Annotated in this window: 56 protein-coding genes and 2 pseudogenes (1 of these 58 running past the window's edge); 22 read left to right on the plus strand and 36 right to left on the minus strand. The window is 52.9% G+C overall.

Annotated features, from left to right (window positions below; translation table 11 throughout):
* The 9 genes from tuf to fkpA form a co-directional block, all read right to left on the minus strand.
* Positions 1-1,097, minus strand: a 1,097-nt coding sequence (gene tuf, locus OGX94_RS03610) for an elongation factor Tu (RefSeq protein WP_118262821.1), incomplete at its 3' end; no start/stop codon positions are given.
* Positions 1,098-1,166: 69 nt separating this feature from the next.
* Entirely contained in the window at positions 1,167-3,281 is a 2,115-nt protein-coding gene (fusA, locus tag OGX94_RS03615) for an elongation factor G (protein WP_003023659.1), read from the minus strand.
* Between the two features lie 96 nt (positions 3,282-3,377).
* A complete protein-coding gene (gene rpsG / locus OGX94_RS03620; RefSeq protein WP_003023657.1) occupies positions 3,378-3,848 on the minus strand; it encodes a 30S ribosomal protein S7 in 471 nt (156 codons plus the stop codon).
* A gap of 95 nt (positions 3,849-3,943) precedes the next feature.
* Positions 3,944-4,318, minus strand: a complete 375-nt coding sequence (gene rpsL, locus OGX94_RS03625) for a 30S ribosomal protein S12 (protein WP_003023654.1) — start codon at positions 4,316-4,318, stop codon at positions 3,944-3,946.
* A 125-nt stretch (positions 4,319-4,443) separates the two neighbouring features.
* A complete protein-coding gene (gene tusB, locus OGX94_RS03630; RefSeq protein WP_003023651.1) occupies positions 4,444-4,731 on the minus strand; it encodes a sulfurtransferase complex subunit TusB in 288 nt (95 codons plus the stop codon).
* Between the two features lie 7 nt (positions 4,732-4,738).
* Positions 4,739-5,098: a sulfurtransferase complex subunit TusC gene (gene tusC / locus OGX94_RS03635; protein ID WP_257662226.1), complete on the minus strand. Its 360-nt coding sequence runs from the start codon at positions 5,096-5,098 to the stop codon at positions 4,739-4,741.
* The gene (tusD, locus tag OGX94_RS03640) at positions 5,098-5,484 is read right to left on the minus strand and encodes a sulfurtransferase complex subunit TusD (protein ID WP_257662225.1); all 387 of its coding nucleotides are present in this window, start codon (positions 5,482-5,484) and stop codon (positions 5,098-5,100) included. The genes tusC and tusD overlap by 1 nt, the downstream gene beginning before the upstream one ends.
* Complete coding sequence (locus OGX94_RS03645; RefSeq protein ID WP_003023643.1) at positions 5,484-6,206, minus strand: helix-turn-helix transcriptional regulator; 723 nt, start codon at positions 6,204-6,206, stop codon at positions 5,484-5,486. Before OGX94_RS03645 ends, tusD begins: the two co-directional genes overlap by 1 nt.
* 167 nt (positions 6,207-6,373) lie before the next feature.
* Positions 6,374-7,192 (minus strand): FKBP-type peptidyl-prolyl cis-trans isomerase, encoded by an 819-nt coding sequence (gene fkpA / locus OGX94_RS03650; protein WP_063941375.1) that lies wholly within the window; start codon positions 7,190-7,192, stop codon positions 6,374-6,376.
* A 232-nt stretch (positions 7,193-7,424) separates the two neighbouring features.
* Between fkpA and OGX94_RS03655 the strand changes: the two genes are divergently transcribed.
* Positions 7,425-7,643, plus strand: a complete 219-nt coding sequence (locus OGX94_RS03655) for a protein SlyX (RefSeq protein ID WP_003023639.1) — start codon at positions 7,425-7,427, stop codon at positions 7,641-7,643.
* 113 nt (positions 7,644-7,756) lie between these two features.
* Here OGX94_RS03655 and slyD read toward each other — a convergent pair whose 3' ends face one another.
* The 4 genes from slyD to kefG all read right to left on the minus strand — a co-directional run bounded on the left by slyD (position 7,757) and on the right by kefG (position 11,017).
* Entirely contained in the window at positions 7,757-8,356 is a 600-nt protein-coding gene (gene slyD, locus OGX94_RS03660; protein WP_257662224.1) for a peptidylprolyl isomerase, read from the minus strand.
* Positions 8,357-8,450: 94 nt separating this feature from the next.
* Positions 8,451-8,651, minus strand: a complete 201-nt coding sequence (locus OGX94_RS03665) for a YheV family putative zinc ribbon protein (RefSeq protein ID WP_003023632.1) — start codon at positions 8,649-8,651, stop codon at positions 8,451-8,453.
* Positions 8,652-8,660: 9 nt separating this feature from the next.
* On the minus strand, positions 8,661-10,466 hold the full coding sequence (gene kefB / locus OGX94_RS03670; protein WP_003827759.1) for a glutathione-regulated potassium-efflux system protein KefB: 1,806 nt from the start codon (positions 10,464-10,466) through the stop codon (positions 8,661-8,663).
* On the minus strand, positions 10,466-11,017 hold the full coding sequence (gene kefG, locus OGX94_RS03675; RefSeq protein WP_003023629.1) for a glutathione-regulated potassium-efflux system ancillary protein KefG: 552 nt from the start codon (positions 11,015-11,017) through the stop codon (positions 10,466-10,468). The genes kefB and kefG overlap by 1 nt, the downstream gene beginning before the upstream one ends.
* A 132-nt stretch (positions 11,018-11,149) precedes the next feature.
* Between kefG and OGX94_RS03680 the strand changes: the two genes are divergently transcribed.
* The 4 genes and pseudogenes from OGX94_RS03680 to OGX94_RS03695 all read left to right on the plus strand — a co-directional run bounded on the left by OGX94_RS03680 (position 11,150) and on the right by OGX94_RS03695 (position 15,433).
* Complete coding sequence (locus tag OGX94_RS03680; RefSeq protein WP_286568742.1) at positions 11,150-13,051, plus strand: ABC transporter ATP-binding protein; 1,902 nt, start codon at positions 11,150-11,152, stop codon at positions 13,049-13,051.
* Positions 13,052-13,226: 175 nt separating this feature from the next.
* Positions 13,227-14,295 (plus strand): annotated as a pseudogene (locus OGX94_RS03685) (hydrolase).
* Complete coding sequence (locus OGX94_RS03690; RefSeq protein ID WP_003023615.1) at positions 14,292-14,510, plus strand: YheU family protein; 219 nt, start codon at positions 14,292-14,294, stop codon at positions 14,508-14,510. The pseudogene OGX94_RS03685 and the gene OGX94_RS03690 overlap by 4 nt, the downstream one beginning before the upstream one ends.
* A gap of 53 nt (positions 14,511-14,563) precedes the next feature.
* The gene (locus OGX94_RS03695) at positions 14,564-15,433 is read left to right on the plus strand and encodes a phosphoribulokinase (protein WP_003827751.1); all 870 of its coding nucleotides are present in this window, start codon (positions 14,564-14,566) and stop codon (positions 15,431-15,433) included.
* A gap of 93 nt (positions 15,434-15,526) precedes the next feature.
* On the opposite strand, the gene OGX94_RS03700 is transcribed toward OGX94_RS03695, so the two are convergent.
* Complete coding sequence (locus OGX94_RS03700; protein WP_003827750.1) at positions 15,527-15,934, minus strand: OsmC family protein; 408 nt, start codon at positions 15,932-15,934, stop codon at positions 15,527-15,529.
* A 308-nt stretch (positions 15,935-16,242) separates the two neighbouring features.
* On the opposite strand from OGX94_RS03700, the gene crp reads away from it, so the two are divergent.
* Positions 16,243-16,875, plus strand: coding sequence for a cAMP-activated global transcriptional regulator CRP (gene crp, locus OGX94_RS03705; protein WP_000242758.1), 633 nt, complete (start codon positions 16,243-16,245; stop codon positions 16,873-16,875).
* A gap of 51 nt (positions 16,876-16,926) precedes the next feature.
* Positions 16,927-19,014: a YccS/YhfK family putative transporter gene (locus OGX94_RS03710; RefSeq protein ID WP_008786302.1), complete on the plus strand. Its 2,088-nt coding sequence runs from the start codon at positions 16,927-16,929 to the stop codon at positions 19,012-19,014.
* Between the two features lie 70 nt (positions 19,015-19,084).
* Here the strand turns inward: OGX94_RS03710 and argD are convergent, their stop codons facing one another.
* The 5 genes from argD to ppiA form a co-directional block, all read right to left on the minus strand.
* On the minus strand, positions 19,085-20,302 hold the full coding sequence (argD, locus tag OGX94_RS03715; RefSeq protein WP_126956353.1) for a bifunctional acetylornithine/succinyldiaminopimelate transaminase: 1,218 nt from the start codon (positions 20,300-20,302) through the stop codon (positions 19,085-19,087).
* 85 nt (positions 20,303-20,387) lie between these two features.
* Positions 20,388-20,951 (minus strand): aminodeoxychorismate synthase component 2, encoded by a 564-nt coding sequence (pabA, locus tag OGX94_RS03720; protein WP_003827711.1) that lies wholly within the window; start codon positions 20,949-20,951, stop codon positions 20,388-20,390.
* A gap of 31 nt (positions 20,952-20,982) precedes the next feature.
* Positions 20,983-21,585, minus strand: coding sequence for a putative adenosine monophosphate-protein transferase Fic (locus OGX94_RS03725; RefSeq protein WP_003827710.1), 603 nt, complete (start codon positions 21,583-21,585; stop codon positions 20,983-20,985).
* Positions 21,575-21,742, minus strand: a complete 168-nt coding sequence (gene ficA, locus OGX94_RS03730) for a FicA/YhfG family antitoxin (protein WP_003827708.1) — start codon at positions 21,740-21,742, stop codon at positions 21,575-21,577. Before ficA ends, OGX94_RS03725 begins: the two co-directional genes overlap by 11 nt.
* A 106-nt stretch (positions 21,743-21,848) precedes the next feature.
* Positions 21,849-22,421: a peptidylprolyl isomerase A gene (gene ppiA, locus OGX94_RS03735; RefSeq protein ID WP_003023595.1), complete on the minus strand. Its 573-nt coding sequence runs from the start codon at positions 22,419-22,421 to the stop codon at positions 21,849-21,851.
* 264 nt (positions 22,422-22,685) lie between these two features.
* Between ppiA and tsgA the strand changes: the two genes are divergently transcribed.
* The 6 genes from tsgA to OGX94_RS03765 all read left to right on the plus strand — a co-directional run bounded on the left by tsgA (position 22,686) and on the right by OGX94_RS03765 (position 29,839).
* Entirely contained in the window at positions 22,686-23,867 is a 1,182-nt protein-coding gene (gene tsgA / locus OGX94_RS03740) for an MFS transporter TsgA (RefSeq protein ID WP_257662223.1), read from the plus strand.
* A gap of 272 nt (positions 23,868-24,139) precedes the next feature.
* Positions 24,140-26,683 (plus strand): NADPH-nitrite reductase large subunit, encoded by a 2,544-nt coding sequence (nirB, locus tag OGX94_RS03745; RefSeq protein ID WP_003827704.1) that lies wholly within the window; start codon positions 24,140-24,142, stop codon positions 26,681-26,683.
* On the plus strand, positions 26,680-27,006 hold the full coding sequence (gene nirD / locus OGX94_RS03750; RefSeq protein ID WP_003023590.1) for a nitrite reductase small subunit NirD: 327 nt from the start codon (positions 26,680-26,682) through the stop codon (positions 27,004-27,006). The genes nirB and nirD overlap by 4 nt, the downstream gene beginning before the upstream one ends.
* Before the next feature lie 199 nt (positions 27,007-27,205).
* The gene (gene nirC, locus OGX94_RS03755; protein WP_008786308.1) at positions 27,206-28,015 is read left to right on the plus strand and encodes a nitrite transporter NirC; all 810 of its coding nucleotides are present in this window, start codon (positions 27,206-27,208) and stop codon (positions 28,013-28,015) included.
* Positions 28,016-28,026: 11 nt separating this feature from the next.
* Positions 28,027-29,400 carry a siroheme synthase CysG gene (cysG, locus tag OGX94_RS03760; RefSeq protein ID WP_164562441.1) on the plus strand — a complete coding sequence of 458 codons (1,374 nt, stop codon included), beginning with the start codon at positions 28,027-28,029 and terminating at the stop codon, positions 29,398-29,400.
* Between the two features lie 268 nt (positions 29,401-29,668).
* Positions 29,669-29,839, plus strand: a complete 171-nt coding sequence (locus OGX94_RS03765) for a YhfL family protein (protein WP_003827690.1) — start codon at positions 29,669-29,671, stop codon at positions 29,837-29,839.
* A 67-nt stretch (positions 29,840-29,906) separates the two neighbouring features.
* Here OGX94_RS03765 and OGX94_RS03770 read toward each other — a convergent pair.
* From OGX94_RS03770 to OGX94_RS03830, 13 genes and pseudogenes are all read right to left on the minus strand, one after another.
* Positions 29,907-30,053, minus strand: a pseudogene (locus OGX94_RS03770) (aminotransferase); the annotation flags it as partial.
* 34 nt (positions 30,054-30,087) lie between these two features.
* A complete protein-coding gene (gene trpS, locus OGX94_RS03775; RefSeq protein WP_003827687.1) occupies positions 30,088-31,092 on the minus strand; it encodes a tryptophan--tRNA ligase in 1,005 nt (334 codons plus the stop codon).
* Positions 31,085-31,843 carry a phosphoglycolate phosphatase gene (gph, locus tag OGX94_RS03780; RefSeq protein WP_003827686.1) on the minus strand — a complete coding sequence of 253 codons (759 nt, stop codon included), beginning with the start codon at positions 31,841-31,843 and terminating at the stop codon, positions 31,085-31,087. Before gph ends, trpS begins: the two co-directional genes overlap by 8 nt.
* Positions 31,836-32,513, minus strand: a complete 678-nt coding sequence (rpe, locus tag OGX94_RS03785; protein ID WP_003023561.1) for a ribulose-phosphate 3-epimerase — start codon at positions 32,511-32,513, stop codon at positions 31,836-31,838. The genes gph and rpe overlap by 8 nt, the downstream gene beginning before the upstream one ends.
* Positions 32,514-32,530: 17 nt before the next feature.
* Positions 32,531-33,367, minus strand: coding sequence for an adenine-specific DNA-methyltransferase (gene dam / locus OGX94_RS03790; protein WP_003827684.1), 837 nt, complete (start codon positions 33,365-33,367; stop codon positions 32,531-32,533).
* 117 nt (positions 33,368-33,484) lie between these two features.
* Entirely contained in the window at positions 33,485-34,768 is a 1,284-nt protein-coding gene (gene damX / locus OGX94_RS03795) for a cell division protein DamX (protein WP_286568746.1), read from the minus strand.
* Positions 34,769-34,864: 96 nt separating this feature from the next.
* On the minus strand, positions 34,865-35,953 hold the full coding sequence (gene aroB / locus OGX94_RS03800; RefSeq protein WP_003827681.1) for a 3-dehydroquinate synthase: 1,089 nt from the start codon (positions 35,951-35,953) through the stop codon (positions 34,865-34,867).
* A gap of 57 nt (positions 35,954-36,010) precedes the next feature.
* Complete coding sequence (aroK, locus tag OGX94_RS03805) at positions 36,011-36,532, minus strand: shikimate kinase AroK (RefSeq protein WP_003023552.1); 522 nt, start codon at positions 36,530-36,532, stop codon at positions 36,011-36,013.
* Between the two features lie 404 nt (positions 36,533-36,936).
* Entirely contained in the window at positions 36,937-38,184 is a 1,248-nt protein-coding gene (gene hofQ, locus OGX94_RS03810) for a DNA uptake porin HofQ (RefSeq protein ID WP_003827676.1), read from the minus strand.
* Positions 38,087-38,500 carry a HofP DNA utilization family protein gene (locus tag OGX94_RS03815; protein ID WP_032934159.1) on the minus strand — a complete coding sequence of 138 codons (414 nt, stop codon included), beginning with the start codon at positions 38,498-38,500 and terminating at the stop codon, positions 38,087-38,089. The genes hofQ and OGX94_RS03815 overlap by 98 nt, the downstream gene beginning before the upstream one ends.
* On the minus strand, positions 38,490-38,945 hold the full coding sequence (locus OGX94_RS03820; RefSeq protein ID WP_032934157.1) for a HofO family protein: 456 nt from the start codon (positions 38,943-38,945) through the stop codon (positions 38,490-38,492). The genes OGX94_RS03815 and OGX94_RS03820 overlap by 11 nt, the downstream gene beginning before the upstream one ends.
* Positions 38,929-39,468: a PilN domain-containing protein gene (locus tag OGX94_RS03825; RefSeq protein ID WP_257662219.1), complete on the minus strand. Its 540-nt coding sequence runs from the start codon at positions 39,466-39,468 to the stop codon at positions 38,929-38,931. The genes OGX94_RS03820 and OGX94_RS03825 overlap by 17 nt, the downstream gene beginning before the upstream one ends.
* Complete coding sequence (locus OGX94_RS03830) at positions 39,468-40,247, minus strand: type IV pilus biogenesis protein PilM (protein WP_003827671.1); 780 nt, start codon at positions 40,245-40,247, stop codon at positions 39,468-39,470. Before OGX94_RS03830 ends, OGX94_RS03825 begins: the two co-directional genes overlap by 1 nt.
* A 120-nt stretch (positions 40,248-40,367) precedes the next feature.
* Here OGX94_RS03830 and mrcA point away from each other — a divergent pair, with 120 nt between their 5' ends.
* On the plus strand, positions 40,368-42,920 hold the full coding sequence (gene mrcA / locus OGX94_RS03835) for a peptidoglycan glycosyltransferase/peptidoglycan DD-transpeptidase MrcA (protein WP_257662218.1): 2,553 nt from the start codon (positions 40,368-40,370) through the stop codon (positions 42,918-42,920).
* A gap of 105 nt (positions 42,921-43,025) precedes the next feature.
* Here mrcA and nudE read toward each other — a convergent pair whose 3' ends face one another.
* Positions 43,026-43,586 (minus strand): ADP compounds hydrolase NudE, encoded by a 561-nt coding sequence (gene nudE / locus OGX94_RS03840; protein ID WP_003827667.1) that lies wholly within the window; start codon positions 43,584-43,586, stop codon positions 43,026-43,028.
* A gap of 322 nt (positions 43,587-43,908) precedes the next feature.
* On the opposite strand from nudE, the gene igaA reads away from it, so the two are divergent.
* The 4 genes from igaA (at position 43,909) to hslO (ending at position 48,090) form a co-directional block, all read left to right on the plus strand.
* Positions 43,909-46,044, plus strand: a complete 2,136-nt coding sequence (igaA, locus tag OGX94_RS03845; RefSeq protein ID WP_286568750.1) for an intracellular growth attenuator protein IgaA — start codon at positions 43,909-43,911, stop codon at positions 46,042-46,044.
* 62 nt (positions 46,045-46,106) lie between these two features.
* A complete protein-coding gene (gene yrfG, locus OGX94_RS03850) occupies positions 46,107-46,775 on the plus strand; it encodes a GMP/IMP nucleotidase (RefSeq protein ID WP_003023533.1) in 669 nt (222 codons plus the stop codon).
* 10 nt (positions 46,776-46,785) lie between these two features.
* A complete protein-coding gene (gene hslR, locus OGX94_RS03855) occupies positions 46,786-47,187 on the plus strand; it encodes a ribosome-associated heat shock protein Hsp15 (protein ID WP_016157639.1) in 402 nt (133 codons plus the stop codon).
* 24 nt (positions 47,188-47,211) lie between these two features.
* The gene (hslO, locus tag OGX94_RS03860) at positions 47,212-48,090 is read left to right on the plus strand and encodes an Hsp33 family molecular chaperone HslO (protein WP_003023531.1); all 879 of its coding nucleotides are present in this window, start codon (positions 47,212-47,214) and stop codon (positions 48,088-48,090) included.
* 109 nt (positions 48,091-48,199) lie between these two features.
* On the opposite strand, the gene OGX94_RS03865 is transcribed toward hslO, so the two are convergent.
* Positions 48,200-49,918, minus strand: coding sequence for a DUF4153 domain-containing protein (locus OGX94_RS03865; protein WP_257662217.1), 1,719 nt, complete (start codon positions 49,916-49,918; stop codon positions 48,200-48,202).
* 378 nt (positions 49,919-50,296) lie between these two features.
* Between OGX94_RS03865 and pckA the strand changes: the two genes are divergently transcribed.
* On the plus strand, positions 50,297-51,919 hold the full coding sequence (gene pckA, locus OGX94_RS03870) for a phosphoenolpyruvate carboxykinase (ATP) (protein WP_003023529.1): 1,623 nt from the start codon (positions 50,297-50,299) through the stop codon (positions 51,917-51,919).
* 74 nt (positions 51,920-51,993) lie between these two features.
* Here the strand turns inward: pckA and envZ are convergent, their stop codons facing one another.
* Together envZ and ompR are read right to left on the minus strand one after the other, a co-directional pair.
* Positions 51,994-53,346 carry a two-component system sensor histidine kinase EnvZ gene (gene envZ, locus OGX94_RS03875; protein WP_003827658.1) on the minus strand — a complete coding sequence of 451 codons (1,353 nt, stop codon included), beginning with the start codon at positions 53,344-53,346 and terminating at the stop codon, positions 51,994-51,996.
* Entirely contained in the window at positions 53,343-54,062 is a 720-nt protein-coding gene (gene ompR, locus OGX94_RS03880; protein ID WP_001157751.1) for an osmolarity response regulator transcription factor OmpR, read from the minus strand. The genes envZ and ompR overlap by 4 nt, the downstream gene beginning before the upstream one ends.
* Positions 54,063-54,287: 225 nt before the next feature.
* Between ompR and greB the strand changes: the two genes are divergently transcribed.
* From greB to feoA, 3 genes are all read left to right on the plus strand, one after another.
* The gene (greB, locus tag OGX94_RS03885) at positions 54,288-54,761 is read left to right on the plus strand and encodes a transcription elongation factor GreB (RefSeq protein ID WP_003023524.1); all 474 of its coding nucleotides are present in this window, start codon (positions 54,288-54,290) and stop codon (positions 54,759-54,761) included.
* A gap of 98 nt (positions 54,762-54,859) precedes the next feature.
* The gene (locus OGX94_RS03890) at positions 54,860-57,193 is read left to right on the plus strand and encodes a Tex family protein (RefSeq protein ID WP_257662216.1); all 2,334 of its coding nucleotides are present in this window, start codon (positions 54,860-54,862) and stop codon (positions 57,191-57,193) included.
* A 432-nt stretch (positions 57,194-57,625) separates the two neighbouring features.
* Positions 57,626-57,671, plus strand: the 5' portion of a protein-coding gene (gene feoA / locus OGX94_RS03895; RefSeq protein WP_003023519.1) for a ferrous iron transporter A. Its footprint extends 182 nt past the window's final position; only the first 46 of its 228 coding nucleotides appear in the window; the start codon lies at positions 57,626-57,628; the stop codon falls past the right edge of the window.

Genomic DNA, 57,671 nt, shown 5'->3' on the forward strand with positions numbered 1-57,671 from the left:
GGGTGGATCAGGGTAACAACCATTTTGATGTTGTCGCCCGGCATTACCATCTCTACGCCTTCCGGCAGTTCGATGGTACCAGTCACGTCAGTAGTACGGAAGTAGAACTGCGGACGGTAGCCTTTGAAGAACGGAGTATGACGGCCGCCTTCGTCTTTGGACAGAATGTACACTTCAGATTCGAACTTGGTGTGCGGCTTGATAGAGCCCGGCTTAGCCAGTACCTGACCACGTTCGATTTCTTCACGTTTGATACCACGCAGCAGAACACCAACGTTCTCACCAGCACGGCCTTCGTCCAGCAGTTTGCGGAACATTTCAACGCCAGTACAGGTAGACTTAGCAGTCTCTTTGATACCAACGATTTCAACTTCTTCACCAACTTTGATGATACCGCGCTCTACACGACCGGTAACAACGGTACCACGACCGGAGATGGAGAATACGTCTTCGATAGGCAGCAGGAACGGCTTGTCAATCGCACGCTCTGGTTCTGGGATGTAAGAATCCAGGAAGCCAGCCAGTTCGATGATTTTCGCTTCCCACTCTGCTTCGCCTTCCAGCGCTTTCAGAGCAGAACCACGAACGATCGGAGTGTCGTCGCCTGGGAAATCGTACTGAGACAGAAGTTCACGAACTTCCATTTCTACCAGTTCCAGCAGCTCTTCGTCATCAACCATGTCGCATTTGTTCAGGAACACGATGATGTACGGAACGCCTACCTGACGACCCAGCAGGATGTGCTCACGAGTCTGCGGCATCGGGCCGTCAGTCGCAGCAACAACCAGGATCGCGCCGTCCATCTGCGCAGCACCGGTGATCATGTTTTTAACATAGTCGGCGTGGCCCGGGCAGTCTACGTGTGCGTAGTGGCGAGTCGGGGTGTCATATTCAACGTGAGAAGTGTTGATGGTGATACCACGAGCTTTTTCTTCCGGCGCGTTATCGATCTGGTCGAATGCACGAGCAGCACCGCCGTAGGTTTTAGCCAGTACGGTAGTGATTGCAGCGGTCAGGGTAGTTTTACCGTGGTCAACGTGGCCGATGGTGCCGACGTTAACGTGCGGTTTTGTACGTTCAAATTTTTCTTTAGACACGGCTATATTCCTTACTATAGTGCTCTCCCCTATGGAGAGAGCACGGGACTTAGGTTTTAATCCTGTGGATTATTTACCACGGGCTTCAATAACGGCCTGAGCAACGTTGTTCGGCGCATCGTCGTACTTCAGGAACTCCATGGAGTAAGAAGCACGGCCTTTGGTCAGAGAACGCAGCTGGGTTGCATATCCGAACATTTCAGACAGCGGAACTTCAGCATGGATAACAACGCCAGTGACGTTGGATTCCTGACCACGAAGCATACCACGACGGCGGCTCAAGTCACCGATTACGTCACCGGTGTTCTCTTCCGGAGTCTCTACTTCAACCTTCATGATAGGCTCAAGCAGAACTGGTTTCGCTTTCTTAAAGCCATCTTTGAAGGCGATAGAAGCGGCCAGTTTAAACGCCAGCTCAGAGGAGTCAACGTCATGGTAAGAACCGAAGTGCAGACGCACGCCCAGATCAACAACCGGGTAACCAGCCAGCGGGCCAGATTTCAGCTGTTCCTGGATGCCTTTATCAACGGCCGGGATGTATTCGCCAGGAATTACACCACCTTTGATGTCGTTGATGAACTCGTAGCCTTTCGGGTTTGAACCCGGCTCCAGCGGGTACATGTCGATAACAACATGACCGTACTGACCGCGACCACCAGACTGCTTAGCGTGTTTACCTTCGATATCGGTAACTTTCGCGCGAATCGCTTCACGGTAAGCAACCTGAGGTTTACCGACGTTCGCTTCAACGTTGAATTCACGCTTCATACGGTCAACGATGATGTCGAGGTGCAGCTCACCCATACCAGCGATAATGGTCTGGTTAGATTCTTCGTCAGTCCATACGCGGAATGACGGGTCTTCTTTCGCCAGACGGCCCAGAGCCAGACCCATTTTTTCCTGGTCAGCTTTGGTTTTCGGTTCTACCGCGATGGAAATTACCGGCTCAGGGAATTCCATACGTTCCAGAATGATCGGGTGATCCGGGTCACACAGAGTGTCACCAGTGGTCACGTCTTTCAGACCGATTGCAGCAGCGATATCGCCCGCGCGAACTTCTTTGATCTCTTCACGTTTGTTAGCGTGCATCTGTACGATACGGCCGAAACGTTCACGTGCAGTTTTCACGGAGTTCAGGATGGTGTCACCGGAGTTAACCACACCAGAGTACACACGGAAGAAGGTCAGGTTACCCACGAACGGGTCGGTAGCGATTTTGAATGCCAGAGCAGCAAACGGCTCGTCATCGCTAGCATGACGCTCAGCAGGAGTATCTTTACCGTCGTCCAGAATACCGTTGATCGCAGGTACGTCTACTGGGGATGGCAGGTAATCAATTACCGCATCCAGCATCGCCTGAACACCTTTGTTCTTGAACGCAGAACCACAGGTTACCAGGATGATTTCGTTGTTCAGAACGCGCTGACGCAGAGCTTTTTTGATCTCTTCTTCAGTCAGTTCTTCACCACCCAGGTATTTCTCCATCAGCTCTTCTGAAGCTTCTGCAGCGGACTCGATCAGGTTCTGGTGCCATTCTTCAGCCAGTTCCTGCATGTCAGCCGGGATATCTTCATAAGTGAAGGTTACACCTGCATCTTCTTCGTTCCAGTTGATGGCTTTCATTTTCACCAGGTCAACAACACCGGTGAACGCTTCTTCAGCGCCAATTGCCAGCTGCAGCGGAACAGGGTTCGCGCCCAGACGGGTTTTGATCTGACCAACAACTTTCAGGAAGTTCGCACCCATACGGTCCATTTTGTTAACGAACGCAATGCGCGGAACTTTATATTTGTTTGCCTGACGCCATACGGTTTCAGACTGAGGCTGAACACCACCAACTGCGCAGTAAACCATTACTGCACCATCAAGCACACGCATGGAACGTTCTACTTCGATAGTAAAGTCAACGTGCCCCGGGGTGTCGATGATGTTTACGCGATGCGGTTCATACTGCTTAGCCATACCAGACCAGAATGCAGTAGTCGCTGCGGAGGTGATAGTAATACCACGTTCCTGCTCCTGCTCCATCCAGTCCATGGTGGCTGCGCCGTCATGAACTTCACCGATTTTATGGTTTACACCGGTGTAGAACAGAATACGTTCGGTAGTAGTGGTTTTACCGGCGTCGATGTGCGCACTGATACCGATGTTACGGTAGCGCGCGATGGGTGTTGTACGAGCCATTTGATTCCTCGTTTATCTTTTAGGCGTTCAATTTAAGTAGCCCAAAGCGGGCTGCTTACTAGAAGCGCCCGCCTGGTGACTAAAACTCCGAAGGGATTACCAACGGTAGTGTGCGAACGCCTTGTTGGCTTCTGCCATACGGTGAACGTCTTCACGTTTCTTAACTGCAGTACCTTTGTTTTCTGCAGCATCAGAAAGTTCGTTCGCCAGGCGCAGAGCCATGGATTTATCACCGCGTTTACGAGCAGCTTCAACGATCCAACGCATTGCCAGAGCATTACGACGGACCGGACGGACTTCAACTGGTACCTGATAAGTAGAACCACCAACGCGGCGAGACTTAACTTCGACAGTCGGGCGCACGTTTTCGAGAGCTACTTCGAAAGCTTCCAGTTCGTTTTTACCAGAACGCTGAGCCAGGGTCTCCAGCGCGCTGTATACGATAGTTTCGGCAGTAGATTTTTTACCATCTACCATCAGGATATTTACAAATTTAGCCAGCAGTTCTGATCCGAACTTCGGATCCGGCAGAATTTTACGCTGACCAATGACGCGACGACGTGGCATGGAAATACTCCGTTGTTAATTCAGGATTGTCCAAAACTCTAAGAGTTTAGTTTGACATTAATATAAAACGTTTGGCCTTACTTAACGGAGAACCATTAAGCCTTAGGACGTTTCACGCCATACTTGGAGCGTGATTGCTTACGGTCTTTAACGCCGGAGCAGTCAAGCGCACCACGAACGGTGTGGTAACGAACACCCGGGAGGTCTTTTACACGACCGCCACGGATCAGGATCACGGAGTGCTCCTGCAGGTTGTGACCTTCACCACCGATGTAGGAAGTCACTTCAAAACCGTTAGTCAGACGAACACGGCAAACTTTACGCAGTGCGGAGTTCGGTTTTTTAGGAGTGGTAGTATATACACGAGTACATACGCCACGTTTCTGCGGGCATGCTTCCAGCGCAGGCACGTTGCTTTTTGCAACTTTGCGTGCACGTGGTTTGCGTACCAGCTGGTTAACTGTTGCCATTAAATAGCTCCTGGTTTTAGCTTTTGCTTCGTAAACACGTAATAAAACGACCTCATACAATATGAGGACGCAGAATTTTAGGTCGGTGTCGAAAAGGTGTCAAGAAATATACAACGATCCCACAATTACCAGGACATCTGGCTGGGATGCTTCACCGTAAGTCTGACGAAGTCAGTATAGCTAACCCTGACGACACTGTCTGAAATTTGACCACTCAACCCGCGGGCCTTAATGTCTTCTTCCAGTACATAGACCTTAATGGAGGCATTTTGCAGACTTTCAAGGAAACGGCTGCCTTCAATTGCCGCCGTCACACCATCCTGGAGCAATAAAAGTTCATCGTCTTTATCTATCAGGCGAAGAAGAGAGGAGAAATCGGTAAGCCACGCGGAGCGATGTAGTGTGTGCAGCATGAGAGTCTCAAAACCTTAAAATGACGTCAAAGTTGCCTAACTCACGGCGTAAATCTTCCGGTTCAAGCGCTGTCGCATCGACCACAAAATTCCCCCCCTGCAGAAGGCCCCGCTCGCGTAATGAAGCGGCGCACAGCCAACATTGATCGATATCGTACAACCCTAACAGTTTAAAGGTCGAGATATAGTCTCGCGCCAGCACGGCATCCGGTTGTTGTCCCTGGAGGATTTGAAAGACGCCATCGCCGATAAAAAACACGCCGAGGTCTTCCGTTAATGCAGATGTCGCCAGCAATGCATCTAATCCTTCACGGCCTGATGCGCTGCCGTGCGGTACGGTAGAAAAAACAAAAGCAACACGTTTCATCAGAACTGCACCACGCGATCGCAGGTCAGGGATGCCTCAGCCAGCGATCCAAGCCCGCTGAGGTTAAAACCTGGTTGTAAATTAGCCCCTGTCAGCCCCAGCCGCTTTGCCTCAGTTTCATCAACAACGCCGCGACGCAACGCCGCCGCCACGCAGATATTCAGCGTTACACCATGCTGTTGGTTCAGCTGTTGCCAGGCCCGCACCAGATCATATTCATCACTGGCGGGTGAAGTCAGGAAATTGGCGTTATATACACCTTCACGATAGAAAAAGACGCTGCATAACTCATGCCCTTCTTCGAGAAGCGCATGAGCAAATTGCAACGCGCTACTCGCCTGCTGCGTGCCATAAGCAGGCCCTGTCACCATGATGGCAAAACGCATTACTTGTCTTGCCCCTGGAAATCGCCGCTTTTGAACTGACGAATATAGAGGTAGACCGTATGTTTGGAGATGTTCAGCCGATCGGCGACCTGGTTGATGGCATCTTTAATATCGAAGATGCCTTTCTCATATAAATTCAGGACGATCTGGCGGTTCTTCGCGTTGTTGGAAACATTGCGATCGGCATTTACTTCTTCGATCGTGAATTCCAGCGTCTGGGTAACCAGATCTTCCACCGAAGAAGCGAAGTTGACGGCAGAGCCCACTTCCGGGGTTTCCGGTGGGATAAAGGTATTCATTATCTGCGAGAAAGGAACATCAAGGTTCATGTTGATGCACAGCAGACCAATCACGCGATGCTCACGGTTGCGAATGGCAATCGTCACCGACTTCATCAAGACACCGCTTTTCGCACGTGTGAAGTAACACTTCGACACGCTGCTATCCGCACCCGTCATATCATGCAGCATACGCAACGCAAGGTCGGTAATCGGTGAGCCAATTTTACGGCCCGTATGTTCACCGTTAGCAATGCGGATGGCCGAGCATTTCAAATCCTGCAAAGAGTGCAATACGATTTCACAATGGGAACCAATGAGCATCGCCAACCCGTCCACTACCGCTTCGTAGGATTTGAGGATATCGAAGTCGGTTTGATCGAAAGGACGTTGATCCAGCAAATCTAGCTCACTGGTTTCGTTGGTTAAAAGCGACCTGGACATGAAAAAAAGCACTCCTTTTCAGGAGCCTGTCGTTATGTTGTCAGGGCAGGCTCATCACTATTATAGGGGCATCTAAAGTAATACAGCGCACAAGGCGCTTTCCAGTATTAATTATATCCTGTCGATAATAAAAAACCGCCGCCCTGTGGGCGGCGGTTTTTGTTAGCTTATTTTTTGCTGCTGTCTGCAGCTTTCTCTGCCGGTGCAGCATCTGGCTGCGCGTCAGCTTTCGGTGCCGGTTTGATGTCTAACAGTTCAACATCAAAGACCAGCGTAGAGTTGGCCGGAATACCCGGGACGCCGGTTTTGCCGTAAGCCAGATCCGGTGGGATAACCAGCTGGATTTTGCCGCCTTTCTTGATGTTTTTCAGGCCTTCAGTCCAACCAGGGATTACACCGTCAAGACGGAAAGACAGCGGCTCACCACGGGTGTAGGAGTTATCAAACTCTTTACCATCGATCAGCGTACCTTTGTAGTTGACTACCACGGTATCGCTGTCTTTCGGTGCAGCGCCAGTACCTTCTTTCTCTACTTTGTAGACCAGGCCAGTAGAAGAGGTTTTAACGCCTTTCTCTTTAGCAAATTTCTCGCGGTAAACTTTACCTTTGGCTTCGTTGTCAGCCGCGTCTTTTTCCATTTTCGCCTGAGCGGAGCTCTTCACGCGCGCTTCAAACGCCTGCAGAGTTTGTTCGATTTCCTGGTCAGACAGTTTGCTCTTGTCTGCAAACGCATCCTGAACACCAGCGATCAGCTGATCTTTATCCAGTTTGATGCCCAGTTTTTCCTGCTCTTTCAGAGAGTTTTCCATATAACGACCCAGGGACGCGCCCAGCGCGTAAGCGGCTTTTTGGTCGTCATTCTTGAATGCTGCTTTGCTGTCAGCAGTAGCGGCTGGTTTCGCAGCATCAGCAGCGAAGGTGATCGGGGCATGCAGAGCAACAGCCATTGTGGTCGCCAGCAGCGTTACTTTAAACAGTGATTTCATCCATATCTCCAGGGCCGGGGCATCTCACCCCAGGGTTAGCTAACATAAAAATGTACTATAAAGCGTTGCAGAACAAATCAACATACAGGCACGCCCTATTATCACCACTTTTCAGACTCTTTTTGTTTAAATTAGTTTCGTTACCGAAGATTGAGTGCTGTGCAAACAGGCAAAGTTAAGTAGAATTCGCCGCAGTCCGCGATCTGCCGGAGAAAAAAGAAAGAGGTGAATCATGCAGGATACAACAATGGAAACTCGCTTGGCTGAACTGGAAAGTCGCCTGGCATTTCAGGAGATCACCATTGAAGAGCTCAACGTGACGGTGACCGCGCATGAACTGGAAATGGCCAAACTGCGCGACCATCTGCGTCTGCTGACAGAAAAGCTCAAAGCAACGCAGCCGTCCCACATTGCGTCGCAGTCTGAAGAGACCCCGCCGCCACATTATTGAGACGTAAAAAAAGCGGGGATATCCCCGCTTTTTTGTGCCGGATGACGACGTAAACGTCTTATCCGGCCTACGGTAGACCTGATAAGCGTAGCGCCATCAGGCAATCATACCGATCAGTGGCAACCGCAGCCGCCGCCGTTACCTTTACCGCTACCGCCGCAGCAGCCTTCGCCACCGTGCTCGTGACCATGGTCGTGGCCACCGCAGCAACCGTCATGACCGTGGTCATGATCGTGGTCGTGACCGTGCGCACCGTGAACGTGGCCGTGAGCCAGTTCTTCTTCGGTCGCTTCGCGGATAGCAACAACTTCTACGTTGAATTTCAGATTCTGGCCAGCCAGCATGTGGTTACCGTCAACCACAACGTGGTCGTCTTCCACTTCGGTAATTTCTACCGGTACTGGACCCTGGTCAGTTTCAGCCAGGAAACGCATGCCAACCTGCAGTTCGTCAACGCCCATGAAGACGTCTTTAGGAACGCGCTGCACCAGGTTTTCGTCGTACTGACCGTATGCGTCGTTTGCGCCAACAGCAACATCGAATTTGTCGCCAACTTCATGACCGTCCAGCGCTGTTTCCAGGCCAGAAATCAGGGAACCGTGACCATGCAGGTAGTCCAGCGGTGCACTCACCGGAGACTCATCAACCAACACACCGTCTTCTGTACGTACCTGATAGGCCAGGCTGACCACCAGGTCCTTTGCTACTTTCATGATATCTCCTGAGCATGGAAAGAATAGTGGCGCAGATTGTAGCGGAATTCTGCACCCGTGTACCCTCTAGCTTAAAAAAAGCTGCGCCATATCGCTAGTCCGGATGAAAAATCCCGATCACTTGCTCTTCTTTGCGAACGTGCTCGCGCGCCTCTTTATCCGCTTCCCGCATCTGATGACCGCACTTAACACACTCAACAATATCGATATTATTTTCGCGCCACATCGCCAGCGTATCCTGCGACTGGCAGGACGGACATTTTGCACCTGCGATAAAACGTTTACGAATTGCCATGGTTATCCTCTACTCAAATTCATCCCAGCCATCCAACTGACGTCGCTCTTGCTGCATCTCTCGTTGGAAAATTTCCTCCAGCTCGCGTCGGGCTTCCCTGGCTCGAGAGATTTGTACCGTATCTGTATGCATGGGGATCAGTTCCCGCAGCATGCGCATATCCAGCCGCCGAAAATGCAGCTGAGCGCGCTGAGCCTGGTGCGGATGCATTCCCAGTGTAACCAGCGTTTTACGCCCCAATTCCAGCGCACTGGAGAACGTTTCGCGGGAAAACTGCGTCACACCAGCCTGTAATAACTCATGTGCCTCTACACGTCCGCGCGCTCGCGCAAGAATATGCAAATGCGGAAAATACTGTTGGCACAGTTCCACCAGTTTCATGGTGTCTTCAGGCTCATTACACGTAATAACAATAGATTGCGCCGCCTCTGCCCCTGCGGAGCGCAACAGTTCCACCTGCGTGGCATCACCGTAATAAACCTTATAGCCATATTTACGCATCAGATTCACCGCGCTGATATCCCGCTCCAGAACGGTAATGCGCATTTTATTGGCCATCAACAGGCGACCAATAACCTGACCAAAACGCCCAAACCCCACCACAATCACCTGCGGTTTATCATCTTCCACCCAGGGTTTTTCATCTTCCTCATCCGTGCCGTTAAACTGGCGGGAGAGCCATTTATCAATCAGCTTCATCACCAGCGGTGTGGTCATCATCGACAGCGTGACGGTCACCAGCAGCAACGCCATTTGGTCGCCCTGAAACAGCCGTTGCGAGGATGCCGTTGAAAACAGCACGAAAGCGAATTCACCACCCTGACTTAAAACCCCGGCAAATTGCATCCGTTCAGAGCTTCTCATGCCGTTAAGACGCGCCAGCACATACAGCACCAGCATTTTTACGACCACCAGCACTATCACGCTCGCTGCCACCCACAGAATATGGGTGTAGAGCACGCCGAGGTTGAGCGACATGCCAACGGAGATAAAAAACAGCCCGAGCAACAGGCCTTTAAACGGATCGATTGCCGTTTCCAGCTCATGTCGGTATTCGCTTTCCGCCAGCAGCACGCCCGCGATAAACGTTCCCAGCGCCATTGACAGCCCCAGCGCATCCATAAATAGAGCAGAACCCAGCACCAACAGCAGCGTGGCAGCGGTGAACACTTCCCGCACGCCAGAATCCGCAATAAAGCGGAAAACCGGACGCAGCAAATAGCGACCGCCAATCAGCATGCCGGCAAAGGCCAGCACCTTCATTCCCACTTTGATCCAGTCAAAATGTTCGTCAGCAGAACCCGCCAGCAGCGGAACCAGTGCCAGCGCGGGGATCACCGCCAGATCCTGAAACAGCAGTACCGAAAAACCCAGTTGTCCGGATTCACTGCGGTTCATGCCTTTTTCGCGCATCAACTGTAGCGCCATAGCGGTCGATGACATCGCCAGACCAATGCCGCCAACCACTGCCGCCTGCCAGGAGAACGCAGTGAGCATCAATAATCCGGCCAGCACCACCGCGCTCAGCATCACCTGCGCGGCACCGACGCCAAAAATTGAACGCCGCAGTTGCCACAGTTTGGCGGGATTAAGTTCCAGCCCAATGATGAACATCAGAAAGACTACGCCCAGCTCGGAGAAATGCAGAATTTCATCCACATCGCTGATGAATCCTAATCCCCACGGGCCGATAGCAATACCCGCCAGCAAGTAACCCAGCACAGGACCGATACCCAGCTTTGAGGCAAGGGGAACTGCAGCCACCGCCGCGAAGAGGAACAACACTCCCGCTGTCAATAAATCAGAACCTTCCATTAGCGGCCTCCCACAGGGATCGGATTCGCCAGCCAGTCACCATACGCTTTCGCATGGCTGTCCAGCTCCTGCTTCGTTTGCCGTCTGGCCCAGTAAACGATAATTGGGCTCATCCAGTGCATGCGGCACATACCGGCCGTTAGCTCGAAAGGACGCAGCACATCGCTCATTGGATAACGGTTTAGCGCGTCATAGCGGTAGGCACTTTCCGGTTCTCCGGTAGTGATAACGCTACGCCAGTACTTTCCCGCCAGTTGATTCCCTCCGGGACCGCTGGCAAATCCGCGGCTCAGTACGCGGTCAAGCCATTCCTTTAACAGCGCCGGACAGCTATAGGTATAGAGTGGGTGCTGAAAAACAATCACATCATGCTCACGCAGCAGCGCCTGTTCATGCGGAATATCGATAAAAAAATCAGGATAGTGCGCGTAAAGGTCGTGCACGGTAACATTGCTGAGCTGCATGGCCGGTTTAAGCAGAACACGGTTCGCGACCGAGTCCTGAGATTCCGGATGGGCATACAGCAGCAAGACTTTCGCTGGCTGGAACATCATCCCCCTCCCGGTTTTGTCTTTTGTCTATTTTCGACGTTTTGGGCTACCATTGCGCCTCGGTGCGGCAAACGGCCCGCACATTACATTATCATAATGATAAATTAACATAGTCTGAACATACGGCGCCTTATGATTGTTTTCTCATCGTTACAAATTCGTCGCGGCGTGCGCGTCTTGCTGGACAATGCCACGGCCACCATTAATCCAGGGCAGAAGGTTGGCCTGGTGGGTAAAAATGGCTGCGGTAAATCTACCCTGCTGGCATTGCTGAAAAATGAACTCAGCGCCGACGCTGGAGGATTTACCTATCCGGGAAACTGGCAGCTCGTGTGGGTGAATCAGGAAACGCCTGCGTTGCCACAGCCCGCGCTGGAGTACGTCATTGACGGCGACCGCGAGTATCGTCAACTGGAAGCGCAGTTGAACGACGCTAACGAACGTAACGATGGACATGCCATTGCCACTGTCCATGGCAAGCTGGATGCCATCGACGCCTGGACTGTGCGCTCACGCGCCGCCAGCCTGCTGCATGGCCTCGGCTTCTCCAACGAACAGCTTGAGCGCCCGGTCAGCGACTTCTCCGGTGGCTGGCGTATGCGTCTCAACCTGGCCCAGGCGCTGATTTGCCGTTCAGACCTACTGCTGCTCGATGAACCCACCAACCACCTCGATCTCGACGCGGTGATCTGGCTGGAAAGATGGCTGAAAAGCTATCAGGGTACGCTGATTTTGATCTCCCACGATCGCGACTTCCTCGATCCGGTTGTAGATAAAATTATTCATATCGAACAGCAAACCATGTTCGAGTACACCGGCAACTACAGCGCGTTTGAAATCCAGCGTGCGACGCGCCTCGCACAGCAACAGGCAATGTACGAAAGCCAGCAGGAGCGCGTGGCGCATCTGCAAAGCTATATCGATCGTTTCCGCGCTAAAGCAACGAAAGCGAAGCAGGCACAGAGCCGTATCAAAATGCTGGAACGCATGGAGCTGATTGCCCCAGCGCACGTGGACAACCCGTTCCACTTCAGCTTCCGTGAGCCGGAAAGCCTGCCAAACCCGCTGCTGAAGATGGAAAAGGTCAGCGCTGGCTACGGCGATCGCGTCATTCTCGATTCGATCAAACTGAATCTGGTGCCGGGTTCCCGCATCGGCCTGCTCGGTCGCAACGGCGCGGGTAAATCGACGCTGATTAAGCTGCTGGCCGGAGAACTGGCCCCTATCAGCGGCGAGATTGGCCTGGCGAAAGGCATCAAGCTGGGCTACTTCGCGCAGCACCAGCTGGAGTTTTTACGCGCCGATGAATCACCCATTCAGCATCTGGCACGCATGGCACCGCAGGAGTTGGAACAGAAACTGCGTGACTACCTGGGTGGATTCGGCTTCCAGGGCGATAAAGTCAGCGAAGAGACACGCCGCTTCTCCGGTGGCGAAAAAGCGCGTCTGGTGCTGGCGTTGATCGTCTGGCAGCGCCCTAACCTACTGCTGCTCGATGAACCGACCAACCACCTGGACTTGGATATGCGTCAGGCGCTGACCGAGGCGCTGATCGACTTTGAAGGTGCGCTGGTTGTCGTCTCGCACGACCGTCACCTGATCCGCTCCACCACCGACGACCTCTATCTGGTACACGACAAGAAAGTCGAGCCGTTTGATGGCGATCTGGAGGATTATCAGCAGTGGCTGAGCGATGTCCAGAAACAGGAAAACCAGGGCGACGAACCGGCGAAAGAGAGCGTTAACAGCGCCCAGGCGCGTAAAGACCAGAAGCGCCGCGAAGCGGAACTGCGCTCCCTGACGCAGCCGCTGCGTAAAGAGATTACCCGTCTGGAAAAAGAGATGGAGAAACTGCACGCACAGCTGGCGCAGGCGGAAGAAAAACTCGGCGACAGCGAACTGTACGACCAAAGTCGCAAAGCCGAACTTACCGCCTGTTTGCAGCAGCAGGCCAGTGCGAAATCCGGGCTGGAAGAGTGTGAAATGGCCTGGCTGGAGGCTCAGGAGCAGCTTGAGCAAATGCTCGCCGAGTAGTCATGATTGCCGGAGAAGGCGAAGCTGCCATCCGGCGCCAGAGCCGAAAATGCCTGATGAGGACGCTCGCGCGTCTTATCAGGCCTACGTTTCGTTGACGTAGTTGTGACCCAATCTCGCGTAACCTGCTGACTAACTAGCGACAAAATCACATATTGGCTAACCCGCACGCGCTGTGCGCGGTATAGTTACTCTTTCCGATTATTAATTGCTCCGGTGTTATGGTTGAAATCACGTCCACAGAAATGACCCCACCTACCGACGATTCGCGAGAATTCCGCCCGATGCGCGGTATCAGTAACCGCCATCTGCAGACGATGCTGCCGCGTTTAATTCGCCGCAAGGTGAAGTTCGACGCCCACTGGCAGCGTCTGGAATTGCCCGACGGTGATTTCGTCGATCTGGCGTGGAGCGAAGATCCGCAACAGGCGAAACACAAACCGCGCCTGGTGGTTTTTCACGGTCTGGAAGGCAGTCTAAACAGCCCCTACGCACATGGCCTGATTGAAGCAGCACAAAAGCGCGGCTGGCTGGGCGTGGTAATGCATTTTCGCGGCTGCAGCGGCGAACCCAATCGTCTGAACCGCATTTATCACTCGGGCGAAACAGAAGATGGCACCTGGTTTTTACACTGGCTGGAGCGTGAGTTCGGTCGCGTACCGACCGCGGCGGTAGGTTATTCACTCGGTGGAAACATGCTGGCTTGCCTGCTGGCAAAAGAAGGCAACGATATTCCGATAGATGCGGCAGTTATCGTTTCTGCACCTTTCGTGCTCGAAGCCTGTAGCTACCATATGGACAAGGGCTTCTCCCGGGTCTACCAGCGCTACCTGCTCAATCTGTTGAAAGCCAATGCCTCACGTAAGCTTGAAGCTTATCCAGGTTCGCTGCCGGTGAGTCTGGCCCAGTTGAAATCTTTGCGCCGCATTCGCGATTTTGACGATCTAATCACTGCCAAAATCCACGGTTTCGCCGATGCTATAGACTATTACCGCCAGTGCAGCGCCATGCCGTTGCTCAATCGGATCGCCAAACCAACGCTGATTATCCATGCGAAAGACGATCCGTTTATGGATCATCATGTGATCCCGAAACCGGAAAATCTGCCCTCACAGGTGGAGTACCAGCTTACTGAACACGGCGGCCACGTCGGATTTATAGGTGGCACGGTGCGCCGTCCTGAGATGTGGCTGGAATCAAGAATCCCGGACTGGCTGACAACGTATCTGGAGGCATCATCATGATTATCCCATGGCAAGATATCTCCCCGGACGCGCTGGACAATTTGATTGAAAGCTTTGTCTTGCGCGAAGGCACCGATTATGGTGAACATGAACGCTCGCTCGAACAAAAAGTCGCCGACGTCAAACGCCAACTACAATCAGGTGAAGCCGTGCTGGTGTGGTCTGAACTGCATGAAACGGTCAACATTATGCCGAGGAAGCAGATTCACGAGTAATCCGTAGCCGCCGGCCGACTTTACTATAATTACAACCATTTCATGGAGTTGTTATGTCTGCCAAACATCCGGTGATTGCGGTAACAGGATCCAGCGGCGCGGGGACCACTACCACCAGCCTCGCGTTTCGTAAAATTTTCGCGCAGTTAAATCTGCGCGCCGCCGAGGTGGAAGGTGACAGTTTTCATCGCTATACCCGTCCGGAAATGGATATGGCGATTCGCAAAGCACGCGATGCCGGGCGGCATATCAGCTATTTTGGCCCCGAAGCTAATGACTTCGGCTTGCTGGAACAAACCTTCATCGAATACGGTCAGACGGGCAAAGGCCAGTCGCGAAAATATCTGCACACTTACGATGAGGCCGTACCATGGAACCAGGTTCCGGGGACATTCACGCCCTGGCAGCCGCTGCCTGAACCGACGGATGTACTGTTCTACGAAGGGCTGCACGGTGGTGTCGTCACCCCGCAGCAAAACGTGGCCCGGCATGTTGATCTGCTGGTTGGCGTGGTACCTATCGTAAACCTGGAATGGATCCAGAAGCTGACTCGCGATACCAGCGAGCGTGGCCATTCGCGTGAAGCGGTGATGGACTCGGTGGTGCGCTCAATGGACGATTACATCAATTACATCACGCCGCAGTTTTCCCGGACGCATATTAACTTCCAGCGCGTACCGACCGTCGATACCTCTAATCCCTTTGCCGCTAAGAGTATTCCGTCACTGGATGAAAGCTTTGTCGTGATTCATTTTCGTAACCTGGAAGGGATCGACTTCCCGTGGTTACTGGCCATGCTGCAGGGCTCATTCATTTCCCATATCAATACGTTAGTCGTACCTGGCGGCAAGATGGGTCTGGCGATGGAGTTGATTATGCTGCCGCTGGTACAGCGACTGATGGAAGGTAAGAAGATCGAGTGATTTAGTCTTTTGCCTGATGGCGGCTGATGCCTTATCCGGCCTACGCGTTTATATCCTGTAGGCCTGATAAGTGAAACACCATCAGGCATGGCATCACGCAGCAGCAACCACTTCATAGGAATGGGTAATATTCACTGCCTTTTCCAGCATCAACGCTACGGAGCAGTATTTTTCCGCTGAAAGATCGACGGCGCGGGAGACAGACGCATCTTTCAGATCGTTACCCGTTACGATGAAATGCAGGTTGATGTGGGTAAACAGGCGCGGCGCTTCATCACGACGCTCTGAAGTCAGTTTCACTTCGCAGTTGGTCACATCCTGACGACCCTTTTGCAGGATCGATACAACATCAATTGCGCTACAACCGCCAGCAGCCATTAATACCATTTCCATCGGGCTCGGCGCTTTATCACCGGAGTTACCGTCCATCAAAATTTGGTGACCAGAGGCGGACTCACCGAGGAAGGTTAACCCCTCAACCCACTTTACACGCGCTTGCATATTTCGTAACTCCAATGTTTCAATTTTCCTGACAGATTACGCGCACATAACAATTCTCGCAACGGAAGGCGACCTGCGTCATGCTGAAGCGAGACACCAGGAGACACACGGCGAAAGCTATGCTAAAACAGACGGGATGCTACAGTAATACATTGACGTACTGCATGTATGCAGAGGACATCACATTACAGGCTGCAGTATATTTTTGACAGCCCCTTTCCCAGGTAGCGGGAAGCATATTTTTGCAAACCCAGAGGCAGCGTCGTTTTCTGGCTCTGGAGACAGCTTATAACAGAGGATAACCGCGCATGGTGCTTGGCAAACCGCAAACAGACCCGACTCTCGAATGGTTCTTGTCTCATTGCCATATTCATAAGTACCCATCGAAGAGCACGCTGATTCACCAGGGTGAAAAAGCGGAAACGTTGTATTACATCGTTAAAGGCTCCGTGGCAGTGCTGATCAAAGATGAAGAAGGGAAAGAAATGATCCTTTCTTATCTGAATCAGGGTGATTTTATTGGTGAATTAGGCCTCTTCGAAGAAGGTCAGGAACGTAGCGCCTGGGTACGTGCCAAAACCGCATGTGAAGTCGCTGAAATTTCCTACAAAAAATTTCGCCAATTAATCCAGGTCAACCCGGATATTCTGATGCGCCTGTCTTCTCAGATGGCTCGTCGTCTGCAGGTCACGTCTGAAAAAGTGGGCAACCTTGCCTTCCTCGACGTAACCGGTCGTATCGCGCAGACTCTGCTGAATCTGGCGAAACAGCCTGATGCGATGACCCACCCGGACGGCATGCAGATTAAAATCACCCGTCAGGAAATCGGCCAGATCGTTGGCTGTTCCCGTGAGACCGTCGGTCGTATTCTGAAGATGCTGGAAGATCAGAACCTGATCTCCGCGCACGGTAAGACCATCGTCGTCTACGGCACGCGTTAACCCCATCGAAGTGGCGCGTTACCCAGTAATGCGCCACTTTTGTTTACTCCGATGTGGCGAAGACTGATATACCACCCAGAGATCAACTACGCACTACGACAAACGCTGGTGCTATGTTTACCTGTGGCTGTTGGTCTGATCATCGGTCAGCTTCATTTGGGGCTTCTCTTTTCCCTCGTCCCTGCCTGCTGCAACATTGCCGGTCTTGATACTCCGCACAAGCGCTTTTTCAAACGCTTAGTCATTGGTGCATCGCTGTTTGCCGGGTGCAGTTTGATCATGCAGTTACTGCTTGCGCAAACTATACCGTTACCATTGATCCTCACCGGCCTGACGCTGATTCTTGGCGTAACCGCCGAGCTAAGCCCTTTGCATGCGCGATTACTGCCAGCCTCGCTTATCGCGGCGATTTTCACGCTCAGCCTGGCCGGGAATATGCCCGTCTGGGAGCCACTGCTGATCTACGCGCTGGGCACGTTATGGTACGGCCTGTTCAACTGGTTCTGGTTCTGGATGTGGCGCGAGCAACCGCTCCGCGAATCGCTCAGCTTGCTGTACCGTGAATTAGCCGATTACTGTGAAGCCAAGTACAGCATGCTGACCCAGCATGCCGACCCAGAAAAAGCGCTGCCTCCCCTGCTGGTTCGCCAACAAAAGGCAGTGGATCTGATTACCCAGTGCTATCAGCAAATGCATATGCTGTCGGCACATCACAACAACGAATACAAACGACTGCTGCGAGCCTTTCAGGAGGCGCTGGATTTACAGGAGCATATTTCCGTTAGCCTCCACCAGCCAGAAGAAGTGCAAAAACTGGTTGAGCGTAGCCACGCGGAGCAGGTAATTCGCTGGAACGCGCGAACCGTCGCCGAACGCCTTCGGGTACTGGCCGATGATATTTTGTATCACCGCTTGCCGACCCGTTTCTCGATGGAAAAGCAGATTGGCACGCTGGAGAAAATCGCCAGGCAGCATCCGGACAATCCGGTGGGGCAATTTTGCTACTGGCACTTCAGCCGTATTGCCCGCGTGCTACGGACCCAGCGTCCGCTGTATGCCCGTGACTTAATGGCTGACAAGCAGCGTCGGTTGCCGCTGATCCCTGCCCTGAAAAACTACCTGTCGTTGAAATCCCCAGCGCTGCGCAATGCCGGACGCATCAGCGTTATGTTGAGTATCGCCAGCCTGATGGGCAGCGCCTTACACCTGCCAAAGCCTTACTGGATTTTGATGACAGTCCTGTTTGTTACGCAAAATGGCTACGGGGCGACCCGGGTGCGCATCTTACACCGTTCCGTAGGTACGCTCGTTGGACTGGTTATTGCCGGCGTCACGTTGCACTTTCATATTCCCGAAGGTTTCACGCTGGCGGCCATGCTGCTGATCACCCTGGTGAGCTATCTGATCATCCGTAAAAACTACGGCTGGGCTACCGTCGGTTTTACGGTAACGGCGGTATACACCCTGCAACTGCTGACGCTGAACGGGGAAGAGTTTATCGTGCCGCGGTTTGTCGATACGGTCATTGGCTGCTTAATCGCCTTTGGCGGCACGCTCTGGCTGTGGCCACAGTGGCAGAGCGGTCTGCTGCGTAAGAACGCCCACGATGCGTTAGAAGCCGACCAGGAGGCCATTCGTCTGATCCTCAGCAACGATCCACAGGCCACGCCGCTGGCGTATCAGCGCATGCGGGTCAACCAGACGCAAAACACGCTGTTCAACTCGCTGAACCAGGCAATGCAGGAGCCAGGATTTAACTCGCACTACCTTGCAGACATGAAACTGTGGGTCACGCACAGCCAGTTCATCGTCGAACACATCAACGCGATGACCACGCTGGCAAGGGAACATACGATGCTGACGCCGGATTTGGCGCAGCGGTATCTGGAGTCCTGTGAAATTGCGCTCCAGCGCTGTCAGCAACGGCTGGAATATGATGGGCCGGGAAGCTCGGGAGATGTGAATATTCTCGAAGCGCCAGAGATGCTGTCCCATGGTCCGTTAAGCACCCTTGAGCAGCATCTGCAGCGGGTTCTTGGGCATCTGAACACCATGCATACTATTTCGTCGGTAGCATGGCGTCAGCGACCGCACCACGGGATCTGGCTGAGCCGCCGGTTGCGGGATATGAAGGGTTAAGCTCGACTGCCGGATGCGCTACGCTTATCCGGCCTACGAATCACAGCTTACCCTGTACGCCATCCGGCAATCAGCCCACCACTTTCGCTACCGCCTGCGCGAAGCGCTGCATCCCTTCATCGATATCCGCCTGCTCCACCACCAGCGACGGCGCGAAACGCATTACGTCTGGCCCGGCGTTCAGTACCATCACGCCTTCGTGCGCGGCGGCATAGAGGAAATCGCGCGCCCGGCCTTTAAACTGCGGCTTCAGCTCGGCGCCAATCAGCAGCCCCATCCCGCGAATATCGCTGAAAATGTCGAACTGTTGATCAATCTTGCGCAAATGCTGGACAAACGCCTGACGCCGGGCCTGAATGCCTCCCAGCACGTCCGGCGTGTTGATGATATCAAACGCTGCCCCCGCTACCGCGCAGGCCAGCGGGTTACCGCCGTAAGTGGAGCCGTGCGAACCCACGTGGAACGCGGAGGCAATCTCTTGAGTGGTCAACACCGCGCTCACCGGGAAGCCGCCACCGAGCGCCTTCGCGCTGGTGAGGATATCCGGCGTCACGCCGTAGTGCATATAGGCAAACAAATCGCCGGTACGCCCCATCCCGCTCTGCACTTCATCAAATACCAACAGCGCCTGGTGCTGGTCACAAAGTTCACGCAAACCTTGCAGGAATTCCGGCGTTGCCGCAGTGACGCCGCCCTCTCCCTGAATAGGCTCAACCACCACCGCGCAGGTGTGATCGTCCATCACCGCTTTGACCGCATGCAGATCGTTAAACGGGACATGGATGATATCCGCCGGTTTTGGCCCAAAGCCGTCGGAGTATTTCGGCTGCCCGCCAACGGATACGGTAAACAGCGAACGGCCGTGAAACGCATTATGGAAGGCAATGATTTTGGTTTTGAACGGGCTATGACGCACGCAGGCATAGTGGCGCGCCAGCTTAAAGGCGGTTTCGTTGGCTTCAGTACCGGAGTTCATGAACAGCACGCGCTCGGCAAAGGTCGCATCAATAATTTTACGGCCTAAGCGCAACGCCGGTTCGTTGGTAAAAACGTTGCTGGTATGCCACAGGGTTTCGCCCTGAGTTTTTAACGCCTCAACCAATGCCGGATGGCAATGCCCTAACGCGGTCACTGCAATGCCGCCCGCGAAATCAACATACTCTTTGCCCTGTTGATCCCACACTCGACTCCCTTTTCCTTTTACCGGGATAAACTCAGCCGGTGCATAAATCGGCAGAATCACTTCATCGAATGTCGCACGCGTAATTGCAGTTTGTTCAGTTGCCATGTCATTACCACCCTGTTAAGCAGAAACGCCAGTGAAATTATAATCACAAAATATGAATAAAAAATCACTGAATAGCAACTACAAATCAGCGATTGAGGAAATTAGCCAGTAGCTGATGCCCCTGTTCGCTGAGAATACTCTCTGGGTGAAACTGTACCCCTTCCATATCCCACTCGCGGTGACGAATGCCCATTATCTCCTGCGTTTCACTCCAGGCTGTTACCTCAAAGCACTCGGGAAGCGTCTCAGGGGCAACCACCAGAGAGTGGTAGCGCGTCACCGTTAATGGGTTAGCGAGTCCCTGAAAAACACCCTGCCCGGTATGGGTAATCGGCGAGGTTTTACCGTGCATCACTTTAGCCGCCCGAACTACGTTCGCGCCAAAGGCCTGCGCCATCGCCTGGTGACCAAGACAAACACCCAACAAGGGAAGCTTACCGGCGAAATGACGAATAACGTCCAGTGAGATACCGGCGTCATCCGGCGTGCATGGCCCAGGGGAAATCACGATTTTTTGCGGGTTCAGCGCGTCGATTTGCGCCAGCGTCAGATCGTCGTTGCGCCGGACAAGGACATCAGCGCCCAGTTCGCAGAAGTATTGGTACAGGTTCCAGGTAAAAGAATCATAGTTATCAATAAGCAGGATCATGGCGGCTCCGGTACATAAGAACCGCGCTATTCTACTCAGTTTCCGGGGCTTCGCTTACCACTTTACGAAATATCGCCCGCAATGCAGACAGGTCACCCATCGCCCCGCTCTGATTAGCCTGATTCCACTCTTCAACCGGAATGCCATCCCAGCTCAGCATATATCCGGCATGAATCGCTAACTGTTCGAAGAAAATACGCTGCGCCAGGCCACTGCCAATGCGAAACGGATGCAGCACATTGATTTCGCAATAATAGTGCGCAAGACGATCGACAAACTTGTCTTCCGGCAATCCCACCAGCCAGGACTCATCTTCCAGGTCCTGCATCAGCGCATTGCCCTCTTTCTCGATATAGGCGAAATGGCAAAAGCGAGTATCGCCCTGGTAAATATCGACTTCGCGCAGGAGTCCCGCCCAGTCAAAAATATCCCGATACAGCTGGCGATGAATGGCGCACAGGTGCGGTAAGCCCCGTTTAAGCGGCCCCAATTCGATAGTCGCCGCACGCAGCGCTGTCAGTTCATAAGCCGCCTGCGCTAAACGCTGCGCCTGATGAATCCCCAGACGGTTACGCATGACATTCAGGCCCGGATATAAATACGGGTCGCGACCATCACCGAATTTATCGCTCATAGTGCCTCCTCAGCTCTTCAAGACGCGCCAGAGCGTCTTCAGCACTCAGAGTAACCCGCGGAATATCTACGCCTTCCAGCCGTCGGCTGGCCTGGAAATTGGCGTTTCGCCGTTGTTCCCACAGCCTGGACTTTTGTTTATCGGTGAGTTTTTTCACGTGACCTCCCTGAATGAGCCGACACTTGCCACAAGTATAAGCAGCAATTTAGGGTTACGCAGAGAGAGGGGTGAACGCGGGCAAGAACTACCCGCGCAAGATACGATTACGGCAGGACTTTAGCAGAAAGGATAACAATCGGTTTTGACGGGACATTCTGGTATGGACCGACATCATGGGTCTGTACCTGAGAGATCTTATCCGCGACATCCATACCTTTCACAACTTTACCAAAAACAGCGTAGCCAAAGTCACGCTGGCCGTGATCGAGGAAAGCGTTATCTGCAATGTTGATAAAGAACTGGCTGGTCGCGCTGTCTTTATCCGCTGTACGCGCCATAGCAATCGTGCCGCGAGTGTTACGCAGTCCGTTATCGGCTTCATTCTTGATTGGCGGATTAGGTTTCTTCTGCTGCATCTGCTCGGTAAAACCGCCGCCCTGCACCATGAAGCCTGGGATCACACGGTGGAACGTGGTGTTGTTATAGAAACCACTGTTGACATAATCGACAAAGTTTTGCACTGAAACCGGGGCTTTCTGACTGTTCAGCTCCAGCTCAATGTTACCAGCAGAGGTTGTCAGCAGAACATGTGGATCACCTTTTGCTGCCAGTGCTGCGGGAGAGAGAGCAGAAAGAGCGAGAACAGCTGCAACAGCCGCCAGAGTCGATTTGAGCATGAGAATTCCTTAACAAGAGCAGAAATGAAGCAAGTGAATTGATTCTAAAGAGCCTTCAAGGACAAGGCCATCCCTTTACTTAATTTTACGTACCTGAAACAAATGTAACCTCATGGCTGCAAGCATCAATGTGATCAAGATCACATAGAAAAATGTAACGCACCAAGTTATTACCAATAAATATTTAAATGCGTCACTAAAACGCCTAAAATCTGCCCGCTCACGGCGCAGTCAATGCGCCTTACACTTCTATACAGGCCAGTCATGACTAACAGCAATCGCATCAAGCTCACATGGATTAGCTTTCTCTCCTACGCCCTGACAGGTGCGTTGGTAATTGTCACCGGGATGGTGATGGGAAACATCGCAGATTACTTCCATTTGCCCGTTTCCAGCATGAGTAACACCTTCACCTTCCTGAATGCCGGCATTCTGATCTCTATCTTTCTGAATGCATGGTTAATGGAAATCGTGCCACTGAAAACCCAGTTGCGCTTCGGCTTTATCCTGATGGTACTGGCCGTTGCCGGACTGATGTTCAGCCATAGCCTGGCCTTGTTCTCCGCCGCCATGTTTGTATTGGGTCTGGTGAGCGGTATTACCATGTCGATTGGTACGTTCCTGGTAACTCAAATGTATGAAGGTCGCCAGCGCGGTTCCCGCCTGCTGTTTACTGACTCTTTCTTCAGCATGGCCGGCATGATTTTCCCGATGGTTGCCGCGTTCTTGTTAGCGCGCAGCATCGAATGGTATTGGGTCTATGCCTGCATCGGCCTCGTATACGTCGCCATTTTCCTGCTGACCTTCGGTTGTGAATTCCCGGCACTGGGTAAACACGCTCAGCAGTCAGACGCGCCGGTAGTAAAAGAAAAATGGGGGATAGGCGTGCTGTTTCTGGCGATCGCTGCACTGTGCTACATCCTCGGTCAGTTGGGTTTTATCTCCTGGGTCCCGGAGTTCGCCAAAAGTCTGGGCATGAGCCTGAACGATGCGGGTAAACTGGTCAGCGACTTCTGGATGTCTTACATGGTTGGCATGTGGGCATTTAGCTTTATTCTGCGTTTCTTCGATTTGCAGCGCATCCTGACCGTACTGGCGGGTCTGGCTACCGTCCTGATGTATCTGTTTATCACCGGTACGCCAAAGCATATGCCGTGGTTTATTATGACGCTGGGCTTCTTCTCCAGCGCGATTTATACCACCATCATTACCCTTGGCTCCCAGCAGACGAAGGTCGCCTCACCCAAACTGGTTAACTTCGTTCTGACCTGCGGCACCATCGGCACTATGCTCACTTTCGTCGTCACCGGCCCTATCGTGGCACACAGCGGCCCGCAGGCGGCATTGCAAACGGCTAACGGCTTGTATGCGGTTGTATTCGTGATGTGCTTTATTCTTGGATTCGTCACGCGTCATCGCCAGCATAACGCCCCAGCAGCGCATTAATCTCACTGCCGGATGGTATCCACATCATCCGGCATATTTTCTCCTCCTCTCTTCTTTCACTGGTCATGTAGGCCAATTCTTACAAAAACCCCTTAATTTGTACGCTATTTATACAAACACGAAAACCCAAATAATTCCGTCACTTATAAAAATGCTGATAAATCAGTTATATACCTCTTAAGGAGTATATAAGGGCGAATTTGATTTGCATCAATAAGCGCGGTTGCTGAATCGTTAAGGTAGGCAGTAATAGAAAAGAAATCGAGGCAAAAATGAGCAAAGTCAGACTCGCTATTATCGGTAATGGTATGGTCGGCCATCGCTTTATTGAGGATCTTCTTGATAAATCCGACGCTGCCAATTTTGATATTACCGTCTTCTGTGAAGAACCCCGCAAAGCGTACGACCGCGTACACCTGTCTTCCTACTTCTCCCACCACACCGCTGAAGAGCTTTCTCTAGTGCGTGAAGGATTCTACGAGAAGCACGGCGTTAAGGTGTTAGTGGGCGAGCGCGCAATTACCATTAACCGCCAGGAGAAGGTGATCCACTCCAGCGCAGGTCGTACGGTTTACTACGATAAGCTGATCATGGCGACGGGCTCTTACCCGTGGATCCCACCGATTAAAGGTTCGGAAACCCAGGACTGCTTCGTTTACCGCACCATCGAAGACCTCAACGCCATTGAGTCTTGCGCACGCCGCAGCAAACGCGGTGCCGTGGTCGGCGGTGGTCTGCTGGGCCTGGAAGCCGCCGGTGCGCTGAAAAGCCTCGGCGTTGAAACCCACGTGATTGAATTCGCCCCAATGCTGATGGCTGAACAGCTGGATCATATGGGTGGCGAGCAGTTACGTCGCAAAATTGAAAGCATGGGCGTGCGTGTGCACACCAGCAAAAACACCAAAGAGATCGTTCAGGAAGGCACCGAAGCGCGCAAAACCATGCGTTTTGCCGACGGCAGCGAACTGGAAGTTGATTTCATCGTCTTCTCTACCGGTATTCGTCCACGCGACAAACTGGCCACCCAGTGCGGCCTGGACGTCGCCCCTCGCGGCGGTATCGTCATTAACGACACCTGCCAGACCTCTGACCCGGACATCTATGCTATCGGCGAATGCGCCAGCTGGAACAACCGCGTGTATGGTCTGGTCGCTCCGGGCTACAAAATGGCGCAGGTTGCCGTTGACCATATTCTCGAGACCGAAAATGCCTTTGAAGGCGCGGACCTGAGCGCCAAGCTGAAGCTGCTCGGCGTTGACGTCGGCGGTATTGGCGACGCGCATGCGCGCACGCCGGGCGCACGTAGCTATGTCTATCTCGACGAAAGCAAAGAAGTCTACAAACGCCTCATCGTTAGCGAAGATAACAAAACCCTGCTCGGCGCGGTTCTGGTGGGCGATACCAGCGATTACGGCAATCTGCTGCAACTGGTGCTGAACGCCATCGAGCTGCCGGAAAACCCGGATTCACTGATTCTGCCAGCACACGCGGGCAGCGGTAAGCCGTCTATCGGTGTCGATAAACTGCCGGATAGCGCGCAGATTTGCTCCTGCTTCGATGTCACCAAAGGCATGCTGATTGCCGCTATCAACAAAGGCTGTCATACCGTTGCGGCGCTGAAAGCGGAAACCAAAGCGGGTACCGGTTGCGGTGGGTGTATCCCACTGGTAACGCAGGTCCTGAACGCCGAACTGGCGAAACAGGGTATCGAAGTTAACAACAATCTGTGCGAACACTTCCCGTACTCACGTCAGGAACTGTTCCATCTCATCCGCGTAGAAGGCATCAAAACCTTCGAAGAGCTGCTGGCAAAACACGGGAAAGGCTACGGCTGCGAAGTATGTAAACCGACCGTCGGTTCCCTGCTGGCTTCCTGCTGGAATGAGTACATCCTCAAACCACAGCACACGCCGTTGCAGGACACCAACGACAACTTCCTGGCGAACATCCAGAAAGACGGTACTTACTCCGTGATCCCGCGCTCTGCGGGTGGCGAAATTACCCCTGAAGGCCTGGTGGCTGTGGGCCGTATCGCGCGTGAGTTTAACCTGTACACCAAAATTACCGGTTCTCAGCGTATCGGTCTGTTCGGCGCGCAGAAAGATGATCTGCCGGAAATCTGGCGTCAGCTGATTGAAGCCGGTTTTGAAACCGGTCACGCGTATGCCAAAGCGCTGCGTATGGCGAAAACCTGCGTAGGCAGCACCTGGTGCCGTTACGGCGTCGGCGATAGCGTTGGCTTCGGCGTGGAGCTGGAAAATCGCTACAAAGGCATCCGTACCCCGCACAAAATGAAATTCGGCGTCTCCGGCTGTACCCGTGAATGTGCGGAAGCTCAGGGCAAAGACGTGGGTATCATCGCCACTGAGAAAGGCTGGAACCTGTACGTTTGCGGTAACGGCGGGATGAAACCTCGTCATGCGGACCTGCTGGCCGCGGATATCGATCGCGAAACGCTGCTCAAATACCTTGACCGTTTCATGATGTTCTACATCCGTACCGCTGACAAACTGACCCGTACCGCACCGTGGTTAGACAATCTGGAAGGCGGTATCGAGTATCTGAAGTCCGTCATCATCGACGACAAGCTGGGCCTGAACCAGCACCTGGAAGAAGAGATGGCTCGTCTGCGTGAAGCAGTGGTGTGTGAGTGGACAGAAACCGTTAACACCCCATCCGCGCAGGTTCGCTTCAAACACTTTATCAACAGCGAAAAACGCGATCCGAATGTCCAGGTTGTGCCTGAACGTGAACAACATCGTCCGGCCACGCCTTATGAGCGTATCCCGGTGACTCTGGTGGAGGAAAACGCATGAGCCAGTGGAAAAACATCTGCAAAATCGATGACATTCTGCCTGCGACAGGCGTCTGCGCCCTGTTAGGTAACGAGCAGGTTGCGATTTTCCGCCCGTATCACAGCGACCAGGTGTTTGCGATCAGCAACATCGACCCGTTCTTTGAGTCCAGCGTGCTTTCTCGTGGGCTGATTGCTGAACATCAGGGCGAATTGTGGGTTGCCAGCCCGCTGAAAAAGCAGCGTTTTCGCTTAAGCGACGGTTTGTGCATGGAAGACGAACAGTTCTCCGTGAAACATTACGAAGCGCGAGTGAAAGACGGCACGGTGCAACTGCGCGGTTAATAAATTTTTGGGAGGCGCAACGCCTCCCCTTTTTTGTATTTTTTTTCATTTTCATTGTTATCACAAAATCATTTGTACTGCATCGCGGCGGCAACTGAGCAAATCCCCAGGAGCATAGTTCACTATGTGACTGGGGTGAGCGAGGGCAGCCAACAAAGAGGCAGGGCAAAGGATGAAGTGAGAAAAGGATAATCAACACATGTTCACAGACACTATCAATAAGTGTGCGGCTAACGCTGCGCGCATCGCACGCCTGTCGGCTAATAACCCGCTCGGATTCTGGATTAGTTCGGCAATGGCGGGAGCCTATGTTGGTCTCGGCATCATTCTTATTTTCACCCTCGGTAATCTGCTCGACCCGTCCGTTCGTCCTCTGGTGATGGGTGCAACCTTTGGTATTGCCTTAACACTGGTCATTATTGCCGGTTCTGAACTGTTCACCGGACATACCATGTTCCTGACGCTCGGCGTCAAAGCGGGCACCATAAGTCACGGCCAGATGTGGGCAATCCTGCCAAAAACCTGGCTGGGTAACCTGGTCGGTTCCGTGTTTGTCGCTCTGCTTTACAGCTGGGGCGGCGGTAGCCTGCTGCCGGTCGATACCAGCATCGTCCATTCTGTTGCTCTGGCGAAAACCACCGCGCCTGCGATGGTGCTGTTCTTTAAAGGGGCACTGTGTAACTGGTTGGTTTGTCTGGCAATCTGGATGGCAATCCGTACCGAAGGCGCGGCAAAATTCCTCGCTATCTGGTGGTGTCTGCTGGCGTTTATTGCTTCCGGCTACGAGCACTCCGTTGCCAACATGACGCTGTTTGCCCTCTCCTGGTTCGGCCATCACAGCGAAGCCTATACCCTGTCAGGAATTGGTCATAACCTGCTGTGGGTGACACTCGGTAATACTTTGTCCGGTGTCGTATTCATGGGATTAGGTTATTGGTATGCTACGCCAAAATCGGAGCGTCCGGCTCCGGCAAAAATCAATCAGCCAGAGGCTGCTGCCAATAATTAAGGGGTAATGTCGTGGATCATTTGCCTATATTTTGTCAACTACGTGACCGCGACTGCTTGATCGTCGGCGGTGGTGATGTCGCAGAACGCAAAGCGCGGTTACTGCTGGAAGCTGGCGCCCGTTTAACGGTTAATGCGCTGGCGTTTATTCCGCAGTTCAAAGTATGGGCAGATGAAAATATGCTGACGCTGGTGGAGGGACCGTTCGATGAGTCCCTGCTCGACACCTGCTGGTTGGCTATTGCCGCCACCGATGACGATGCCGTCAACCAAAGCGTCAGCACCGCAGCAGAATCACGTCGTATCTTCTGCAACGTGGTCGATGCGCCAAAAGCAGCCAGTTTTATCATGCCCTCCATTATCGACCGCTCGCCGCTGATGGTGGCGGTCTCCTCCGGCGGAACATCGCCGGTGCTTGCCCGTCTGCTGCGTGAAAGGCTTGAATCTGTACTACCTCAGCATCTGGGCCAGGTCGCGCAGTATGCCGGCAAGTTGCGCTCCCGTGTGAAGAAACAGTTTACCAGCATGGGTGAACGTCGCCGCTTCTGGGAAAAATTGTTCGTGAATGACCGCCTGGCGCAGTCGTTGGCGAACAATGACCTGAAAGCCGTCGAGGAAACCACCGAGCAAATGCTCAGCGAACCGCTGGATCACCGTGGCGAAGTGGTGCTGGTTGGCGCCGGTCCTGGCGATGCCGGCCTGCTGACGCTGAAAGGGCTACAGCAGATCCAGCAAGCGGATGTCGTGGTCTATGACCGTCTGGTTTCCGACGATATCATGAACCTTGTACGCCGCGACGCAGACCGGGTATTCGTCGGTAAACGTGCGGGCTATCACTGCGTACCACAGGAAGAGATCAACCAGATTCTGCTGCGTGAAGCACAACAGGGCAAGCGCGTGGTACGACTGAAAGGTGGCGACCCGTTTATCTTTGGCCGCGGTGGCGAAGAGCTGGAAACGCTGTGCCATGCTGGTATTCCATTCTCTGTAGTGCCAGGTATTACCGCAGCCTCCGGTTGTTCTGCCTATTCCGGCATTCCACTGACCCATCGTGATTACGCTCAGAGCGTACGTCTGGTTACCGGACACCTGAAAACCGGCGGTGAGTTGGACTGGGAAAACCTGGCAGCAGAGAAACAAACGCTGGTGTTCTACATGGGACTAAACCAGGCGGCCACGATCCAGGAAAAATTGATCGAATTTGGCATGCAGCCCGATATGCCCGTCGCCCTGGTAGAAAACGGTACCTCCGTGAAACAGCGTGTCGTCAATGGAGAGCTAACTCAGCTAGGAGAGTTGGCACAACAGGTTGAAAGCCCAGCGCTAATTATTGTTGGTCGTGTGGTAGGGTTACGCGATAAGCTGAACTGGTTTTCGAATCATTAATTGAATGCTAATAAATGCCCTGATATTCAGGGCATTTATTTATCACCCAGCAGATATAAATAATAAACGAAAGTTGCTATATCCCCCTCCAGAAATCCGACCATTAATCATTAATTAAAATATGACTACCCTACAATCTAATTCATTAATTATATAAAGCTAGCCATGTCTTTATCCGGACTACTTAAAATTTATCTTAGTTGATATCTTAACCGCCGAGAAATGGACTTCATCCATTTTAAAATAGATATCTTACAAGGATTTTAACATGCTGAAATTTGCAAAAATCACCTTAGTTGCTGGTGTTCTGGCTACGCTGACCGCATGCACTGGTCATATCGAAAACACAAAAAATAACTGCAGCTACGATTATTTCCTGCATCCAGCAATTTCAATTTCAAAAATTATTGGTGGCTGTGGCCCGGCTGCGAATCAGTAATAGAAGCGATTGCGCAGATACAAAAAAGCCGGGAACTTCCCGGTTTTTGCATTTATAGATTAGGTGCTCATTCACATGTTATCGCACTCACGCTCTCGCGCAAAATACGCAGCACCGTTTCTTCACCACTTCGGTTTGGATTGATTTGAATCGCATAATCGCCCAACGACGGACTCGCTTCGCGAAACGTCCCCGAAAGGCGAAAAAAAACCGGGCGTAACCCGGTTTCTTCAGTATTGCAGGGAGCATTACGGCTTGGCGACAAAACCAATCGCTTCGTAAACGGCCTTCAGCGTAACAGATGCGCGGGCGCTGGCTTTTTCCGCACCTTCTTTCATCACTTTCTGCAGGAAAGCTTCATCGTTACGGAAACGGTGATAGCGTTCCTGAAGCTCGGTCAGCATACCGGAAACGGCCTCTGCGACTTCACCTTTCAGATGACCATACATTTTGCCTTCGAAGTGCTGTTCCAGCTCCGGAATGCTCTTACCGGTGACCGCAGAGAGGATATCCAGCAGGTTGGAAACACCCGCTTTGTTCTGCACGTCGTAGCGTACAACCGGCGGCTCTTCGGAGTCGGTCATCGCACGTTTGATTTTCTTAACCACAGATTTCGGATCTTCCAGCAGGCCGATCACGTTGTTGCGGTTGTCATCCGACTTGGACATTTTCTTCGTCGGCTCCAGCAGCGACATCACGCGCGCGCCGGATTTAGGAATGAACGGCTCAGGCACTTTGAAGATGTCGCCATACAGAGCGTTGAAGCGCTGGGCGATATCGCGGCTCAGTTCCAGATGCTGTTTCTGATCTTCGCCAACCGGTACCTGGTTGGTCTGATACAACAGGATGTCTGCCGCCATCAGTACCGGATAATCAAACAGACCGGCGTTGATGTTCTCCGCATAGCGCGCGGATTTGTCTTTGAACTGGGTCATACGGCTCAGTTCGCCGAAGTAGGTGTAGCAGTTCAGCGCCCAACCTAACTGTGCATGCTCCGGTACGTGAGACTGCACGAAAATGGTGCTTTTTTCAGGATCGATACCGCATGCCAGATACAGCGCCAGCGTATCGAGCGTTGCTTTACGCAGCTGCTGAGCATCCTGACGAACGGTGATGGCATGTTGGTCAACGATGCAGTAGATGCAATGATAATCATCCTGCATGCTCACCCACTGACGCAGCGCACCCATATAGTTGCCAATGGTCAATTCACCTGAGGGCTGTGCGCCACTAAAAACGATGGGCTTAGTCATTTTTTGATTCCTGATTTTCGCTATGCGGAAGCCCGAGAGCGGGCAGTAGTTCATTAATACGGTCGTAAATAACGTCGGGCTGGCTCAGCGCGATTGACTCGCCGTAGTTGTAGCCATAGGTCAGGCCAACGGACGGACAGCCAGCAGCTTTTGCCGCCTGAATATCATTGCGTGAATCCCCTACGAAGAGCATTTGCTCAGGCTTGATGCCAAGCTTACTTGCCACCAGCAGCAGCGGATCCGGATGCGGTTTTTTATTCTGCACGTCGTCACCACCGATGACCACGCTAAAGTACTTGGCAATATCTAATGCTTCGAGCAATGGCGCAACAAACGGGGTCGGTTTGTTGGTCACCAGACCCAGCGGCAATCCTTTCGCATGCAGCGCGCCCAGCGTGTCGGCAACATCAGGGAACAGGAATGTCCCCTCTTCTGCGACATCGCCGTAGTATCTGTCGAACAGCTTACGCAAAATACGTACCTGCTCCTCGGCGGGAATATCATCATCAACGGGCGGTTTACCCATCGTTTTACGTAATGTTGCGCGCTCCTGACGGGACCACGTTAGCGCGCGTTCCATCAGTACATCTGCACCATTACCAATCCAGGTGATAACGCGTTCTTCTCCGGCAACCGGCAGTTCCAGCGCATATAGCGCCATGTCCACCGCTGCGGCTAATCCCGGCGCGCTGTCGACCAGCGTGCCGTCGAGGTCAAATGCAGCGCCCCGAATATCCTGAAACTTATCCATGACTTACCTTCGCCAGTTCATTGCGCATTTCATCAATGACTTTTTTGTAGTCTGGTTGGTCGAAAATGGCGGAGCCTGCGACAAACATATCTGCGCCTGCCGCGGCAATTTCACCAATGTTATTCACTTTGACGCCACCGTCCACTTCGAGGCGGATATCGTAGCCAGATTCATCAATACGACGACGCACTTCGCGCAGCTTATCCAGCGTTTGTGGGATGAAGGACTGTCCGCCAAAGCCTGGGTTAACGGACATCAGCAGGATCACATCGAGCTTATCCATGACGTAGTCCAGATAGCTCAGCGGTGTTGCCGGGTTGAACACCAGACCCGCTTTACAGCCATGCTCTTTGATCAGCTGTAAAGTGCGATCGACATGCTCGGAGGCTTCCGGATGAAAAGTAATGATGCTGGCGCCAGCGGCGGCGAAGTCCGGGACAATACGATCGACCGGTTTCACCATCAGGTGAACATCAATCGGGGCGGTGATGCCATATTTACGCAGCGATTTCAGTACCATCGGTCCGATGGTCAGGTTCGGTACATAGTGATTGTCCATGACGTCGAAGTGCACGACATCGGCACCGGCAGTCAGCGCTCTCGCGGTGTCCTCACCCAGGCGGGCAAAATCAGCCGACAGAATTGAGGGGGCGATCAAATACTGTTTCATCCGCTTCTCCTTGAGATTTATTTCTTCGCAGGCGTTACGACTCCTGGTTTATACAGTGCCAGCAGTTCGTTCACCTTTTTACGCGTGCCGCCATTGCTGCTTATGCTGCGCCGCACTTTGACCTGAAAATGTTTCGCCGCTCGGTACCATTCACGGGTATCGGGCGTATCGTGGTTCGAAATTAACACCGGGATCTGCTTACTGACCAGCTTTTCTGCCATCTCGGCCAAATGCGCCTGCTCTTTCGGGCTAAAGCTGTTGGTGTGATACGCAGTGAAATTTGCCGTCGCCGAAAGCGGTGCATAAGGCGGGTCACAATAGACCACAGAGTTGCTATCCGCACGGTTCATGCACTCTTCATAGGAGAGGCAATGGAACTCCGCATTCTGCGCTTTCTCAGCAAAATGGTACAACTCGGCTTCTGGGAAGTAAGGTTTTTTATAACGCCCAAACGGGACGTTAAACTCGCCGCGCAGGTTATAACGGCACAATCCGTTGTAACCAAAGCGGTTCAGATACAAGAACAGTACTGCTCTGCGGAACGGATCCTCGCTGGCATTAAATTCTTCTCTGAACCGATAGTACACCTCAGCCTGGTTGGTTTCAGGCATAAACAGCTCACGCGAAGCCTGCACATACTCATCGGTACGCGTCTTCACGATGTTATAGAGACTGATAAGGTCGCTGTTGATATCGGCAAGAATATAACGAGAAAAGTCGGTGTTGAGAAACACCGACCCGGCACCCACGAAAGGTTCAATCAGGCACTCACCCTGAGGTAAATGCCGTTTGATATCATCAAGCAGGGGGTATTTCCCCCCTGCCCATTTCAAAAAAGCGCGATTTTTTTTCATGCTGACTAACTAATTACACCTTCTCCGGCTGTGGAGAAAGCTCCGACAGCATCCTGCGCTTTAGTCTTTGTCCCGCAATTGGGCGAAACATCAAACCATTGCAGAACATATCCTATCTTACTTCAAATCGGCCTGAACCTGATGCAGCGGTTTTGCCCACGGGTTTTTCGCCTGAATATCAGCGGGTAACGTAGACACTGCACGTTTCGCATCTTCTTTAGACGCATACACACCTGTCACCAGAACATACCACGGTTGACCGTTACGCGTCGTCTGGTACAGCACGTAGTTCTTCAGGTTTTCTTTCTTCGCCCAACCGTTCAGGTTGTCGTAGTTAGAAGAACTGCTGAGCTGCAGCGTGTAATGGCTGGACGGCGCAGATTTTAACGCTCCAACATTACCTGCACTTTTCGCTCCGCCAGCAACAGGCGTTGTTGCTGTCGCCGTTGGCGCAGGCGTTGCAGTCTGTGCTGGCGCAGTTGTGGTTGCTTTCGGCGTAGCGGTTACCACAGGTGCTTTAGTTGTGGTGGTCGGCGCGGTAGCAGTTACGGTTGGTTTTGCCTGGGCAACAGGTTTCGGCTCTGTCGGCGTCGCTTTCACCGTAGTTTGCGGTTTGCTCTTCGGCTCAATAACGGCCTGTTTACGTTCCTGGCGCGTAGCAGCAGGACGCTCAGTCGTTTCCGTTTTCGCCGTCTGGCGCGCAGCATTACCATTACGCATCGGCGCAACGGTCGCAGGTTCAGTCGGCAGCGTAGAGTTAACCACGGCGTTGTTAACCTGCTCCTGACCCTGTGGTTGTGTCAGAGCATTGTTCAAATCGCCCTGCACTTCAACACGCTGCTGGCCTTCGGTTGCCGCAGGTGCCTGACCTTGAGTCGGGGTAGAGGAAATCGGTGGCAGGGAAACATCCTGCTGGGTATTGCCAACGGTCTGCTCAGCGCCCGTTGCAGGTGTCGTTGCACTCGCCTGATCCGTTGCATTGCTGCCAGAGAGATCGATGCTCTTCTCGCCAGATGCTGCCTGCTCATTGGAAGAAGATGAGGGGGCTTTCAGCGCAGAACCAATGCCGATAATCAGCAGCAGCAGTACCAGAACACCCACGCCCATCATCATATACTGGCGGGAGGCAGGCTTGCTGACGGCTTTCTTACGCTTGCGCGGACGACGTTCTACACGCTCTTCATCCACCGCATCGTCATCAGATTCATACTCTTCTTCAATGTCTTGCTCTTCATCACGCTCTTTGCGTGCGCGCGCAGGACGGCGATCGTCAGCATCCAGATCAACATCATCAAAATTGATTTTCGGCTCATTATCGCGTTCAGACGATTGACGAGAACGACCAGTACGACGATCGCTGGGATCGGGTTTCAGCTCGTCTTCTGGTTTGAATTCATCCATTTAACACCCCACTCAAAGGTTAATGCTTACGACTTTGCACATAACCTGAAGCTAAAAGACCTACGTTTCGCAACGTAAGCCTGACCTTTCTTGTTGTTACGCCTGCTGGCAATCAGCAATAGCGTTAAGAACCACCTCGTGCGACACTCCGCCGCGCACTTCACTCTTCCCTATCGCTCGCGGAAGCACCAAACGAATCTCTCCCGCTAACACTTTTTTATCTCGCAGCATGTGCGGCAGATAAGCCTCGGTGGACATTTCACGCGGCCCATTCACCGGTAAGCCTGCTCGCTGTAACAGCGTAATGATGCGCTGCGTATCAGCGGAGGTGAACTGACCCAAACGTTCTGACGTACGGGCAGCCATTACCATACCTGCTGCGACTGCTTCACCATGTAACCAATTGCCATAACCCATTTCAGCTTCGATCGCATGGCCAAACGTGTGTCCCAGATTCAGTAAAGCACGTAAGCCCATTTCACGCTCGTCTGCTGCGACAACTTCTGCTTTCAGCTCACAACAACGACGGATACAGTACGCCATTGCCGGACCATCCAGACGCAGTAACGCATCCAGATTGTCTTCCAGCCAGCTGAAAAATTCACCGTCAAGAATGATGCCGTATTTGATCACTTCCGCCAGCCCCGATGCCAGCTCACGCGCAGGAAGCGTTTTCAGGCAATCGAGATCCACCACCACGGAGGCCGGTTGGTAAAACGCGCCAATCATGTTTTTACCGAGGGGATGGTTTACGGCGGTTTTGCCGCCAACGGAGGAGTCGACCTGCGACAACAGGGTTGTCGGGACTTGAATAAAACGAACACCACGTTGATAGCTGGCTGCCGCAAAACCGGTCAGATCGCCAATCACGCCGCCGCCAAGGGCAACTAACGTGGTATCACGACCGTGCGGTTTTTGCAGTAACGCGGTGAAAACCGTATCCAGAACCGTCAGGCTTTTATACTGCTCGCCATCGGGAAGGATAACGCTATCAACGTTAACACCCGCCTGTTCAAGTACGCCGCGAACCTTATCGAGATAAAGGGGAGCCAGGGTTTCGTTGGTCACCAACATAACCTGATCGCCCGATTTCAGCGGTAAGAATGAAGCTGGCTCATTGAACAAACCAGCCGCGATGGTGATAGGGTAACTACGTTCCCCGAGAGTGACTGTGATCCTCTCCATTACGCGACATCCACCTTAGTTACTTGTACCCGCAGACGAGTGTGTATTCAGCCAGAATTAGTTGCTTTCCAACATATGAATAATCTGGTTTGCTACGACTTTTGCGCTCTGATCGTCGGTGCGAATGGTCACGTCAGCAATCTCTTCGTACAGAGGATTGCGTTCGTCAGCCAACGCTTCCAGAACTTCACGAGGCGGTGATTCTACCTGCAGCAGCGGGCGTTTCTTGTCACGTTGAGTACGTGCAAGTTGTTTTTCAATTGTCGTTTCAAGATAGACCACGACGCCACGCGCGGAAAGACGGTTACGTGTTTCACGTGATTTTACAGAGCCACCGCCAGTTGCCAGCACAATACCCTGTTTTTCCGTCAACTCGTTGATGACTTTTTCTTCGCGATCACGGAAGCCGTCTTCACCTTCTACATCGAAGACCCAGCCCACATCAGCTCCGGTTCGTTTCTCAATCTCTTGATCAGAATCGTAAAATTCCATATTGAGTTGTTGAGCTAACTGGCGCCCAATAGTGCTTTTTCCGGCACCCATAGGCCCAACCAGAAAGATATTGCGTTTCTCTGCCATTTTTTCGGTACTACTAAGACTATTCGTTAATGGTAAACCCGCTTCGCAGACACCCAGCGCAGCAGGACATGAACTGAAACCTCATAAGATATTGCGAGAGTCAGACTGAAAATTATCTCAATACTCAAGCGGGTTTGGCAACTGAATAAATCACCAAACCTAACGCATTTCTGGTCGTGGCAGGCATGCTACCCTGCAAACATCAGACCTGGCGACGTATCGCGCAGTCAAATGACACCCAATAAGCCTATGGCACACCACCGGAAAGGCAAAGCGTATTCACTGCCGCATAAGTAAAGAAAAGTACCGACGCTCAAATCGGTACTCCTTGTATGCTAAATACACCCTCACGTCAAATCCCTGAAACGTGTTCAGTGCAAAAACAATGGCTTTTCATGCATAAGTTATTCCGTTGAAACCAGTCTGGGCGTAATAAAGACCACTAATTCGCGCCGTTCATCTTCTTTACCATCATGGCGAAAAAGAGAGCCAAGCCAGGGAATGTCGCCTAATAGCGGCACGCTGTCGGCTGCGGATTTATTCTTATGTGAAAAAATCCCGCCAAGCGCAATTGTCTCGCCGTTTTTTACCTCGACCTGCGTTTCAATCTCCTGCTTGTCGATAGCCAGCACTTCGCCATCTGCCTGCTGTAGAACCTGTCCGGGAACATTCTGGCTGATATGCAGTTTCAGCCTGATTCTCCCTTTCTGCAATACCGTTGGTGTTACCTCCATCCCCAGTACCGCTTCCTTGAACTCGACGGATGTCGCACCGCTTTCACCGCTGGAGACCTGATAAGGGATCTCACTGCCCTGCTTAATACTGGCAGGTTGCAGGTGAGATGCCAGTAATCGTGGACTGGCGATGATATCCAACTGCTGTTTTTGCTCCAGCGCAGACAACTCCAGTTCCAGTAAACGACCGTTAATGCGGCCAATGTTAAATCCCACACGGGATGTGGCAGTGGCTACAGAAAGGTCGCTGGCAAGCGTTGTAACATTCCCAACCGCCCCCGATTGTTGTGCGTCAGCCAGCGACCACTTCACCCCCAGCTCGCGCAAACTTTTTTCATTTATGGTGACGATATGCGCCGCCAGTTCGACCTGGGCAACCGGCAAATCCATTTGCGATACCCACTTTTCCAGGGTGTTAAGCGCAACGCTATTATCACGCAGCAGTAAGCGGTTGGTCCGTTTATCCACCGTCATGCTTCCCTTGGCACTGAGCAGCTTTTCTCCTGCTTTTGCCAGCTCGGCAGCATCGGCATAGTGCAAAATAATGCTGCGCTGCTCCAGCGGCATACTGGCCTGAATCCGCGCCTGTTCATTGTCCTGGCGGGCCGCATTTTCACTCTGCCATTGAACAGAATGCACATGCAGGATATTGCCCTCCTGGCGTAATACCAGCCCGGCACTTTTTACCACCGTCTGCAATGCCTGCTTCCAGGGGACATCCGTCAAATGCAACGACAGCACACCGCTGACATCTGGCGAAACCACCAGGTTTTTCTGTTCCTGTTCAGCCAGCGCCTGCAATACCTGCGTAACCGGCACATCATCGAGCACCAGCGTCACGTTTTGCGGTTTCGTCGCCAGCGCGCTCGTTATCCCGACCGCCAGCGCTATTACTATCCACGCTATCCATCGCTTCATTTACCGCTCCTTGTCGTTGCCACTGCCATCGCGGCGGTTCGCAGTTTTTTTCTGTATCGAGGGTTATGTTCTGGGCCGTTATCTGCGTAATCGTCCAACCGTTTTTCAGGACGTCATTTGGCTTAACCCGCCGCCATTTTTTCTGGCTATCCTGAACGATGCCGATGGGTCGCGTGCCCTGGCTCACCATGCCCTGAAAGCGCCATGTCGACATCTCAGCAATTTGGCAGCGGTCCTCCGGCGGCAGGAAGGGATTACGCATACCGGTGAGCATCAGTACGCTCATACATGCCAACAGCCAGCGTTCAACCGTCATTCAGACGCTCCAGCTGTAGCGTTAGCAGCAACTCCGTGTCTTCTGCGCTAAGCGAAAATCGGCTGACGTTCATCCCCTGATCCGCCAACTGGACAAACGTCTGCGGGATAGCATCCCAGGCCGATATCAGCGCCATCTCTCCGCCTTGCGCGGAGGGTTGCCAGTGGATAAGACGAGTAAGTGAAGTCTGAAACAGCAGCGGGGAGAACAGGGTCAGTTTCTCTTCCGGCTCTGCTGGTGATGCCGCCAGCAGATAGACATCTCGCCATTGCATCTGAATAGCTGCCCGTTGTTGGACCAGCGTCTCGCGTTGCATCGTCCGCTCCCGCGCGACGGGATAAAGACATAACGTCACCAGTATGAGTAGCCCTAACATCCAGCCGCACCAGCAGATGAGTCGAAAGCGCGGCGACTGCGCTAACCAGACATCACAGATCGTTATCATGCGCACCGCTCCGTGTCAGTCGATAGTGGAATTGCCAGCGTCCCTGCGCATCCTGCTGCGTTTCACCGGGGCTGCTCAACTGAAACAATGGCTGCTGGCGTAATTGCGCCTCCAGCGCCTGCAGCGCGGCAAAGTTCAGCGTGTTTCCCGTCAGTTCCAGCGTGTCCTGCTGCCAGGCCATTTTTGTTAACCACGCCTGCTCAGGCAGGAATTCCGCCAGCTCTTGCAATACCGACTGCCAGCTTCGGGTCTGCTCACGCTGTTTGTTCCGTGCCTGCACCTGTTGCCATCGTTGCTGGCGCTGCTGCATACGCGGCTTTAGCGCCATTAAGGCCTCGGCACGCGTCTTTTCGGCATCTGCCAGCAACAATTCAGCCCGATTTTCTACACTCAACACGCTGTAATAGCGCAACAACACGCCGCTACTAAGCAGTAGCGAAGCGCTAAATAAGATGCCCCAGAAGCGCAGGCAAGCGTAACGCCGAGTCTGACGCCAGGGCAGAAGATTAATGGTCGCTATCATCAGTACGCGCCTCCCATAGCGAGTCCCAGCGCAATGGCGAAGTGATGGCTTTGCGTTGGAATGGGCGGCTGGCGTACAGACACGGCGCTCAAAGGGTCGAAGCCGCCAGGGGAGCATTGCGCAATGGCTGTCGTGGGCAGAGATAATGTCGTGGCAAGCTCATCGATACTGCCAATATCGCCCGTTGATTTACGTCCCCATGCCGAACGGGTCGCCCATAACCACTGGGCGTCATCACGCCATACCAGACACTGCTGATGCTCTGGCAAGAAGGGAATAAATCGCTGTAACGCGCTGGCATCCGGTGTAATCGCCGTAACCTGCACCTTCAGGGTTTGGATAAGCGTCAGAAGCGCTGAAATCTCTTTGCTTTGCGCAGCAGTGACGTTAAACGCCGGGCTCAACGTGTCTTCGCTATAATCAAAATGCAGCGCATCCGGCGCCATATCGAGTTCACGCGCCATCGAACCGGACAACCATGCGGTTTGCTCTGGCTCGCGTAACGTCATTGTCGGACGAGGAAACTTTTTTTGTAACGTCCTGTTGGCGGGAAAAGAGAGATGAATATGGTGTCGGCGAGGGAGCTCCCGGCTCCACGGCAGTAGCGCGGCGACCAGCTGTTCAGGCTCGCGAATGTGGCCATCGACGATAACCTGAGGCGTCAGCGGTATACGCCACCAGCGTTGCAGATACCAACCTGATGCTTCGCGAACGATAGCGACAGCCAGCGCTTCATGTTGCTGAATATGCAGACCAATTTTCCAGATATTGAAAGCCATTGCTGATGATCTCCTTATCACCCGTCGCTTTAACGGGTATATCAATGCGTCTGGCTTGCCTTTATACTACCGCGCGTTTGTTTATAAACTGCCCAAATGCCACTAAATGGGAAATCTCCAGTGAAGTTCGTAAAGTATTTATTAATCCTTGCAGTATGTTGCATCCTGCTGGGAGCAGGCTCGATTTATGGCCTTTATCGCTATATCGAGCCGCAATTACCTGACGTCGCGACGCTCAAAGATGTGCGTTTACAGATCCCGATGCAGGTTTACAGCGCTGACGGCGAGCTAATCGCGCAATATGGCGAGAAACGTCGAATCCCGGTCACACTGGATCAGATGCCGCCGGTAATGGTTAAAGCCTTTATCGCCACAGAAGACAGCCGCTTTTATGAGCACCATGGGGTAGACCCGGTGGGGATCTTCCGTGCGGCCAGCGTCGCATTGTTCTCTGGTCACGCTTCGCAAGGGGCGAGTACCATTACCCAACAGTTGGCGAGAAACTTCTTCCTGAGCCCGGAACGTACGCTGATGCGTAAGATCAAAGAAGTGTTCCTGGCGATCCGCATTGAACAACTGCTGAGTAAAGATGAGATCCTCGAACTGTATCTGAACAAGATCTATCTGGGGTATCGCGCCTATGGCGTGGGTGCTGCCGCGCAGGTCTATTTCGGTAAGACAGTGGATCAACTCAGCTTAAGTGAAATTGCGGTGATTGCCGGTCTGCCAAAAGCGCCGTCAACCTTCAACCCGCTCTATTCGATGGACCGTGCAACCGCGCGACGTAACGTTGTACTGTCGCGTATGTTGAGCGAAAACTACATCACGCAGGCCCAGTACGATCAGGCGCGCGGCAAGGCCATTGACGCTAACTACCACGCGCCGGAAATCGCTTTCTCTGCACCGTATCTGTCTGAAATGGTGCGCCAGGAGATGTATAACCGTTATGGCGAGAAAGCCTACGAAGACGGGTATCGCATCACCACTACCATTACGCGCAAAGTACAGCAGGCAGCTCAGCAGGCAGTACGTAACAACGTGATGGATTACGACATGCGCCACGGCTACCGCGGCCCGTCGAACGTGCTGTGGAAAGTGGGCGAAAGCAGTTGGGACAGCAAGAAAATTACCGATACGCTGAAAGCGCTGCCGACTTATGGCCCCCTGCTGCCGGCGGTTGTTACCAGCGCCAATCCACAGGAAGCCATTGCCGCGCTGGCGGATGGTACATCAGTGTCATTACGGATGGATGGTATGCGCTGGGCGCGTCCTTACCGTTCAGATACTCAACAAGGCCCAACGCCGCGTAAAGTGACTGACGTAGTACAGACTGGCCAGCAAATCTGGGTACGCCAGGTGGGAGATGCCTGGTGGCTGGCGCAAGTGCCGGACGTCAACTCAGCCCTGGTCTCCATCAATCCGCAAAACGGCGCGGTGCTGGCGCTGGTTGGTGGTTTTGACTTCAACCAGAGCAAGTTTAACCGTGCAACCCAGGCGTTACGTCAGGTGGGCTCCAACATCAAGCCATTCCTGTATACCGCCGCGATGGATAAAGGTCTGACGCTGGCGAGCATGCTCAACGACGTGCCGATCTCCCGCTGGGATGCCGGTGCTGGTTCCGACTGGCAGCCGAAGAACTCCCCGCCGCAGTACGCCGGTCCTATCCGCTTACGTCAGGGGCTGGGTCAGTCGAAAAACGTAGTCATGGTACGCGCCATGCGCGCCATGGGCGTGGATTACGCGGCAGAGTATCTGCAACGTTTCGGCTTCCCGGCACAGAACATTGTGCATACCGAGTCGCTGGCGCTGGGTTCTGCTTCGTTCACACCGTTGCAGGTGGCACGCGGTTACGCAGTGATGTCTAATGGCGGCTTCCTGGTCGATCCGTATTTCATCAGTAAGATTGAAAGCGATATGGGCGGCGTTATCTTCGAAGCGAAGCCGAAAATTGCCTGCCCGGAATGCGATATTCCGGTGATATATGGCGATACCCAGAAATCTAATGTGCTGGAAAACAGTAACGTAGAAGATGTCGCCGTCTCGCAGGAACAGCAGAATGCCGCCGTGCCTATGCCGCAACTTGAGCAGGCAAACCAGGCTCTGGTCGCGCAAAGCGGCACACAAGAGTACGCTCCGCACGTGATCAACACGCCGCTGGCCTTCCTGATTAAAAGCGCGCTGAACACCAATATCTTTGGTGAACCAGGCTGGATGGGAACCGGTTGGCGCGCAGGTCGCGATTTACAGCGTCATGATATCGGTGGGAAAACCGGGACTACCAACAGCTCTAAAGATGCGTGGTTCTCCGGTTACGGACCAGGGGTAGTAACGTCGGTATGGATCGGCTTTGATGACCATCGCCGCAACCTTGGTCATACAACGGCTTCCGGCGCGATCAAAGACCAAATCTCCGGTTACGAAGGCGGTGCGAAGAGTGCGCAGCCTGCATGGGATGCTTACATGAAATCCGTGCTGGAAGGTGTGCCTGAACAGCCGCTGACGCCACCGCCGGGTATCGTGACGGTCAATATCGATCGCAGCACAGGACAACTGGCGAGCGGTGGCAATAGCCGCGCAGAGTACTTCATTGAAGGCACACAGCCGACGCAACAAGCGGTGCATGAGGTGGGAACAACCATTATTGATAATGGTGAGACACACGAACTGTTCTGATCGATTGCCGGATGGAGCTTCGCTTATCCGGCCTACAATTTCGGTACAATTATTTGATCTTCCGGAATTTTGTAGGCTGGATAAGGTATCAGTTGGCAATCGTAATTAAAGCCGCCCCTGCCCTTTCAGCCATTCGCGTACGAGGAACAGCGCACTGACATTACGTGCTTCATGAAAATCAGGATCTTCCAGCAGGTCCATCAAATGCGCCAGCGGCCAGCGCACCTGCGGTAATGGCTCAGGTTCATCACCCTCCAGCGATTCAGGATATAAGTCCTCTGCCACCACGATGTTCATCTTGCTGGAGAAATAAGATGGCGCCATGCTGAGTTTCTTTAAAAACGTCAGATCTTTTGCGCCAAACCCCACCTCTTCTTTCAGCTCCCGATTCGCCGCCTCAAACACGCTTTCGCCAGGGTCGATTAATCCCTTGGAAAAACCCAGTTCGTAGGACTCGGTCCCGACCGCATATTCGCGAATAAGGATCAGATGGTCGTCAACAATCGGCACAATCATTACCGCTTCACGCGTGGATGGACGCATACGTTCATAAACGCGGCGTACGCCATTGCTGAACTCAAGGTCCACGCTTTCGACCTTAAACAGCCGGGATTGGGCGACGGTTTCCACTTTCAAAATCGTGGGTTTCTGTAATGATTTGCTCATTGTGAGGATCTTTGCTGTGAAATCTGGGGTTATTGTGCGATATACCGCACGGTTTCGGCAATGTGAATTGCCGTTTATTTACATTTATGTAACGTACTAAAAGTTAATCCCTATTTCAAATTAAAAGTCAATAGGTTGAAATAACTCCAGGAATTTGCTGATATTCCATTTTTGGTGATTTTGCTATGATTCGCATTTACTGGGCTGTATTTAAAGATGCTCAAGTTCGACTCCACACTTGCCGATAGCCAACCACAGAATCACGAATATTGAACAGGGTGCGACTGACCACGCCTGACAGACTAAGTAAGATGGGGAAAGCATGAGCACCATTCTGATTTTTTTAGCTGCTTTGCTGGCCTGCTCATTGCTTGCAGGATGGCTACTCAAATCAAAATCCAGGCAGAAAAATTTACCCTTGAGCAGCGTCTTCTCAGACGCCTCGAAACGTAAACTCACACCTGAAGAACGCAGCGCAGTCGAAAACTATCTCGAAAGCCTTAGTCAAATTCAGCAAGTACCCGGTCCCACGGGAGCCAGTGCTGCGCCGGTCTCATTAACGTTGAATGCCCAAAGTAATAGCGTCATCGTGCTTACTCGTTCGATTACACGTTACGGCATTACCACCGACGATCCTAACAAATGGCGCTACTATCTTGATTCCGTTGAGGTACATCTTCCCCCTTTCTGGGAACAATACATCAACGACGAAAACAGCGTTGAGATAATCCACACCAATACGATACCGCTGGTTATCTCGTTGAACGGCCATACGCTGCAGGAATATATGCAGGAAGCGCGAGGTTATGCGTTACAGCACACCGCTTCTACCCAGGCGTCCATTCGTGGTGAAGAAAGTGAGCAGATTGAACTGCTGAATATTCGCCAGGAAACCCATGAAGAATATGCGCTCAGCCGCCCTTCGGGATTGCGCGAGGCGTTGCTGATAACCGCATCATTCCTGCTGTTCTTTTTCTGTTTGGTTATCCCGAATACGTTTGTTCCGTGGGCAGTCGGTGGCGCGGTGCTGCTGTTAGCTGCGGGTCTGTGGGGATTGTTCGCCCCGCCGTCTAAAAGCGCCCTGCGGGAAATTCATTGTCTGCGCGGTACGCCGCGTCGCTGGGGATTGTTTGGCGAAAACGACCAGGAACAAATTAATAATATCTCGCTGGGTATTATTGATCTGATCTACCCAGCTCACTGGCAACCTTACATCGCCCAAGACCTTGGCCAGCAAACGGATATCGATATTTATCTCGATCGCCACGTTGCCCGCCAGGGGCGTTTTTTATCTCTGCACGATGAAGTGAAAAACTTCCCGTTACAGCACTGGCTGCGCAACGCTGTCATCGCAGGCGGCTCGTTGCTGGTACTGCTGATGCTGCTGTTTTGGATCCCGCTGGATATGCCAATAAAGGTCACGCTCTCCTGGATGAAGGGCGCGCAAACTATCGAAGCCACCAGCGTTAAACAGCTCGAAAACGCGGGCGTTCGCGTGGGTGACACGCTGCACCTGAGTGGTACGGGTATGTGTAACATTCATACCCAAGGGAGCTGGAATGCGCAGCCTGCCACGCCGTTTATGCCTTTCGATTGCTCGCAAATTATCTGGAATGATGCGCGCGCATTACCGCTGCCTGAGTCTGACCTGGTGAATAAGGCCACCGCGCTCACGCAGGCCGTGAGCCGTCAGCTGCATCCCAAACCTGACGATGACTCTCGCGTCAGCACATCGCTACGCTCGGCAATCCAAAAGTCCGGCATGGTGTTACTGGACGATTTTGGTGAGATAGTCCTTAAAACGGCCGATCTGTGTGCAGCCAAAGATGAATGTGTACGCTTAAAAAATGCGCTGGTTAACCTCGGTAACAGTAAAGACTGGGCCGCGCTGGTGAAGCGAGCGAACGCAGGCAAACTGGATGGCGTGAACGTGCTGCTACGTCCGGTAAGCGCAGAGTCGTTGGATAATCTGGTGAATACCTCTACGGCGCCGTTTATTTCACGCGAGACTGCGCGAGCAGCCCAGGCGCTGAATAGCCCTGCCCCTGGCGGTTTCCTGATTATCAGCGACGAAGGCAGCGATCTGGTCGATCAGCCGTGGCCGACGACCTCGCTATATGACTATCCTCCCCAGGAACAGTGGAACGCCTTCCAGCGCCTGGCGCAGATGCTAATGCAGACACCATTTCGCGCGGAGGGGATCGTCACCAATATTTCGACTGACGCCAATGGCACCCAGCACATTGGCCTGCATCGTATTCCGGATCGTTCAGGATTATGGCGCTACCTTGGCACGACGCTGCTGATGTTCTCCATGCTCGGATGCGCTATCTACAACAGCATACAGGCATTCAGACGCTACCAGCGTCACCGCACCCGCATCGCGGAAATTCAGAGCTACTACGAAAGTTGTCTCAATCCAACACTGATTGACAACCCGGAAAGCCTGATTCGATAACACGCTCGCGCGACAGGATATGCTACCCTGTCGCGCATCATGTTTTCTTCTGGGGAGTTTCCATGCATATCAATATTGCCTGGCAGGATGTCGACACCGTGTTGTTAGATATGGACGGCACGCTGCTCGACCTGGCATTCGATAACTATTTCTGGCAAAAATTGGTGCCGGAAACCTATGGCGCGAAGCAGGGTATCTCTCCTCAGGAAGCTCAGGACTATATTCGTCAGCAGTATCATGCCGTGCAGCATACGCTAAACTGGTATTGCCTGGATTACTGGAGCGAGTGCCTGGATCTGGATATTTGCGCCATGACCACGGAACAGGGACCGCGCGCCGTTTTGCGCGAAGATACCGTACCGTTTCTTGATGCCTTAAAAGCCAGCGGCAAGCGCCGCATTTTGCTCACCAACGCGCATCCGCATAATCTGGCGGTGAAGCTTGAGCATACCGGTCTGGCCTCACACCTTGATTTATTACTTTCCACCCACACATTTGGTTATCCCAAAGAGGATCAGCGGTTATGGCACGCTGTGGCTGAAGAAACGGGAATGAGTGCAGAGAAGACGCTGTTTATTGACGACAGCGAACCCATTCTCGACGCCGCTGCTCTGTACGGTATTCGTTACTGCCTCGGCGTGACCAATCCCGACTCCGGCATCGCCGAAAAACAGTACGCACGCCATCCGTCACTGAATGACTACCGCCGACTGATCCCCTCACTGATGTGAAGGAGACGCCATGAAAGAAAAGCCCTCTGCTGAAGTCAGGCTGGATAAATGGCTGTGGGCTGCACGCTTTTACAAAACGCGTGCGCTAGCCCGCGAAATGGTTGAAGGCGGTAAGGTGCACTACAACGGCCAGCGCAGTAAGCCAAGCAAGATTGTCGAGCTGAACGCCACCCTCACCCTGCGCCAGGGAAATGACGAGCGAACGGTCATTATCAAGGCCATTACCGAGCAGCGTCGCCCGGCAACGGAAGCCGTTACGCTGTATGAAGAAACCGCGGAAAGCGTGGAAAAACGCGAAAAAGTGGCGCTGGCGCGTAAACTTAACGCGTTAACCATGCCGCACCCGGACAGGCGACCGGACAAAAAAGAGCGCCGCGACCTGTTACGATTTAAACACGGCGACAGCGAGTGACTGTCACCTGCAAGAGAGATGATTATGCCGCAACATGACCAATTACATCGTTATCTGTTTGAAAACTTTGCCGTGCGCGGCGAACTGGTGACCGTTTCGGAAACCCTGCAACAGATCCTCGAAAATCATACTTACCCGCAACCGGTCAAAAACGTACTGGCTGAGCTACTGGTTGCCACCAGCCTGCTCACCGCCACGCTGAAATTTGCCGGAGATATCACTGTGCAGTTGCAGGGTGATGGTCCGCTGAGCCTGGCCGTCATCAACGGCAACAACAATCAGCAGATGCGCGGCGTGGCCCGCATGCAGGGTGATATTCCTGAAGATGCCGATCTGAAAACGCTGGTGGGCAACGGTTACCTGGTGATCACCATTACCCCGGAAGAAGGCGAGCGTTATCAAGGCGTGGTCGGTCTGGAAGGTGACACGCTGGCAGCGTGTCTGGAAGATTACTTCATGCGTTCTGAACAGCTGCCGACACGCCTGTTCATCCGCACTGGCGACGTTGATGGCAAACCCGCTGCTGGCGGAATGCTGCTGCAGGTAATGCCGGCGCAAAACGCGCAGGCAGATGATTTCGATCACCTGACAGCCCTGACTGAAACCATCAAAGCCGAAGAGCTGCTGACGCTGCCGGCCAACGAAGTGCTGTGGCGCCTGTACCACGAAGAAGAAGTTACTCTCTACGATCCGCAGGACGTTGAGTTCAAATGCACCTGTTCACGCGAACGCTGCGCAGGCGCACTGAAAACGTTGCCGGACGAAGAAGTGGACAGCATTCTGGCGGAAGAAGGCGAGATCGATATGCACTGCGATTACTGCGGTAGTCACTATCTGTTTAACGCCATGGATATTGCTGAGATCCGCAGCAATGCCTCCCCTGCCGATCCCCAGGTGCATTAATCACTGTCTTGCCTGATGGCACGGCGCTTATCAGGCCTACGGAAAAACTGTCGTAGGCCTGATAAGACGTTCACGCTGCCATCCGGCAAAAACGATGTCGGCAACACACTCACTCGGTGTAATAAGTCATCGGCAGTCTTTTGCCATCAATAGTGATATCCCGCCAGATTCTAGGGGTTGAGCCCAGTTGCTGATTCGCTACCGCCTGCAGCAATTTATCCTTAGTGAATCCTTCAGGTAGCGTGGCGACCGCTAACAAATCCCATTTGTTTTTCTGCATGCCGAAGACCAGACTCTCCCCATCGCCAAAGGCATATAACACCTGCTCAGGATGACCATCCGCATTGAGGTCCTGACTCACCAGTACGCACGCATTCTGCTCAGCACAAGAGGTGATGCGATACCCCTGTGTTTTGACAAACGCCCAGAACGCATCGTCTGGCTTCTGGCTCCCCGGAGCCATCACAACCTTCGATACTAACTGTGTTGCGGTTAGCTCTTTAACCGGATCCCGGCGCCCTTGCAGCAGAGAATTCAAGTCGCGTCTGCGTTTACTGTCTTGATTAAACGCCACATCTTTTTGTAATGCTTCCAACGCTGCGCGCCCCGGTTTTCCGCTGTGATCCAACATATACAGGCTGACTTGATCCGGTTTAATTTTCCCGCTGTGATACAACCCCATATGGCTGTTAACGCTGATGCGCCAGGCATCAATAACCGGCGATGACAGCAGAACCAACAGCCCCAACGCCAGCAACGAAACACCAAGAATGACCGGCCCCTGAAGCTCAAGCGGATTGCGCCCGCGGCGCAAAATGCTGGCCAGATAGCCAAACGACCATACCAGCAGCACCACGACCACCAGCACGCCATAAACGCGCTCAGGCGTCCAACCGTACTGCTGTATTCGCACCCACAGTGACCAACCGGCAATCAGCATATAGATGGGCGCGACAATCAGAGAGCATTTGATCAGGTAGCGTAACGCGCCAGGATACGGTAACGCCTCTTTTTGCGGTTCACGCACGATAGCTATCAACAGCAACAGGAGCAGCGTCAGCGTTGACATCAACCCAGCCGCAGACACGCGTTGCGAAATAGCCTCCAGCCCGGTGAAGGGTAAGGTCAGTATGAACATCAGCGCCAACAGCGCGACCAGAGGTAACAGACCGGTGGCGATAAACGTCAGTAATTTTTGTACCACCGTGACCAGACGCGACTGTGTACGGGCCAGTACCACTGCCAGTGCGGTAATCAGACCAAAGGCCACATAGCCAAACCAGTCGGTATCAAAGAAGAGCGTGCTGAAGAAGGGAATACCGACCAGCTTAAACATCTCGCTCCATAGCAGGAGCACCAGCCAGAACAAACCGTTGGCGACAAAGACAATCAGCAACGTCAACGCATTAAGCCACAATTGCCGATAAAAATGCGGGTAACGCGCCTGCTCACGAGAGACATGAAGCGAGTACTGAATCCAGGGCAAAGCCAGCATCGCCATCAGCAGTAGGCGCCAACCGTAGAACATAAAAACTTCATGTTGCCGCCACTTATCACTGTCCTCGACTTGCCACTTTAGCCAGACACTCATCGCCAGCACGACAACAAAGATCAGCGCCATCCAGTACCACAGCGCGCGTTGTTTGAAAGAAACAACAGTAAGCAAAAGGGCCGAGGTGATCGCAATCGTCGCAGGCATGCCATAGAACAGCCAGCCGTCATTATGGGGCGCCAGATATGTCATCAGCAGATAGCATAATGTCCCCTGCAACAGGCCGATGAATATCATGCCCCAACGCGTCGTACGTGAAATTTCAGCACTATCCATGTCAGTATCCAGAATGAAGGGAAAAGCTAATTATCGCATCAACTTCACAATTTTGAGCATTGATAGAGCGATTTCAGACCACGACGACGGGAAGTGAATCGATATTGTTTATGTATAACCCACATTCATTTCTTACGTGAATGCGATTACACTCACAAGATTCCCGCCAAAAACACTCTCCATTAACGTTTTAAGAACATTTTCCACAACAAAAAAGGGTTTCCTGCCATAATATCTGCCTCTTTGTGACAGGAGTCGCAGCGCATTCGGTCGCCCGTGATTTTCCCGGATGCGTAAATCTATGAGCCTTGTCGCGGTTAACAATCCCTAAAAAACCTTACTATTCCAGGTAATACATATTGGCTAAGGAGCAGTGAAATGCGTGTGAACAACAGTTTAACCCCGCAAGATCTCAAGGCTTATGGTATCAATGACGTTCAGGATATCGTTTACAATCCAGACTACGACACGCTTTTCCAGGAAGAACTTGATCCAAACCTGGAAGGTTATGAACGTGGCGTGTTAACGAATCTGGGCGCCGTTGCCGTTGATACCGGTATCTTTACCGGACGTTCGCCAAAGGATAAGTACATTGTCCGTGACGACACCACGCGCGACACGCTGTGGTGGTCCGACAAAGGTAAAGGTAAGAACGACAACAAACCGCTTTCCCCGGAAACCTGGCAGCATCTGAAAGGATTAGTCACCCAGCAACTTTCCGGCAAGCGCCTGTTTATCATTGATGCTTTCTGCGGCGCTAATGCCGATACCCGTCTTTCCGTGCGCTTCATTACCGAAGTTGCCTGGCAGGCGCATTTTGTCAAAAACATGTTCATCCGCCCAAGCGACGAAGAGCTGGTTGATTTCAAACCTGATTTCATCGTGATGAACGGCGCTAAATGCACCAACCCGCAGTGGAAAGAGCAGGGTCTGAACTCCGAAAACTTCGTGGCTTTCAACCTGACTGAGCGTATCCAGTTGATTGGTGGCACCTGGTACGGCGGCGAAATGAAGAAAGGTATGTTCTCCGTAATGAACTACCTGCTGCCGCTGAAAGGCATTGCCTCCATGCACTGCTCAGCAAACGTTGGGGAAAAAGGCGATGTGGCAGTCTTCTTTGGCCTGTCCGGCACCGGTAAAACCACGCTGTCCACCGACCCGAAACGTCGCCTGATTGGCGATGACGAACACGGCTGGGATGACGACGGCGTGTTTAACTTCGAAGGCGGTTGCTACGCGAAGACCATCAAACTGTCTAAAGATGCCGAGCCGGAAATCTACAACGCGATCCGTCGTGACGCGCTGCTGGAAAACGTCACCGTGCGCGAAGATGGTTCCATCGATTTCGATGATGGTTCAAAAACTGAGAACACCCGCGTTTCCTACCCGATTTATCACATCGATAATATCGTTAAGCCGGTGTCAAAAGCGGGACATGCTACCAAAGTGATCTTCCTGACCGCCGACGCATTTGGCGTGCTGCCGCCGGTTTCTCGCCTGACGGCAGACCAAACGCAGTACCACTTCCTGTCTGGCTTCACCGCCAAACTGGCCGGTACCGAACGCGGCGTCACCGAACCGACCCCGACCTTCTCTGCCTGTTTCGGCGCAGCATTCCTGTCTCTGCACCCAACGCAGTACGCAGAAGTACTGGTGAAACGTATGCAGGCGGCAGGTGCGCAGGCGTATCTGGTTAACACCGGCTGGAACGGTACCGGCAAGCGTATCTCTATCAAAGATACCCGTGCGATTATCGACGCCATCCTGAACGGTTCGCTGGATGACGCGGAAACGTTCCGTCTGCCGATGTTTGACCTGGCTATCCCGACCGAGCTGCCGGGTGTGGACACTCGCATTCTCGATCCGCGTAATACCTACGCATCTCCGGAGCAGTGGCAGGAAAAAGCCAACGCACTGGCGAAACTGTTTATCGAGAACTTCGAGAAATATACCGACACCCCTGCAGGTGAAGCGCTGGTTAGCGCCGGACCGAAGCTGTAACGAAAAGTGCCGGATGGCGGTTTCGCCTTATCCGGCCTACAGCAACAAAAAGGGAGGCATTTTGCCTCCCTTTGTTATGCGTCTTTCGTGTTGCCCGGCGCGCGAGTGAAGGGAACCGGAAGCCATGCACGAATCGACAACCCACCGCGTTCACTGGTACCAATCTCCAGCATACCGTTATGGTTATCAATAATACGCTGCACAATCGCCAGCCCCAGGCCCGTACCGCTGGTACTGCGCGCGCTGTCTCCGCGGACAAACGGCTGGAACAGATGTTTACGCTGCTCCGGCTTGATGCCCGGACCATCATCTTCTACCTGGAACCAGGCGCGATGCTGCTCCATTCCGCTACTGACCTTAATCCAGCCGTTGCCGTAGCGGGCGGCGTTAACCACCATATTGGCAACCGCACGCTTGATCGACAGCGGGTGCATCTTCACCTGAATGCTGCCCGGCAGCAGTGCAGTTTCGATTTCACGTTCGTAGCCGCTTTCTGCCGCAACCACTTCACCCAACACCGAGTTCAGATCTGCCATCTCCATTGGCATCTCCTGACCGGTACGCAGGTAATCGATGAACTGCTCGATGATGGCGTTACACTCTTCGATGTCCTTATTGATGGACTCCGCAAGATAACCGTCCTCTTCGCCCATCATTTCCGTCGCCAGACGAATACGCGTCAGCGGGGTACGTAAATCGTGGCTCACGCCCGCCATTAACAGCGTACGGTCATCGGCCAGCTGCTTCACACCCGCGGCCATATGGTTAAAGGCTCGGGTTACGGAGCGCACCTCTGAAGCGCCATACTCACGCAACGGCGGCGGAATGATACCTTTCCCCACCTGCAGCGCCGCATGTTCAAGATCCACCAATGGCCGGTTCTGGATACGGATAAACAACCAGGCCCCACCGATAGCCAACAGCATAATCGCCAGCGTATAGCGGAACAGCGGTGAGAAGTCGCCCTGATGAATTTCCGTAAGCGGCACGCGTACCCAGATATTGGGCGACAGCCAGGTTTTCAACCACACGACCGGCGAGCTTTTGTTTACCTCAACGCGGACTTCCGTTGGGCCACCCAGTTGCTGCGCCATCTGATGGCTTAAGAATTCATAGTGTTGCGCCCAACGCAGTCCGGCTTCTTCAGCGGCCTCGTTGGAATAGAGGGAAATACCCAGCTCACGATAAATTTCCCGGCGGAATGCGGGCGGCACCACCAGTTGCGTACCGTCCTCCAGCTGCAGTTTATCGGTCATCAGCATACGAACTTCGTACGCCAGGACCTTATTAAACTGCTGGAGGCTCGGCAGAATCGCGAAGTTCAGCACTACCAGGTATGTCGTCACCAGGCTGGCAAACAGCAAGGTGACGATGAGCAATAACGTGCGGGCAAACGAACTTCGTGGCGAGAAGCGCATTCGCCTCATGCTTTAGAACCGTCCGGAACAAAGACGTAGCCCAGACCCCATACGGTCTGAATGTAGCGTGGATGAGCCGGATCTTCTTCCACCATGCGGCGCAGACGGGAGATCTGGACGTCGATAGAACGTTCCATCGCAGAATATTCACGACCACGGGCGAGGTTCATCAGCTTGTCTCGCGACAGCGGCTCGCGCGGGTGGCTTACCAGCGCTTTCAGTACTGCAAATTCCCCGCTAGTGAGCGGCATCGGCTCATCTTCGCGGAACATTTCACGCGTACCGAGGTTCAGCTTGAACTTACCAAAAGCGATAACCGCTTCTTCCTGAGAAGGTGCGCCCGGCAGTTCATTCGCCTGACGACGCAGGACTGCGCGAATACGAGCCAGCAGCTCACGCGGGTTAAACGGTTTTGGGATGTAATCGTCGGCACCGATTTCCAGCCCTACGATACGGTCAACTTCTTCACCCTTCGCTGTGACCATAATGATCGGCATCGGGTTGCTCTGGCTGCGCAGGCGACGGCAAATAGACAGGCCATCTTCTCCAGGCAGCATTAAATCCAGCACCATCAGGTGAAAGGACTCACGGGTCAGCAGACGATCCATCTGCTCAGCGTTTGCGACGCTTCGAACCTGGAAGCCCTGCTCGGTCAGATAACGCTCCAGAAGCGCACGCAAGCGCATGTCGTCATCGACCACCAGAATCTTATAGTTCTCTTGCATTGTTATTACTCCCAAAGGTTCGCAACAATTAAGTGTATATTCTTAAGAAAGCTAACGTGAGTCACCAGCGAATTCTGGTATGAATTCCAGGCTAAATTGTTACAAAGCATATTAAACAGCAGCTTAAGTATACAATGTTTCTCGCAATACATTATTTATTCTGTTGATATGCTCACGTAATACTAATTGTGCGCATCATCACAGAGTCGAAGGTAAAACAATAAGATGAAAACGCCCCTGATAACCCGTGAAGGGTATGAAAAACTTAAACAAGAGCTGAATTATCTCTGGCGTGAAGAGCGCCCGGAAGTCACCAAAAAAGTTACCTGGGCTGCAAGTCTGGGTGACCGCAGCGAAAATGCCGACTACCAGTATAATAAAAAGCGCCTGCGTGAGATCGACCGCCGCGTCCGTTATTTGACCAAGTGCATGGAGAATCTAAAAATCGTCGATTATTCCCCGCAGCAGGAAGGCAAAGTCTTCTTTGGCGCATGGGTTGAGATTGAAAATGACGATGGCGACATCCGCAAATTCCGTATTGTTGGCTACGATGAGATCTTCGGTCGTAAGGATTACATCTCAATCGACTCACCAATGGCGCGGGCGCTATTGAAAAAAGAGGTCGGCGATCTCGCAGTAGTAAACACCCCAGGTGGCGAAGCCAGCTGGTACGTGAATGAGATTGAATACGTGAAGTGAGACCGGAACAATCCGAAGCCCCGGCAGATGGCTGGCATTTTTGCCAGTCAATCCGTATAACTATCCCCTGATTTTTTATCCTATAGACGAAGCTATCCATGATGAATGATTCTTTCTGCCGCATTATCGCAGGTGAAATTCAGGCTCGTGCTGAACAGGTAGAAGCTGCCGTTCGCCTGCTTGACGAAGGGAACACCGTGCCGTTTATCGCACGATATCGTAAGGAAATCACCGGCGGTCTGGACGATACGCAACTGCGTAATCTGGAAACCCGTCTGGGATATCTGCGTGAACTGGAAGACCGCCGTCAGGCAATCCTGAAATCTATCGGCGAGCAAGGCAAACTGACTGACGATCTGGCGAAAGCGATCAACGGCACGTTAAGTAAGACCGAACTCGAAGATCTCTATCTGCCGTATAAACCAAAGCGCCGCACCCGTGGGCAGATCGCCATTGAGGCTGGACTGGAGCCGCTGGCAGACCTGCTGTGGAACGAACCGTCTCACGACCCGGAAACGGAAGCCGCAAAATATCTCAACGCCGAAAACGGCGTGGCGGATACCAAAGCCGCCCTCGACGGCGCGCGCTACATTCTAATGGAGCGCTTCGCTGAAGATGCTGCTCTGCTGGCAAAAGTACGTGATTATCTGTGGAAAAACGCCCACCTGGTCGCCACCGTGGTAAGCGGTAAAGAAGAGGAAGGCGCTAAGTTCCGCGACTACTTCGATCACCACGAACCGATTTCTACCGTGCCATCCCACCGTGCGCTGGCCATGTTCCGTGGTCGTAACGAAGGCGTGTTACAGCTTTCACTGAATGCCGATCCGCAATTCGATGAGCCACCAAAAGAGAGCCACGGCGAGCAGATTATCCGCGATCACCTGGGACTACGCCTGAACAACGCCCCAGCAGACAGCTGGCGTAAAGGCGTGGTTAGCTGGACCTGGCGCATCAAAGTGCTGATGCACCTCGAAACGGAGCTGATGGGTACCGTGCGCGAACGTGCGGAAGATGAAGCTATCAACGTCTTTGCCCGTAACCTGCATGACCTGCTGATGGCCGCTCCGGCCGGGCTGCGCGCCACCATGGGCCTCGATCCAGGTCTGCGTACCGGTGTAAAAGTGGCAGTGGTTGACGGTACCGGCAAGCTGGTCGCGACCGACACCATTTATCCGCATACCGGTCAGACCGCCAAAGCCGCCGTTGCCGTTGCGACGCTGTGTGAAAAACACAACGTTGAACTGGTGGCGATTGGTAACGGTACGGCGTCGCGCGAAACCGAGCGTTTCTTCCTCGACGTGCAAAAGCAGTTCCCGCAAGTGACCGCGCAGAAAGTGATCGTCAGTGAAGCCGGAGCGTCAGTTTACTCCGCATCCGAACTGGCGGCGCTGGAGTTCCCGGACCTCGACGTATCTCTGCGTGGCGCGGTGTCTATCGCCCGTCGTCTGCAGGATCCGCTGGCTGAGCTGGTGAAAATCGATCCGAAATCTATCGGCGTGGGCCAGTATCAGCACGACGTAAGCCAGACTCAGTTGGCGCGTAAGCTGGATGCGGTGGTGGAAGACTGCGTGAACGCCGTCGGCGTCGATCTGAATACCGCCTCCGTACCGCTGCTGACCCGTGTTGCTGGTCTGACGCGCATGATGGCGCAGAATATCGTTGCCTGGCGTGATGAGAACGGTCAATTCCAGAACCGTCAGCAACTGTTAAAAGTCAGCCGTCTTGGACCTAAAGCCTTTGAACAGTGCGCGGGCTTCCTGCGTATCAACCACGGCGATAACCCGCTGGATGCCTCTACCGTCCACCCGGAAGCTTATCCGGTTGTGGAACGCATTCTGGCCGCCACCGAGCAATCGTTGCGTGATCTGATGGGTAACAACAGCGAATTGCGCAATCTGAAACCCGCTGATTTTACCGACGAACGCTTCGGGGTGCCGACCGTCACCGACATCATCAAAGAGCTGGAAAAGCCGGGCCGCGATCCGCGTCCTGAATTTAAAACCGCACAGTTTGCTGATGGCGTCGAAACCATGAACGACCTGCTGCCGGGAATGATTCTGGAAGGTGCTGTCACCAACGTTACCAACTTCGGCGCGTTTGTTGATATCGGCGTTCATCAGGATGGTCTGGTGCATATCTCTTCGCTGTCGAATAAGTTCGTCGAAGATCCACACACCGTGGTGAAAGCGGGCGACATTGTGAAGGTGAAAGTGCTGGAAGTGGACCTGCAACGTAAGCGTATCGCGCTGACCATGCGTCTGGACGAGCAGCCGGGTGAAACCAATGCGCGTCGCGGCGGCGGGAATAACGATCGCGCTCAGGGCAATCGCCCGGCACCAAAAGCGGCGAAACCTCGTGGCCGTGACGCACAGCCTACAGGCAACAGTGCGATGATGGATGCGTTGGCGGCGGCGATGGGTAAAAAACGCTAAGTTTAAACCCTGTGCCGGATGGTGGTGTAAACGCCCTGTCCGGCCAGGTTATCGCAATTAATTTGCAGGCCGGATAAGACGCATGAGCGTCGCCATCCGGCATATTTAATCTATGCCCCGCTTTGCACCACAATATATTTATCACTTCATTAACAGATGAAACCTTAATTAAACATTAAGATCCCCAATAATTACTTCCGCGAATCACTCGTTTCCAACCAGAATAAATATTGAGGAATATCAAAATTGGCTCAAATTATTATCCAATTGTACATTCCGTCACATTTATTCTATTGATGATAGAAACCATTCTCATTATCATTGATTTGTTGATTATTTACTCTTCCCTTACGTTGGCTAATCATCTGGTCTCATGCCGCCCTGTCGCCCCATGAGGTAATCATCCAGTTAGCGAGATATAAGTAGGTCCCTATGCAATTCACTCCTGACAGTGCGTGGAAAATTACCGGTTTTGCCC

The sequence above is a fragment of the Citrobacter sp. Cpo037 genome, from assembly GCF_030332945.1.
Classification (GTDB): Bacteria; Pseudomonadota; Gammaproteobacteria; order Enterobacterales; family Enterobacteriaceae; genus Citrobacter; species Citrobacter portucalensis.

Bases quoted from the DNA above. Each gene is read 5' to 3' on its own strand.
- fusA (WP_003023659.1), bottom strand. From the start codon at position 3,281: ATGGCTCGTACAACACCCATCGCGCGCTACCGTAACATCGGTATCAGT.
- rpsG (WP_003023657.1), bottom strand. From the start codon at position 3,848: ATGCCACGTCGTCGCGTCATTGGTCAGCGTAAAATTCTGCCGGATCCG.
- rpsL (WP_003023654.1), bottom strand. From the start codon at position 4,318: ATGGCAACAGTTAACCAGCTGGTACGCAAACCACGTGCACGCAAAGTT.
- tusB (WP_003023651.1), bottom strand. From the start codon at position 4,731: ATGCTGCACACACTACATCGCTCCGCGTGGCTTACCGATTTCTCCTCT.
- tusC (WP_257662226.1), bottom strand. From the start codon at position 5,098: ATGAAACGTGTTGCTTTTGTTTTTTCTACCGTACCGCACGGCAGCGCA.
- tusD (WP_257662225.1), bottom strand. From the start codon at position 5,484: ATGCGTTTTGCCATCATGGTGACAGGGCCTGCTTATGGCACGCAGCAG.
- OGX94_RS03645 (WP_003023643.1), bottom strand. From the start codon at position 6,206: ATGTCCAGGTCGCTTTTAACCAACGAAACCAGTGAGCTAGATTTGCTG.
- fkpA (WP_063941375.1), bottom strand. From the start codon at position 7,192: ATGAAATCACTGTTTAAAGTAACGCTGCTGGCGACCACAATGGCTGTT.
- OGX94_RS03655 (WP_003023639.1), top strand. From the start codon at position 7,425: ATGCAGGATACAACAATGGAAACTCGCTTGGCTGAACTGGAAAGTCGC.
- slyD (WP_257662224.1), bottom strand. From the start codon at position 8,356: ATGAAAGTAGCAAAGGACCTGGTGGTCAGCCTGGCCTATCAGGTACGT.
- OGX94_RS03665 (WP_003023632.1), bottom strand. From the start codon at position 8,651: ATGGCAATTCGTAAACGTTTTATCGCAGGTGCAAAATGTCCGTCCTGC.
- kefB (WP_003827759.1), bottom strand. From the start codon at position 10,466: ATGGAAGGTTCTGATTTATTGACAGCGGGAGTGTTGTTCCTCTTCGCG.
- kefG (WP_003023629.1), bottom strand. From the start codon at position 11,017: ATGTTCCAGCCAGCGAAAGTCTTGCTGCTGTATGCCCATCCGGAATCT.
- OGX94_RS03680 (WP_286568742.1), top strand. From the start codon at position 11,150: ATGATTGTTTTCTCATCGTTACAAATTCGTCGCGGCGTGCGCGTCTTG.
- OGX94_RS03690 (WP_003023615.1), top strand. From the start codon at position 14,292: ATGATTATCCCATGGCAAGATATCTCCCCGGACGCGCTGGACAATTTG.
- OGX94_RS03695 (WP_003827751.1), top strand. From the start codon at position 14,564: ATGTCTGCCAAACATCCGGTGATTGCGGTAACAGGATCCAGCGGCGCG.
- OGX94_RS03700 (WP_003827750.1), bottom strand. From the start codon at position 15,934: ATGCAAGCGCGTGTAAAGTGGGTTGAGGGGTTAACCTTCCTCGGTGAG.
- crp (WP_000242758.1), top strand. From the start codon at position 16,243: ATGGTGCTTGGCAAACCGCAAACAGACCCGACTCTCGAATGGTTCTTG.
- OGX94_RS03710 (WP_008786302.1), top strand. From the start codon at position 16,927: ATGTGGCGAAGACTGATATACCACCCAGAGATCAACTACGCACTACGA.
- argD (WP_126956353.1), bottom strand. From the start codon at position 20,302: ATGGCAACTGAACAAACTGCAATTACGCGTGCGACATTCGATGAAGTG.
- pabA (WP_003827711.1), bottom strand. From the start codon at position 20,951: ATGATCCTGCTTATTGATAACTATGATTCTTTTACCTGGAACCTGTAC.
- OGX94_RS03725 (WP_003827710.1), bottom strand. From the start codon at position 21,585: ATGAGCGATAAATTCGGTGATGGTCGCGACCCGTATTTATATCCGGGC.
- ppiA (WP_003023595.1), bottom strand. From the start codon at position 22,421: ATGCTCAAATCGACTCTGGCGGCTGTTGCAGCTGTTCTCGCTCTTTCT.
- tsgA (WP_257662223.1), top strand. From the start codon at position 22,686: ATGACTAACAGCAATCGCATCAAGCTCACATGGATTAGCTTTCTCTCC.
- nirB (WP_003827704.1), top strand. From the start codon at position 24,140: ATGAGCAAAGTCAGACTCGCTATTATCGGTAATGGTATGGTCGGCCAT.
- nirD (WP_003023590.1), top strand. From the start codon at position 26,680: ATGAGCCAGTGGAAAAACATCTGCAAAATCGATGACATTCTGCCTGCG.
- nirC (WP_008786308.1), top strand. From the start codon at position 27,206: ATGTTCACAGACACTATCAATAAGTGTGCGGCTAACGCTGCGCGCATC.
- OGX94_RS03765 (WP_003827690.1), top strand. From the start codon at position 29,669: ATGCTGAAATTTGCAAAAATCACCTTAGTTGCTGGTGTTCTGGCTACG.
- trpS (WP_003827687.1), bottom strand. From the start codon at position 31,092: ATGACTAAGCCCATCGTTTTTAGTGGCGCACAGCCCTCAGGTGAATTG.
- gph (WP_003827686.1), bottom strand. From the start codon at position 31,843: ATGGATAAGTTTCAGGATATTCGGGGCGCTGCATTTGACCTCGACGGC.
- rpe (WP_003023561.1), bottom strand. From the start codon at position 32,513: ATGAAACAGTATTTGATCGCCCCCTCAATTCTGTCGGCTGATTTTGCC.
- dam (WP_003827684.1), bottom strand. From the start codon at position 33,367: ATGAAAAAAAATCGCGCTTTTTTGAAATGGGCAGGGGGGAAATACCCC.
- damX (WP_286568746.1), bottom strand. From the start codon at position 34,768: ATGGATGAATTCAAACCAGAAGACGAGCTGAAACCCGATCCCAGCGAT.
- aroB (WP_003827681.1), bottom strand. From the start codon at position 35,953: ATGGAGAGGATCACAGTCACTCTCGGGGAACGTAGTTACCCTATCACC.
- aroK (WP_003023552.1), bottom strand. From the start codon at position 36,532: ATGGCAGAGAAACGCAATATCTTTCTGGTTGGGCCTATGGGTGCCGGA.
- hofQ (WP_003827676.1), bottom strand. From the start codon at position 38,184: ATGAAGCGATGGATAGCGTGGATAGTAATAGCGCTGGCGGTCGGGATA.
- OGX94_RS03815 (WP_032934159.1), bottom strand. From the start codon at position 38,500: ATGACGGTTGAACGCTGGCTGTTGGCATGTATGAGCGTACTGATGCTC.
- OGX94_RS03820 (WP_032934157.1), bottom strand. From the start codon at position 38,945: ATGATAACGATCTGTGATGTCTGGTTAGCGCAGTCGCCGCGCTTTCGA.
- OGX94_RS03825 (WP_257662219.1), bottom strand. From the start codon at position 39,468: ATGATAGCGACCATTAATCTTCTGCCCTGGCGTCAGACTCGGCGTTAC.
- OGX94_RS03830 (WP_003827671.1), bottom strand. From the start codon at position 40,247: ATGGCTTTCAATATCTGGAAAATTGGTCTGCATATTCAGCAACATGAA.
- nudE (WP_003827667.1), bottom strand. From the start codon at position 43,586: ATGAGCAAATCATTACAGAAACCCACGATTTTGAAAGTGGAAACCGTC.
- igaA (WP_286568750.1), top strand. From the start codon at position 43,909: ATGAGCACCATTCTGATTTTTTTAGCTGCTTTGCTGGCCTGCTCATTG.
- yrfG (WP_003023533.1), top strand. From the start codon at position 46,107: ATGCATATCAATATTGCCTGGCAGGATGTCGACACCGTGTTGTTAGAT.
- hslR (WP_016157639.1), top strand. From the start codon at position 46,786: ATGAAAGAAAAGCCCTCTGCTGAAGTCAGGCTGGATAAATGGCTGTGG.
- hslO (WP_003023531.1), top strand. From the start codon at position 47,212: ATGCCGCAACATGACCAATTACATCGTTATCTGTTTGAAAACTTTGCC.
- OGX94_RS03865 (WP_257662217.1), bottom strand. From the start codon at position 49,918: ATGGATAGTGCTGAAATTTCACGTACGACGCGTTGGGGCATGATATTC.
- pckA (WP_003023529.1), top strand. From the start codon at position 50,297: ATGCGTGTGAACAACAGTTTAACCCCGCAAGATCTCAAGGCTTATGGT.
- envZ (WP_003827658.1), bottom strand. From the start codon at position 53,346: ATGAGGCGAATGCGCTTCTCGCCACGAAGTTCGTTTGCCCGCACGTTA.
- ompR (WP_001157751.1), bottom strand. From the start codon at position 54,062: ATGCAAGAGAACTATAAGATTCTGGTGGTCGATGACGACATGCGCTTG.
- greB (WP_003023524.1), top strand. From the start codon at position 54,288: ATGAAAACGCCCCTGATAACCCGTGAAGGGTATGAAAAACTTAAACAA.
- OGX94_RS03890 (WP_257662216.1), top strand. From the start codon at position 54,860: ATGATGAATGATTCTTTCTGCCGCATTATCGCAGGTGAAATTCAGGCT.